The sequence below is a fragment of the Parapedobacter defluvii genome, from assembly GCF_014642075.1.
GTDB lineage: Bacteria > Bacteroidota > Bacteroidia > Sphingobacteriales > Sphingobacteriaceae > Parapedobacter > Parapedobacter defluvii.
This window is the reverse complement of sequence record NZ_BMIK01000002.1, coordinates 288,358-346,028: the sequence shown is the minus strand read 5'-3', so window position 1 is coordinate 346,028 and position 57,671 is coordinate 288,358. Positions and strand designations below refer to the sequence as shown.

Here is a 57,671-nt window from a genome sequence, read left to right as displayed (position 1 = left end):
ACCTTTTGGACCGAATACCAGATGCCGTAGGCTGTACCGCCAACCAGCAGTAACGTAAATACCAACACCCCTGAACCAAATCCCATACCCAGCGTATTTACGAAGAATAGGTCAAAGTATGCAGCAAATTTAATGAGATACTGGATAACCCCCCAGAGTACCACAGCTACGACTACAAAACCAATCAGCAGTGCTTTGACGGCACCTCCACTGGTAGCCTTCTGCGTACGCCGGAAATAAATAAGCAGCGCAATAGCCGGGATAGCCAACAGGTTCAATAAGTGTACACCGATGGACAGTCCCATAATATAGGCGATAAAAAGCAGCCACCTGTCAGCACCGGGTTCGTCTGCGTGCGCTTCCCATTTCAGTATTGCCCAGAATACGACGGCCGTACAAAGCGAAGACATCGCATATACTTCGGATTCGACTGCAGAAAACCAAAACGTATCTGAGAATGTATACGCCAAAGCTCCCACTGCACCGGCTCCGATAATCTGGATCAACGCTTCCTGTGTAAGCGCTGTACCCGGCTTCCACAGGACCTTTCTTGCCAGGGCCGTGATGCTCCAAAACAAGAATACAATAGTCAGACCGCTGGACAAAGCCGATCCGATATTCATCCAGAAGGCAATGAGTTCGGGATTACCGAACGCAAGGTTGGAGAACACATTCTGTAACATCAAAAATAGGGGTGCTCCCGGCTGGTGCACAATCTGCATTTTGAATGCGGATGCGATAAACTCGCCGCAATCCCAAAAACTCGTTGTCCGCTCAGCGGTTGATACATACACTGCAGTGGCTACCAATCCACACAACCAACCTATGCTATTATTGATTTTATTGTAATTCATATAGTGTCACACGTATGGTTTATCGTAAAATCACGCCCCGAAAATAAGGAATCCTATGATAACATCGACCCATCCAGTAAAAAATAAAATATTTTTGCAATAATTAGTATATCCCCCTATATTTGCAGTCCCATTCGGAAGGGTGGCAAAATGTAAGTTGAGATTGCCCGATAGTATAATGGTAGTACGACAGATTTTGGTTCTGTTTGTCTAGGTTCGAATCCTGGTCGGGCAACAAAAAATTACGGATTGTCTTTTGGCAATCCGTAGTTTTTTAACGTATATTAGCGTTAAAATATCACAAGATCCCAATCCATTGCAAACCCACAAAACAACTACGAAACAATGCCCTTGCAATTCAATCCGGTAAAGCTATTTTCCGGTTCCGGTTCCACCGAATTATCCCAAAAGATCGCACAATCTTATGGCAAAAACCTTGGCGAGATGACCGTATCCCGCTTCAGCGACGGCGAAATCCAGCCTTTCTATAATGAATCTGTCCGTGGATGCGACGTATTCCTGATCCAATCCACCAACCAGCCAATGGATAATCTGTTCGAGCTGCTCTTAATGATTGACGCCGCCAAACGCGCCTCGGCACATTACATCATCGCGGTCGTTCCCTACTTCGGTTTTGCCCGTCAGGACCGCAAAGACAAACCCCGTGTAGCCATCGGCGCCAAAATGATTGCCAACCTCATCACGGCAGCGGGAGCCCATCGCATCATGACAATGGACCTCCATGCTGCGCAGATACAGGGCTTTTTTGATATTCCCGTAGACCATCTCGATGCCTCAGTCATTTTCGTACCCCATATTAAATCGCTTAACCTGCCCAATCTCACCATTGCTTCGCCCGACATGGGCGGTTCGTACCGGGCACGCACGTTTGCTAAATACTTTAATGCGGAAGTCGTGATCTGTGACAAACAGCGCAAACGTGCCAACGAAATTGAGTCGATGTCCATTATCGGCGACGTGGAAGGGCAGGACATCGTATTGATTGATGATATCTGCGATACAGCGGGCACACTCTCGAAAGCTGCTTCGCTTATCATGGAAAACGGTGCTACCAGCGTCCGTGCCGTGTGTACACACCCCGTCCTATCGGGTAAGGCTTACGACACCATCGAAAATTCGGCACTGACTGAACTGATCGTCACCGACACCATTCCCCTGAGACAGCAAAGTGAGAAGATCAAAGTGCTTTCCACAGCCGACCTGTTTGCCAATGCCATCAAGAATGTCAACGAGCATGGATCCATTAGTAACCTTTTCAAAGTGGATTAGGAAATCACATTTATTTGCACTAACTTTGCGGCCTTTAATTTTACATATACATATTTTTATTTCAAATGGAATCAATTGCTATTAGCGGTTCTTTAAGAAAGAACGTAGGGAAACGAGATGCGAAAGAGCTGCGCTACGAGGGTAAAGTACCCGCAGTGCTCTACGGTGGTAAGGAACAATACCACTTTGCCGTATCCGCAACTGATTTGAAACCGGCGATCTACACCCCGGATGTTCATTTCATCGATCTGGATATTGATGGTAAAAAACACAAAGCCATCCTTCAGGACGCACAATTCCATCCGCTTACGGATCAGGTGCGCCACGTAGATTTTCTTGAATTGAATGATAAAAAGGAAGTCTCATTGAATATCCCCATTAAACTGACCGGTACGTCGCCCGGTGTGAAAGTAGGTGGTAAACTGATCCAGAAACTACGCTCCCTCCGGGTAAAGGCACTTCCCAAAGATTTGCCGCAGTACATCGAAGTGAGCCTTGAAACTCTTGAAGTAGGCAAATCTGTACAGGTGGGCAGCATCCAATTGCAAAATGCAAAAGTGCTGAATAACACAGACGATACGATCGTATCCGTTGTTATGTCCCGCGCCCTGCGCCAGGCTGAACAGGAAGCCGCTAAGGCCGACAAGAAAAAATAATTACGCGGCATATGCCGTGCATGCGCGAAAAGCATCAGCCCATCGGCTGGTGCTTTTTGGTTTATATCCATCCAATGAATAAGTTTGTACCGAAATGGCAAAAAAGCAGCTAATTGTAGGTCTTGGTAATATCGGAGCAGAATATGCAGACACCCGGCATAACATCGGTTTCATGGTAGCCGACGAACTGGCCAAACAGGCGGAAGTCACCTTTTCTACCCTGAGATATGCTCATTATACTGAATACCGTCAACGCGGCAACAGTGTCTATGTCATCAAGCCGACCACCTACATGAATCTGAGTGGCAAAGCCGTAAACTACTGGATGCATGAACTGAAAATCCCGTTGCAAGAAGTGCTCGTCATTGTAGATGACCTCGCGTTGCCATTTGGCAAAATACGGCTCAGGGCCAAGGGCAGCAGCGCCGGACATAACGGGCTGAAAAGCATCGAATCCCTTTGTGGGGGTCAGGCCTATCCCCGTTTGCGCTTCGGAATCGGTGACAATTTCCCGAAAGGCCGGCAGATCGACTATGTATTAAGCGGATTTGACGATGATGAACAACCGGAGTTACCCCAGCTTATTGAACGATCCGTGCAAGTGATTAACAGCTTTGTTCAGGTCGGCATCGAACGTACGATGAACCTGTTCAATACTTAGCTGAGCTAAAAACGGTTATTTCCCCTTACCCCCATTCTTTTTGGTCGTAATTTCCACAACTCCTTTAGCACCTTTCTTTCCAAACTTTTCCTCCCCGGATTTTCCCTTCCACACGCGTATAGAATCAATTTCCGCGGCAGGTATTTCCTTAAACTCCTCAATGGTTATCTCCTCGCCATCAATCAGGTATAGCAAGTCATCGTGCTGGTTTCCCATCTGAAATAATGTATCCACTTCGCGCTGCTTTGTTTCAATGCGCAGAGAATCGTTAGACCGGATGGTATCCGCGGGTGTAGCACGCCGTGTAGCGTCCCCCGTGATTTCCTTTTTTTCAGCTCCCTTCTTCTTTGTCGTAATTAATATCACCCCCTTCTCACCGCGGCCCCCATAAATCGCAGTGGCAGATTTATCTTTCAAAACCGAAACACTTTCAATGATATTGGGATCAATGCCGTTTAGCTTTGCATATTCCAGTTCTTTGCCATCAACGAAAATAAGAGGATGCGAACGCGTCGTATCTACCCGTCCAATTATTCGGATATTTAACACACTGTCCGCAGTGCCTGTCCCGCTTTTCTTGTTGCCAATGGTATCCTGCTCAATCGTGTCCACAGCTATCGCATCGGCAGCCAAAGCAGGCACATTGTCTTCGTATGCTTTAGTTACCGTAAATACCAACACAAACGCGGCGATCACCGGCACCGCCAATATATATTTGCCCAGTTGCAACCGGGACGAACTCTGTTTGTTCATCATCATAATGCGTCTTTTTAAACTTCGGAAATTAAAACCATTTGCTAGATCCGGTTGCCTATCCAATTGCTGCCCGATGGCCAATAAACTGTATTGATAGGCCTTCTTATCCACCCCACTCATCAGCACCCCTCTGTCTGTGATAAATTCCAGGTTTTCGCGGATGGCAGCACGCAGCAACCATACCCCCGGATTAAACCAGGACAGCACACTGCCTAATTCAGCCAGCAATATATCGAATGTGTGCAGCTCATTCACATGAACCTGCTCGTGCCTGAAAATCTCCGCCAAATCCGACGGTCCGTGGTTATGCACATTCAGATAGATATGCCGCCAAAAGGAAAACGGCATAATATTACCGAAAACCTGACGGTATCTGAACCATTGCCAAACCGACGGCCGTGATTGCCGATGGATACGCCACAGACTTAGCAGCCGGATTGTAAGCTTCACCGCGCACCACAAACTTCCCACTCCGATCAAACCCACTATCCACGTCCACCAACCAAAGGTCCGGACCGGAACCTCATGCCAATCCGGAATCACATAGACCACCTCTGTGGGTATTCCATGTTCAGCCCCACCCAACCACTCCATAATATCCACCAACGGATACGTGAAAGAAAAAATGAGCGAGAACAGAAGATAAAACCGGTTAAGGTTATAAAAAGTCAGTCTGCGCAGCAATAACCGATATCCCAGATAGAAGAGAATAATGGAAAGATTGGCTTTCAACAAGTATATGATGATATCCGGCATGGCTATTCGCTTTTGTCCTCTTTAATCATCCGGATGATCTCATCCAGCTCCTCCGTACTGATCTTCTCTTCCCTGGCAAAAAAACTCACAAGCTCTTTATAGGAATTTCTGAAATAGTCACTTACAAATCCGTTCATAAATAACTTTTTGTAGTCCTCCTCTTTCACAAGCGCTTCATAACGATAGGCATTAGCGTATTTTACCGCTTTCACGTACCCCTTACGCTGCAGATTTTTCAGCGTAGAAGCCAACGTCGTATACGGAACCTTATCCCCTTCCATACAGTCCAACAACTCCTTGATAAATCCCCCTCCGTTTCGCCATATCAACTGCATGGCTTCCTCTTCCTGTTGTGTCAGTTTTTCCATTATTATTACGTTTATGTCGTAAATATACGAAAAAATCGTAAAAACAAAATAAAGAACAAAAAAAATTAAGAATGACGTTAATTTAACATAAAAAAGGCGTCAATAATCCATTCAAACACTGTTATTGTCTTTCAATTTCATTACATTTGCAATTCATCCAAAGAATTATGTCAGGAAAAGCTTCTATTTCAATAAACGGCAACTCTTACGATTTACCCCTCATCACGGGCACAGAAAATGAACAAGGCATCGACATCTCTAAATTAAGGGATTTATCCGGTGCGGTAACCGTAGACCCCGGATATAAGAATACCGGTGCAACGAAAAGCGAAATCACTTTTTTGGATGGTGAAAAAGGCATTTTACGTTACCGGGGGTATCCCATTGAACAGCTAGCCGAACAATCAACCTTTCTGGAGGTAGCTTATCTGCTGATTTTTGGTGAATTACCTTCAACTGACACATTAGCCGATTTCCGCAACAAAATCAGCAGGCATACGCTGATTCATGAGGACATGAAAAAATTCTTTGATGGTTTCCCGTCGAAATCACATCCCATGGGCCAACTGTCCTGTTTGGTAGGTGCTTTATCTGCCTTCTATCCAGAGTCACTGGATCCAAACCCTACGGAAGAGGAAGAAAATCTCACGATCATGAAATTGCTGGCTAAGATGCCGACGATTGTTTCATGGATCTATAAAAAGTCGCTTGGCCACCCGGTTATCTACCCCAGGAATGAACTCAATTACGTACACAATTTCCTGAACATGACCTTCGGACAGATTACCGAAGATATCACGATTGATAAATCGGTAGTAAGTGCGATGCACAAATTATTGATCTTACACGCCGATCACGAGCAGAACTGTTCTACTTCCACGGTCCGGATCGTAGGATCTTCCAATGCGAACCTGTATGCGTCCATTTCGGCAGGTATTTCCGCCCTTTGGGGTCCATTGCACGGGGGCGCTAACCAAGCGGTGATCGAAATGCTTGAGAACATCAAGAAAGACGGTGGCGATAGTGCCAAATGGCTGGCCAAAGCCAAGGACAAAAACGATCCGTTCCGTTTGATGGGTTTCGGGCATCGTGTATACAAGAATTTCGATCCGCGCGCCAAAATCATCAAAAAGGCTTGCGATGATGTACTGGAAAAACTGGGCATCAACGACCCGGTACTGGACATCGCCAAGGAACTGGAAGAAGCCGCACTGAAAGATCAATATTTTGTAGACCGTAAGCTATACCCCAATGTCGACTTTTATTCCGGCATCATTTACCGGGCGCTGGGATTTCCTACGGACATGTTTACCGTACTTTTTGCCTTAGGCAGGCTGCCGGGTTGGATTGCTCAATGGAAAGAAATGAAAGCGAACAAAGAACCGATCGGCCGCCCGCGGCAGATCTATACCGGCAGTACTCGACGGGACTACGTACCGCTCGATCAACGGTAATAGAAGCAAGAGGTGTCTTCCAAAAACGTGGAAAATGAGAGCGCTAATGGCGCAGAGAAAAGGGATTCTCGTTGATTAGGTACTCCGTGTTGATCTGCTCGATTCGTGTCATCTGCATGCCATCCTCTTTTAAACACCTTCGTTTTAGAACCATTCAAAATAACCTACTAACTTACTATATATTATCGTGTCAAATCCTTATGTTTGCACGATATTTTAACATATAGGACAAATTGGTCTTTTATATTACATATATGATTGTTGGCATGGTACTGTTTGGCTTCATTGCCGGCTTTACATTGTTTGCCGTATACAGTGAACGGAAAATCGCCGGATTTGTCCAGGATCGGCTCGGTCCGATGGAAACCGGCAAACACGGTGCACTTCAGACCGTAGCCGATATCCTCAAACTGATTCAAAAGGAATTCATCACACCCGCAGCGGCAGATAAAATCTTGTTTGTCGCGGCCCCCGTTGTTATTTTTATTGCCGTATTCCTGGGGTTCGCCGTGATGCCGTGGGCACCCGGACTGGCACCTTCTGCCCTCAATCTGGGACTTTTTTACGTCATTGCCATTATCTCTGTGGACGCCATTGGGTTGTTGATGGCGGGCTGGGGATCCAACAATAAATTCTCGCTGTTGGGTTCTATGCGAGCTGTGGCACAGATTGTCTCGTATGAAATCCCATCCGGCTTGGCGCTCATTTCGGCCGTCATGATTACCCAAACCCTTAACATGCAGGAGATTGTCGTCAATCAGGGCATCGCGTCGGAAGAAGCGTTACGTTTCCTGGGCCTGTGGGATGTATCCGGCATCGGTGGATTGCTAGCCTGGAATGTATTCCAGGCGCCACATCTGCTCATCGCCTATGTGATTTTCTTCATCGCATCATTAGCCGAATGCAACCGGGCACCGTTTGACATTCCGGAAGCCGAGTCCGAACTGGTGGGCGGCTTTCATACGGAATACGGGGGCCTTCGGTTTGCTTTCGTGTTCCTGGCTGAATATGCCCTCATGTTTCTGGTAGCCATGATCGGTGTGGTGGTGTTTCTCGGGGGGTGGAATACACCCTTACCTAATATTGGAGCAGTCCGGCTGGCCGATTGGACCACCGGATGGGTCTGGGGAATCTTTTGGACGCTTTCCAAGACCCTGCTGATCGTCGGTATACAAATGTGGATCCGTTGGACACTGCCCCGGCTCCGGGCCGATCAGTTAATGTCGCTATGTTGGAAAGTACTGACGCCATTTGCTTTTCTGTGCATGGCTATTTCGGGAATTTGGCGGATTGGGGTGATGGTTTGATAATTAATTGATAATTGATAGTTGATAGTTGATAGTTGATAATGAAGGAAAGGCCACTTTCAATTCTCAACTGTCCACTATCAATTAAGATAAATTTTTCATTAAGAAAAGAATGTTCAAAATAGCGTTACAAGCATTCATTACCGCAGCGAAAGGACTGGCGATCACGCTCGCCCACCTCTTCGGCGCACGCCGTTCGCGTGAAGTGCTTGATGTGCGCAAAGACGATTATTTCGATAAACAAACGGGCGTTACGACGGTACAATTCCCCAGGGAAAAGATGCCCATACCCGAGGTAGCGCGGTATCAGCTGGATGTAGAAATAGACGATTGCATCGTCTGCGACCTCTGTGCAAAGGCTTGCCCGGTGGATTGCATCACCATCGAGTCCATTAAAGCCACCGATGTAATCGGAAAAACTTCCGATGGAAGCGTAAAACGCCTGTACGCCGCCCAGTTTGATATCGATATGGCGAAATGCATGTATTGCGGTTTATGTACCGTGGTCTGCCCTACTGAGTGCATTACCATGACCGATCAATACGATCGCAGCATGACCAACCTGGCGGAACTGACGTACTCATTTGCTGAAATGACACCATCCGAAATCGAAGAGAAAAAACGGGAATGGACCAAATTCCAAGCCGAAAAGGAGGCGGCAAAAAGGAAATAATGGACATTACGGCATGGGTGTTTTACGGTTTTGCTGCGATAGCCATCGGATCTGCCTTATTGCTGGTAAGTATGCGGAATGTCGCCCGGTCGCTGTTTCTGTTTTTCATTGTCCTTTTTTCCGTTGCCGGATTATACGTATTTGCGCTGGCCGACTTTGTGGCGATCACGCAGATCCTGGTCTACGTAGGCGGTGTATTGGTATTGATGCTTTTTGCTTTTATGCTTTCCAATAAGGAGCTGCTGAATGACCTCCAGATGGGGACATCCCATTTCTTTGCTTTACCGGTATGGCAGTCGGTTATCCTGGCAGCCTCATTTCTATCCATCCTGATTTATGCATCTCTACACCTGGGAACGCATGAGCCGGCGTGGATCTTGTCATCCCGGGAAAGCGGTGCAATCCTGACTCCAACGGATCAAACCGTTCAGCACCTCGGCGTTCAGATCATGACGCGATATTTATTACCGTTTGAAATTATCTCCGTACTGTTGATGATGGCCTTGATCGGCGCTGCCCACCTTACACGAAAGGAGGCAAATCCGTGATTCCGCTTACACATTTCCTCATCGTGGGAGCCTGCCTGTTTGCAATCGGCTTATATACCGTCATGGCCCGGCGCAATGCCATTTTGGTATTGGTGGGCATTGAACTGATGATCAACGCTGCGATCCTGAATTTAGTGGCTTTCAGCCGGTATGATAAAACGGCATACGGCGGACAGGCATTTGCGTTGTTTGCCATTGTACTCGCGGCAGCGGCCGTAGCCGTTGCATTGGCCATCATACTCAATGCATATAAATTCTATAAATCAGTGAATCCGGAAGATATCAGAAACTTAAAGGATTAACGTAAAGACGAACGACGAAACATTGCCTACAACTGCACTGACATACCCGCTATTGGCTGCCTTATCGGCAGTGTTGCTGCCTTTCGCTGGATTCCTCCTATCAGCGGCCCTCGGCAAAAGAGCAGGAAACGGAGCAGTTGCCACTTCCGCTATTTTGCTGAGCCTGCTCGCAGCTTGTTATGCATTCGCCCAGATTTGGAATCAGCCCCCCATCCACATCCAGTGGCACTGGTTTACCATCGGCGAGCAGGCATTTCACGTGGGGGTGCTGCTTGATAACATGGCGGTGATGATGCTCGTTTTGGTAAGTCTGATTGCATTGCCCGTACACATTTATTCTGCGGCATATATGAAGGGCGATCCGGGTATCCATCGGTATTGGACATACCTGAGCCTTTTCTGCTTTGCGATGCTGGGATTGGTGGTTGCCGATAACCTGCTGCTCATGTATATCTGCTGGGAACTTGTGGGGTTTGCCTCCTACTTGCTTATCGGGTTCTGGTTTACCAAGGATGCCGCCGTTCAGGCCAATAAAAAGGCATTTATTGTGAACCGGATCGGAGACATCGGTTTCCTCATCGGCATGGCCCTTACCTATAGCCACCTGGGCACACTGGATACCAAGGCGCTGATCGAGGCTCCGGAAACCCTTCCCGCTCCGTGGCTCACCGTGGCAGGCCTCGCGTTTTTCCTCGGTGCCATGGCCAAATCGGCACAGTTCCCGCTTCATGTATGGCTGCCCGATGCCATGGAAGGTCCCACGTCGGTATCCTCCCTCATCCACGCAGCCACCATGGTCGCCGCCGGTGTATTTTTGCTGGCCCGTATATTCCCGGTATTCGATGCAACCGTTTTGCTGGTAATCGCCACAATCGGCACGGTAACGGCCTTTGCCGCTGCGTATTTCGCGCTGACCCAGTACGACATCAAGAATATCCTGGCTTTTTCCACCATTTCGCAACTGGGATTCATGATGGTAGGTATCGGTATCGGCATGTATCCGGTAGCCCTGTTTCACCTGGCCACCCACGCATTCTTCAAATGTCTGCTGTTCCTGTGCGCGGGTGCCATCATCCACGAAATGCAGCATGCCAAAGAAACATATGGCCTGGATATGGACCCCCAGGATATCCGCAACATGGGTGGTCTGCGCAAGCACATGCCTCTTACATTTACGGCCATGCTCATCGCCTCGCTGGCACTCGCCGGATTTCCGTTTACCGGGGGCTACCTTTCCAAGGATGCGCTGATCGTACATACGTTTGAATGGGCTGCGCTGCAGTCGGGGGCCGCGAAACTGATTCCTTATGTACTGGTCGCCGTCAGTATGCTGACCAGCTTCTACATTTTAAGGCTCCTGGCAAAAGTGTTCTTTGGCTCCCTTTCCATCCGTTCGGTCAAAAAAGACATCCGGATACACGAGGCCCCGATGCGGATGCTTGGCCCCATGCTGTTTTTGGCAGGCTGTTCCCTTTTCCCATTATTTTCGGTCAACCCACTGAACGATAGCTACGTATGGCTGATGCAGGGATTGACGTCTCCGGTTTCCACCTTGCCGCCGCTCCGGCTGCTGCATCTCGCCATTCCGGTGCTGACCACCGGGGTAACGTGTATCGTTGCCGGCGTCGCCTGGCAGTGGTATGTCAATGGGAAATATCCGCTGAAGGGCGGTGGACTGTTCTACCGGCTGTCTGAACACCAGGGATACCTTGACGCCCTGTATGGCGCCGCCGTGGTACGCCCAGTAGTCCGGCTGTCACAGCTGCTGCTTTGGGTGGACCACTACGTAGTAGATGGCATGGTAAATGGCCTTTCCGCGTTAGGGCGCTCTTTTGCCGCGGTAGCCGCGTGGTTGGATCAACGGCTTGTGGATGGCTTCGTAAGGCTGATCGGAAAAATAGCATGGGGGCTAGGCAATGTATTCCGCCGGCTCCAAAACGGCCGGCTCCAACATTACTTCGCTACCCTGTTTTTTATCATTTTGGTAATCCTGCTTTATCACATCGTCGTGTTACTATGAACCTGCACCTGTTAACCCTACTTATTTTCTTGCCCCTGGCGGCTGTACTGCTGATCGCATTCATTCCTGCGGCAAAAAAAAATACCTATAGATATATTGCGCTGTTCACGGGATTTTTGCAGTTGATATTGAGCGGAGGCATGTACTACCTTTTCCACCCCAAAGGAGCCGGTGTTACCGATGCCCGTCTGTATCAGTTCGTAGATCACATCCCTTGGATACGATTGGATATGGGCAGTCTGGGTCAGCTTGAAATTGATTATTTCGTCGGGGTCGATGGGCTTTCCATGCCGTTCCTATTCCTTACCTCGCTCATCATGCTCATTGCCGTGGGAGCTTCCTGGAATATCCAGAAAAGTACCAAAGGCTATTTCATCTTGCTGATGATCCTCAACATGGCGGTCATGGGGGTTTTTGCCGCCCTTGATTTCTTCCTGTTTTATATCTTCTACGAATTGATGCTGCTGCCCCTGTATTTCCTCATCGGCATCTGGGGAGGCGCAAGGCGCGAGTATGCAGCCATGAAGTTTTTCCTGTACACCTTATTCGGATCGGTGTTCATGCTTTTGATCATCGTGGGACTTTATTTTTCGGTAACCAATCCCGAAACCGGCGCGCATACATTCAACATGCTGCACATGATGAATCCGGCCAATTACACCCCCGGTTCCGTATTCTCGGCTGCTGCCAACCACGAATTACTTGGCATATCGGCCCGCCTACTGGGCTTCATCGTATTATTCGTTGCTTTTGCCATCAAGGTGCCCATTGTGCCCCTGCACACCTGGCTACCCGATGCGCACGTGGAAGCACCTACGCCCATATCCATCATACTGGCGGGTATTCTGCTCAAGGTGGGCGGATATGGAATCCTGCGCATCTGTTTCAGTATATTTCCCGATGCAGCACAGCAGTCGGCCTGGTGGCTGGGGCTCATCGGTGTCGTATCCATTGTTTATGGTGCGCTGGTGGCACTCGCCCAACGCGATCTGAAACGCATGATTGCTTATTCATCCGTCTCTCACATGGGGTTCGTATTACTCGGCATTGCCTCGTTTACCACAGAGGGAACTGCGGGTGCGGTATTCCAGATGATCAGCCACGGCTTCCTTTCCGCCGCCCTGTTCTTCCTCGTAGGTATGCTGTATGACCGCGTACACGACCGCCACATTTATCACTTCCGCGGATTGGCAAGTATCATGCCCCGGTTTACGGTGTTTGTAGCCATCACGTTTTTCGCCTCTTTAGGTCTGCCCGGCTTTTCAGCCTTCATCGGCGAAGTTTTTGTCATCATCGGCGCCTTCAATGCGGAAAGTGTAAACGGTATCCTACCCCGCTGGATGGCCATCGCCGGCTCGCTGGGAATCCTGCTCAGTGCCGCTTACTTCCTATGGACATTGCAACGGATGTTCTTCGGCCAGCCCCGCCTGAAAGGAGGCGAAGAATGGTCAAAGATGCTCGTTGATGCCTCTCCCCGGGAAACATTCATTATGGTACCCATGCTCGGATTGGCCCTGACACTCGGGATATACCCCGCATTGGCATTTGACAAAATCAATGCTTCCGTATTGGCCCTCGTGGAATTGGTAGGTAATAATTGACAGTTGATAATTGACAGTTGATAATTGACAGTTGATAATTGACAGTTGATAATTGATAATTAACATTTAACAATTGACCATTGACCATTGACAACATAAGCTATAAACTGGACCATATCCTCTCGGGTCTACCCGCGTTGTTGCCTGAAGTCGTGCTGGCGGTTACATTCCTCGCCAGTATAGGCACCGGATTGTTCCTGGACCGCCGCTGGAGGCAAGGTACATTGTCCATTACGCTCGGCGGTATCGCATTGGCGGGGATTTTTAGTGCCCTGCAATTAGCCCAGCCCGTGGCAAACGATCTGTTATTCGGAATGCTTGATGCGGACGGCTTCGGCCGATACACGCGTGTGCTCGTCGCGGTGGTTTGCCTGCTATTTGCCTTGTTTGTACATGCGAATCCGGACTTTGCCTCACACCGTAAGAAAACGGCCGACTTCTACAGCATCTTACTGGCTATGCACATCGGGCTGAATCTGATGGGGATGGCCACCAGCTGGTTGATGGTCTTCGTGTCCATCGAAATGGTATCCATCGGCTCATACCTCATGGTGGGGTACCTTGCCAAAGAAGCACGGCAGACCGAAGCCGCCATGAAATACGTGTTATTCGGCTCGGTATGTTCCGCCGTGATGCTATACGGCCTTTCTTTCCTGTATGGGTTCACGGGCGACCTGGATTTCACCTCTGAACCCCATGCCCGGGGATTGTCTGCTACGGCACCGCTGCTGCTGGCTACTGCATTACTGTTGGTCTTCACCGGCATCGGCTTCAAACTTTCGTTCGTACCGTTCCACTTCTGGACGCCCGATGTGTATCAGGGTGCTCCCACTCCCGTAACGGCTTTCCTCTCCACCGCTCCGAAGATCGCCGGCGTAGCCCTGCTTGCACGCATTCTCTATGCCTGGCCTGTGGGAAGTATCGCTTACCAATACCTGCAAACGCTGATATTGGTATCCGCCATCGCTACCATGCTGCTGGGAAACCTGGCTGCATTGCGCCAAACAGACGTAAAACGGATGATGGCTTATTCATCCATCGGCCATACGGGTTTCCTGATGATGGCCGTGCTGGCCTATTCTGCAGGAGAATATGCGGTTCTGTTGTTTTATCTGTCGGTATATTCACTGATGAACATGGGCGTATTCATGTTTGCAGCTTTTATCGAATCGCGAACGGGAGCCGCCGATGTAAATGAATATCGCGGATTAGGCCCGGTGATGCCGATTACATTTGTCGGCTTTGTGTTGCTGATGATTTCCCTTACCGGCATCCCTCCTACCTCCGGATTTGTTGCCAAGCTGCTGGTCTTTACTGCGGTTTTCGGCAACTGGCAGCTTACCGGCAATCCCGGTATGATCGCCCTGCTTATCGTGGGGGCACTCACAACGGTCATATCGCTGTTCTACTATTTCAAAATACCGCTGAATGCGTTCTTACGGAAGCCGGAGGAACCGATGGAAACTAAACCATTACGGTCATACATCGTTTTGATGGCCACGCTTATCACCCTGAGCGTACTGTTGCTGGGGATCTTTCCCGGATGGCTGATGAATCTGTTATAACACCGCCACGGTACTGCTTTGAAGTGATCTATTTCACCCGCCGCATCTTTATGGCCAACGCTGCATAGCTCAGTAACCCGAATACCACCGTCAATATCGCCAGGGCAATCAATTGTGAGCCGATGGCCCCTAACCATCCTTCCTGCATCAGCATAATGCGGTATGCACTGAGAAAATGGGTGAGGGGAATGACGTCGGCAACCAGGGCGACCCAGCCGGGCATCTGGCTTAGCGGCCAGGTAAATCCACTGAGCACAAAACTTGGCGTAGCCACCACCATCAGGACTTCCGTCGCCTTCAGCTGATTGGGTATCAGGATGCTCACCAGGATGCCCATAAATGAAGAGGCAGCGACAAAGAGTGCAAACAGCAATAAACTGGCGCCGGGCTGGTGCGGAATCAGCGGAATGTGGAAATACTGCTGCAACCCCCAGAAAAACAAACCTATCGGAATCATCATCAGCCAATAAGGCATGCATTTCACTAAAATGGCTAGTAAGGGTGAGCGTGTTTGCGCAAGCAATTCCGACTGGAATGTACCGCGCTCGTACTCCTGCGCAAAACTCAACGCCAGCGCCAACAGAAGCACCTGCTGCACAATGGTAGCAAGCATACCCGGCCATAAGAAACTCATGTAATTGGACGAACGGTTATATAGCCGCACATAGTTGGTGCTGAACGCTTCATACTTTTTCGAAACCGCATAGTCAGGGGTACCCCGTTTACGGAGTGCCTCCATTTCCAGCCCCGCATTCAGCGAACCGAGTACGACCTGGATGGAACGGGAGGCATAGTTGGCCGTAAGGATGTTTGCCAGGTTGATCTGTACGTTGATTTCGGGCGACCGGTTCTGAAGCACATCCGCTTCAAAACGATCGGGGATGATCACGATTGCCTGCCCATCCAGCCGGATCAGGTCCCGTTTTAGGTCCATCCGCTCGGGTTTAACCTCGACCACATGAAGTACTTCATTGTCATTCAGCATGTCAACCAACCGGTTGCTCAGCGGTGTATTATCCTGGTCGACCACCAGAATGTTCAGATCGGTGACCTTGCCTTTCTGATAAACGAAGCCGAACAATACACCATACAGTACCGGCGCACCGATAAAGAGTAGCCGCAGCACGGAATTGCCCCAGAAAAGCCGGAACTCGCGCTTGACCAATTGAATGAACGTACGCATGATCAGTAGTTAAGAATTACGGTGGCGTTATTTAACAATTTATCGGTTTCAGCAACCTGTACGGGACGAACCTTCACTTCGTAAACCGCCTCCTCCAATTGGTAGTCCGGATATGCGGTAGACACATCCGCATACCTCGCCAATTGCTTGATGGCAGTAATTTTCGCTTCAACGGTTTCATCGAGGTATGGCACAAATACCCGGATTTGCGCATCCGGCTGTACCCTGCCTATTTCGCTCTCCGGCAGCGTGAACCGGAACCAGGTAGTATGCGGCAGGTATCCGTTGAAAATGCTGTAGCCCGGCGTGGCAAGTTCGCCAACATGCAGGGAAATGGTTTCAATGGTCATATCGGCCGGCGCAAGAATATAGCGCTCGTCAGATGCCACTTCCGCTTCGCGCAGGGCACCGGTGGCCCGTTCCTGCTGGCCAAGCGCCATGAGCCTATTCTCAATGCGTACGCCGGATTTCGCCTCTGCGAGTTCGGCCACCACGGCATCGTATTGCGCCCGCGCACCCTGGAATTTAGCCATTGCCTCATCGTAGCTCTGCGGGGAAATCAGCGAATCCGCAAACATAGCCTCTACACGGCTGAACGATTTACGGGCAAATTCGTATTGTTCCTTCAGTGCGTCATGCTTCGCCTGCAGTTGCTTCAGTTGGTTGGCGGTAGCACCACGCTCGGCCATCTCATATTGGGCCGATGCCGCACGCACAGCTCCCTGCGCCTGAGCAATTTTTGCATCAACTTCGGGAATGTCCAGGACGGCCAGGGTATCCCCCTGTTTGACCCGGTCCCCTTCAGAAACCCATAACTTCGCTACCCGTCCGGGCACCTTTGTGGTCACCGTGATGGCGTCCCTTTTGATCTTGCCTTCAATGCCTTTCTCCACGGGCGTGCTGCAGGACGACAGGGCAGCAGCCAAAAGAGCAAAGGATACTGTTTTGATATTCATGGTTTGTAAATTTTGCATAACTGTTAGTTTAATTTTTCTAGGGTTAAATCTCCCGTGGCCATCAGCAATCGATAGGCTGCCCGCCGCTGATTGAAAACCACTTGATAATAATCCAGTGCAGCCTGTTGATAGTCCGTTTCCGCGGCAATACGTTCCGCGGGTTTTATCAATCCGACACGGGATTCTTTCTGGGCAATATCAAGCGCTTTCTGGGCCGTATTTAACCGCGTCTGTCCGGTTACCACTTGTTTATTGGCCAATTCATATTCCGTCTGCGCTTTCACAAGGTTCAAATTCAGGAGTTCCTCGGCTTCCTGTCGTTCATTTTCAGCTTTCTGAACTTCAATTCTGGCCTTATTCACTGCCCGCTTTCCCTGCAGACCATCAAATAAGTTCCAACGGAACCCCACGCCGACCATGTAACTCGGGAAGGCCTGCAGGCGGTTGGCACCCAAATGGATCGGCTGACCGCTCACCGGAAGGGTGTACGGAGTTTTCAGTGAACCGTCGGTGAGGCCGTAATAGCCAACACGGGCCAATGCCTGTACCTGCGGTATCCAATGGGTGCGTTCCGCCTGCACTTTATAACGGTTTGCCTCAATGGCAGCATCGAGCGCGGCGATCTCCGGCCGGTTATCAATGCCACCTGTATTTGTTGCCAGCGAATATGGATGGAGCGTATGTTCAATTGCATCCAATGAATCCACAGGTATGTCGGTAAGCTGATGCAATTGCCTGATCAGCAATCCGCGTTTCCCCTCATATTCCTGCTGCCTAGCCGCTAATGTCGCTTCCGCAACAGCTATTTTATTTAATTCGTAGGAAGTGATAAGTCCATATCCAAATGCCTTTTCGGCAGTCTTTTTCTCGATGTCAAGCCGTCTGCTGCTTTCTTCCAGTACAAGTTGTACCTGACGGAGCAATGCCAGCTGATCGTAAGCAGTGCTGACCTGATCGATGATTTCCTGCCTACCCTTTTCCAGCATGATCTCCTGCGCCCGTATCTTGTGGTCAAGCGCCTTACCCAGCTTAGGGGCCTTGGTGCCGGTGAATAACACCGCCGAAGCCGTGATGTCTGAAATCCACAGGTTACTCCTGGACTGGAACCGTTCGTTGCCGTCAAACAACTGTATATTCAATATCGGAAGCGTAGTGGTTGGAAGATCCACCAACACCTCCGTGTTCAAATGCGCAAATTTTCCGTTTGCCTCCACACGCGGCAGGTACGTCTCTTTAATGCTGCTGCGGGTTTCCCGTTCGGACTGGATGTCCAATTCCGCATTGGCAAGTGAATGGCTTTTCAGGATCGCACGTTCTGCCAGCTGCGCCAGCGTAGGGGCCTCTTGACCGATACCGATCAGTGGCAGTGAAACCAACGCGAATAAAATATTCAATCTACTCTTCATGGTTGTATATACAACTATTTAAAAAAATTATTTCAGATTTTCGTATACTTTTTTCAACGTATCTTTCGCAACACCGATATCTCCTGCATCTACTCCAGCTAGTGCCTCACGCAATGTTTGAGTTGCCTGTTTCATACACACTTCTTTTAGTTGCCTTCCCGCCTTCGTGAGGTAAATCAGGTTGGTGCGCCGATCCCCTTTATCGGTAACACGTATAACCAAACCGTTCCGCTCCATATTGTCTATCAAACGGGTAACAGTCGTCTTTTCGCGGAATGTTCGCTGCGCCAATTCCTGCTGTGTAAGCTCCTCCTCTTCCCAAAGCGCATACAGGATACTCCATTGTTCACTGGTGATTTCGATGCCGGCGTCACGAAAGTTTTTCTGTAAGCGCCGGGATAATGCCGTATAAGCCTTCCCCGTCAGGAAATCATAAAATGTTTTGGTTTCAATGATATTGTTATCCATTTTATATATAGTTGCATATACAACAATCAATCTTCATGCCAAAATGAAATAAGTCCGAGAACCAAAATCATTTGCGTATTTTTGTTTGCTTTCCTGACATGAAACATGAAGCTCGACTGTGAATATGCGATTATTTTATAATATGCGTACACGTTCAGCAATAAAGGAGCTCAATAAGGTATTGTACGACACGATCATTGAATATGACAAATCTTGCCTGAAAAATCCGGTCAAGAGGGAAGATTTTTTGGTGGATGATAATGGTGTGTTAATGACACTCAAAATATTATCGACCAACGGATTACACATATCAGAGACATTTTTCCGGTCAAACAGGCCATTGACTGTTGAATGGATGACAGAAAAACCTCATATTCGGTTTTTCCTTTTCTTTAGTGGGCAATCTCATGTGTACGATGGTGCCGGAAATGAGAATTATACGAACAGCGTCGGAACGGTGCAACGCAATTTTTTGGATACAGCGGGTGGGGGAGGTACAGCCATTATACATGAAAATGTTGGTGCGCGTTTTGTGAATATCAAAATGACCTTAGATTTCTATATCAATCTATTGAAGGACGACGATTGGCTCAATCAAGACTCTTTTCACCAATATGTACTTTCAGGGAAACCACAGAACCGACCCAATGAGATCTTATTTATGGACTTGAAAATCCTGTCTATTACTCAGGAAATTTTAAATAGTGATGGCATGGATGATGAGTATCGTTACCATTTTATCTGCCTGAAGATCAGAGAATTTATTTTTTCACTACACCTGAATGCTCATAGTAGGATGCAGTCAAAGAAGGTATATTCGCCTTCAGATAATATAGAGAATGTCAGATCCTATCTAATTCTAAATCTGAACAATCCACCGAACAGTGCCGAGCTTGCAAGAATATTTAGGATAAACGAAAAGAAGCTGAAAGAGGATTTCAAGAGACAATACGGTATGACCATTTATGCGTATGTCGTTCAGGTAAGAATGGAGAAGGCAAAGAAGCTCCTATTGGAAGATCATAATGTCAATGAAGTGGCAACACTGCTCCGCTATCAAAGTGTCTCCCATTTTATCAAAGTCTTTAAATCAAAGCATGGCTATACCCCGAAGGAATTCGTAAAGCACTTTGGATGCGACCAACTAATTTGAACACGGCAAGCGCAACATATATTCTCCGTAATCCAATGGCAATGTTACGATTATTTAAAACCACTTGTCACTGGTGTCCTATTAAAATCTAATAAAATTGATGTTTGTTTCTGATAAACAAATAGTTGTGGCTGATTTTCAAGTAAACGGACTTGATTTTGTGAATTTGTATTTCAAAAAGAAAAAGTATGCTTCAGGCATTGTGGGCTATGATATTTTTTGATTTTTAAAACTTCCCGATTTTATGGGACACTTATGAGTAATGAAAGCAAATCACAACACGCAATCAGTGGGGCAATAAATCAAACAGCTGTGCCTAATATCCTATACCTATCTATTCCATATCTCAACCTATTTATCTAAATCCCCACTTCGGAGGATGTGCAGTCGCGATTGCCCGCGTTCTAACCGCATAGCTATCTGGAGAGATTGAAAACAGGATTGCACGAGAGCGTGACAACTTACGGTACATTGGCAACTGACGTAATAATTTCTTTTTATCGGGTAATGAGAGAAAGTGCTGTAAACAACTGATAAACAATGTGAAAATGGCAATCTTGAAGAAAATAAGTGGGAGCGGGTTCGATATCCCCGAATTTTTTTCAACTGAACCCACAGATACAGAACTCGAACTCTTTTTTTGGAAGATTTAAGACGATAACCATAAAAATTTAAAAATTGATTTTGTGTGAAAAACTCACTACATTTGAAATTATGTCAACTATCAGGATTGAAATATTGAACCCCAATGCGTTGAAGCTGATTGAGGGCATGCAGGATTTAAAACTCATCAAGGTAAGTGATGAGCCTGAATCCAAGCTAAAGGCTTATCTGAAAAAGATGAGGAGAAATGCTGTTTCCGTACCAACCATTGATGAAATCACCGAAATCGTTGAGGAAGTGAGATCGGAAAGGCATGGCAAAAAATAAACCCGCCAACCTCATCATAGACACCAACTTGTGGATTAGTTTCATCATTTCGAGGAAATATCACCTGCTGGATAAATTGTTATATGCGAAAAAGGTGCGAATTTTGTTCAGTTTGGAACTTATCGAGGAACTTGAAGCCACAATCAGCAAACCTAAACTTCGTAAGTATTTTACCGGAGATGCATTAACTGATATGCTGGAGACATTTGATGCCTTTATCGATATTGTAGCCGTGAAAAGTAATGTAGAAATCTGTAGAGATCCAAAAGATAATTTTCTCTTGGAGCTGGCCAAAGACGGGAAAGCAACCTATTTGCTAACGGGGGATAACGATTTATTGGATATCCAAACATTCGGCCGTACCAAAATATTGACGTTAACCCATTTCCTTCACTTAATGGGTGACGATTAGGCCATCCCACCGCCCCGACCAAATAAACACCCCTGTCCTAAGACCTTATCTTTGCTCAGCGCAAGACGTTCAAACAAGGATGAGTTTATTTTTCTTTCAAGTTCCCTGTATCCCCAATTTTCCAGTACGGATCGACCGCAGGGAGTTCACGAATGCCGAAGAAAACAGACAAGCCATGAGTAATGAAAGCAAATCACAACTATATAATTATCTCAAGGACAAACGATTAAATGTCACGGATAAGCTGACAAAACCACTAGCTACAAAGTCTGAACATTTTTGACGCTACGCTCCCGAACACCATCGGCTTCCAAAAAGCGGCTGAAAAAGAATGACTCATTTGCCAAGAATATAATGGATTAAAAATTATAAAAATCAGTAAATATAATTATAATTTACCGTCTTTTCACTGTCTATTTATCATCTTTTTATAGTCTTTATTAGGATGAAAACACTATAGAATATATATATTTTATACTATAATTATAAATTATATTGAAGAATCCTATAATTATTAATTCAATTTAATTTGGAATACTTCTCAGAATTTTTTAAAATTGTTTTTGAAAACGGATGTAACAGCTAATAAGATAAGCAGATGGCAACTTTTAAAGAAGGCATAAACGGCCCGTTTAAAGGCAAGGTAGGTAGTGTGATTGGTAGCAGCTGGCGGAAAATTCATTACATGAAAGGTATGCGCAAAGTGAAGCGCAACAAGCCAAAGCCTTCGGATAAGCAGGCCGTACAGCATCATAAGTTCAGGCTGCTCAACCGGTTTTTTATGCCGATCGCTCGGGTGCTCGATATCGGTTTCCGTGGCCATACCAGCAGGGCCACCGCGAAAAACGTGGCTTTCGGCTACAATTATGACCACGCGTTCGTGGAAGACGGCGACCAGATCAAACTCAACTACCCGGCCCTGAAATTTAGCCACGGATCACTGTACACCGCAGGCGCGGAACAGGCGTCATTGATTGGCGAGGGTATCAAAGTGATTTGGGATCCCAAGACTTACGGCGTGGGTGGTGCGATGGACGACGTAGGCTACGCCATCGCCTACAGTGTTTCGTCGGATCTGCTCCTCTGCCAAACCGCACTGCGGCATGAGGGGGAGGTAGTCATCCCTTTTGAAGAGCAGATAAGGGGACCCGAAATGCATGTTTGGCTGTTCTTTGCCGATAGCAGGGGAAAGCAGGTTTCCCGCACCGAATACATTCCGTTGACAGACCCAGAAGCCTAACCCAAAACGCAATGGATTTTTTCTACGACAAGAGCAAACCGAAAGTGAAGGAGAAATCGTATGGCAAACTAGCCGTACAGCAGCGGCTGCGCCTGGCGATGGCTTTCCTCAATCCGCTGCGCTCCATCATCGCCCAAACCTGGTTGGGTTACGGCAAGGGCAACAAAAGCAAGGCTTTTGGCCAGGCACTCAAAAAGCTGATACAAGATGCCATAGAAGGGCAGTATCCCGATCAGTGGATCGCGCCCGACCGCGTGGCAATCAGCATTGGGATGCTTCCATCTGTCGACATCCAGGATGTAGTACTCGGGCCGGAAGCACTTGAAATCTATTTCTCCAGTGAAGAAAACCCGTTGGCAAAGGCAGCCGATGAGGTGGTGCTGGTAGCGTACAGTCCGGATGCAGGTATCGCAGGCCGCAATCCGCTCACCTGTACCCGCAAGGAGGGATATATCAAAGTAGACCTGCCCCCGCAGTTGCAGGCAACGCCGTTTCATGCCTATCTCTTTGTGCATAGCGCCAGCAAAAAGCAGTACAGTAAAAGTGTGTATGTGGGGTACATGAATAACGACGGGATCAACGTAGACATGCCCGAAGAAGACCGCGCTTAAAAAGCGTGATTCTTTTTAAGCGCAGTATCTTCGTTCGGTGCGCTGGTCAACCGTTGATGTGTTGGTCAATCGTTATAGTTGCGCATTGCTGAGTTTGATGGTCCGGATACCGAAGCGGGGAATATTAGCTGTAATGGTAGTCGCATGGTGGTCCGTAACGGTGGATTGTGCTGTCCGGGAGGTTTCACCGCTCAACTCAACCCATTCAATCTTATCCGCTTTTCCTCCGAATGTGATTAGCTTGTCGGTTTGATCACTTTGCGCATTGAAGAGCCGGATGTACAGGTCCTCCCCTTTCATTTCCGTGGATACCAATTCGTAAGCATTGTCCTCAACGGAAAAATAGGATTGTTGCAGAACCTCATTGGCCCCGGCGTCAATCAATGTGGTCACCAACGGTTCGTTTGCCAGTTCCCCTTTCGTCCAAATCCGGTCGTTGTACCATTGGCCAGCGTGCGGCATCAGGCTGTACGAAATATCGGTCGGACCGGTAATCGTGTAATCCCGGCCCCATAATCCCTTGCCTGAATATTGCAGGGTAAGTGCCAGCGGATGATCGCTTCCGTGCACATAACTGGTCGTATGATCGGTAAACAAAGCTAGGCTATTATCATGGCTGTTGCTGCCAAGATCTACCCAATTTAACACAATCGTATGTTTAATCTGATCCCACCGGTTGAAATATGTGTTTTCCAACTGGCTTTTGCACACATCGAAAGGCGCATTCTTGTAGATTTGCTGATCGTTGATAGCAGCCGGAAAACAGACCAGCAGTTTATAGCGGTCGTCATAAAATGCCTTCCTCGGGTTTTCGGCACTAAAGGGGATGCCGGTTTCGCCGATGGCTGTATTGCGCTGCCAATCGATAAATATCCCCATGTCTATTTTTTCCTCCTTTTGTTTCAGCCGGATGGTTTGTGTAAACGGATGTTCGCCTATAAAGCCATCGATTGCAACGTGGAGCAATAGCGGCCCATGCTCCACCACCCGTACACGGGCGGGTTGGTCGGCACTGGATATGAATTTTTCCTGTTCGCCGAAATACCCTTTGAGTTCATTGAAGTACCACGGACTGGTTGCGTCGACATACTCTTTGTTGTTTAACTTCTTAGCGATCAGGCTTTCGATCACGCCGCCCTTTTGCGGATCGATAACGAGGCGGTACAGGTCGCTTTCGAGCACGTACTTGCCTTTTTCCTGACGATAAGACAGTACGTCCCCGGCAGTTGTCTTTCCTTGCTGTATGCCGTAGATAGCATAGCCAAAGGAAGGAACATGTGCCTGAAACAACATCCACGTGCTCCCGTCTTCCTCAATGAGTTGGGTGGGGTAAGCCTTGCCTTCCTGATCGACCACTTCCCAGGAAGCACGGGACCAATTGGAAGGCACTTTGACGCGGGCTATTTCGTTCCGGTCCACCGCCAGTGTATTAAATAGTTTAACCGCATTCTGCCCACTTTCTCCATTCAGGGCTTTCAATGACCGGCCAATGACCACCTGGCTGTTCTGACGGGTCACCCCGGTCCATTCCGTTACGTGATCGGCCCAGGTACGCCCGCCCTGAAGGTTGTTATAAGGAACAATCCAGCAATCGTGATGTTGCGAAAGCAGTAATTTGACCCACCCTTCATCGATCAACCGTTTGGGCCACTGCGTGTTTCCGGTCAACGACGCGAACACGGCCATTTTCTCGGCCCGGACAATATCGTTCTCAGCGCCCCGTACCTCCTGCGCGAGGGTATTCATGATTTGACTACCCCATACGAGGCTGGTAGCCATATCCTCCTGCGTAAAATGCCAGTCGTCGTCGGTAGATCCGATGGAATAGTTGGCGATATAATCGCGCCAGGTTTTATAATAGGTGGGGGTATAGAATTTCGAAGTATCCTGCCCCAACCAGGGGCCTTTATTCCATCCGCTACTCCACGCGGCATCCTGAATACACATCCCTACTGGATTTTGGATTCCCGCATCCAGTGATTTCTGAATATATTCTTTGCTGTTATACCAGGCAATGCTCTGCCATGTGGAACCCGGCTGAAGGTCTTCACAGGCATAACGGGGAACGGTCGTTATGGCGGTACCGTCGGGACCTATCCAATTCACCAACTCTCCTCCGTGTGCCTTGGTATAACCGCCCCACATCGTGTTTGGGTTTTTGGTGGAGGCATATTTGAATCCAAACGATTTCAGGATATACGGAAGTGAACTGGTAAAACACGGTTCTTCGGCCGAATAGGTAGTAAATACCGCCGACGGGAAGTGTTTCCGCAACAGTTCCATACCGTATGAGAACTGCCGGATATTACTTTCACCGGAGGTGGCGAAAAGATAACTCTGTGCATACGTGGGGTTTACATATTCGATCCGCCCGGTACTGACAGACTGGTCCTCAAATAGTTGTTTGAATTCTTCATACGCCGCGGGGTCCCGCAGCTTGACGGCATCCCATGTTTCCGGTTCCACTTCTAGGTTGATACGCCAGTCGGGATACTGGTGCAACATGTTAGTGATAAAGTCAGTTTGTCCCACCGGATAGTGCCCATAGACTCCACCGTGATAACCATCTATGAAATAGGCTTTTTGAGCCACCACCGAATACGGAATGCTTATTATGCAGAAAAAGAGCATAAAAAGAGATTGTTTCTTCATCTGTTTCGTTTTACGATTCAATCATCCTTCTCTCATGCTGTCAACGCATGAGAGAAGGGATCAGGAATGAATTATTCAGCAAGTAAAGGGTTCAATTCTTTCTCCCTTAACGGAACGGGGAAGATCAGATCAGACTCCTTAAAAGGATATTCGTGATTGGGTGCTTTATACCCGATCAAATCGACGATACTTTTGCTGGCAGGATCATACGTTTTATGTGTTCTCAGCATATCAAACCAGTTGTGAAATTCAAAACACAGCTCCAGGAACCGTTCTTTCAGCACTTGGTCTGAAGTAACAGAAGATGGGCGGGATGCACCTGGGAAAGCACGGTTATGCACAGCATAATATGCGTCTATTGCAGCAGCATCGCTGGTTGTTCCGCCATCGGCCATGGCTTTGGACTCCGCACACATCAATAATACGTCTGCATAGCGGTAAATAGGGATATTGGCTCCGCTTTTCGAGGTCTTTTCAGCTTCATCATCCCAATATTTATTGAGGTAAGGGGTATTCAGCGAGATAATGGTCGACGGATCGCCGCTTTTGGGCCGCTTTGTGTAGAAGAACGCCTGCTCCGCTTTCCGCTGGTCGTTATCGTCATAGCTGTCATAAAACACCTTCAATGGTGCCATTCCACCACCAAAGCTTGGGTTGACGGAAATGGGAACCTCGGGGTAAGGCATCAGACCGAAATGGAACGGAGATCCTGCATTTTGGGCTTCCCGCTGTATCATGAAAATGTGTTCACCCCGGTTTTCGTTATTGATGTTCCGAAGATCCCGGTAGTTGTCAAAAAGAAGGAACTGTCCGCTTTCTATGATCTCTTTTGACGTTTCATACGCTTTTTGGTAATATTCATTTCCCGCTTGAAGGGGGTATCCCGCCATGGCGAGATAAACTTTGGCCAACAGCGTTTTGACGGCCCCCATCGTTACATAACCGCCATCGTCTGTCCAGGGCAGGCCCGATGCTTCCGCTTTCTGCAAGTCGGAAACAATCTGATTATAGATGTCTGCTTTGGGAGTTTTCGGGATTTGGACACTGGCAAGATCACGGGTAGGCTCGATTTTCAAAGGGATATCTCCAAACAGTTGTACCCCCATAAAATAGTAATACGCCCGTAAAAAATACACCTGCCCCAAATACCGGTTTTTGGTTGCGTCATTGACAATGTCGGTTGCTTCGACGTTTTCGATGACGCTGTTGCAGTTTTCTACCGGAAAATAGACGGCACGCCACATCTCCCGGAGAATGCTGTTATTTTCATCCATTCCCGATAGCAGCAAAAATTGATTTTCCTGACTTCCGGCCGAACGTGGGCGATAACTGTTTCCGACGATGTATTCCAGGTTAAACAGGCGAACGGTGGCAATCTCCAGGTCGGACCCCAATAATCGGGATAGGCCTTCGTATGTTCCCTCTACTGCAGCTTGTATCTGGTTTTCGGACGTATAATATTGCGAAGGACTCAGAAATGTCTTTGGCTTTTCTTCCAAAAACCCGCTACAGGATACCATTGCAATAGACCAGATCAACAAACCGGTTATGCGAAATATCGTATTGTTCATATGCTTATACAATTAAAATTAAACCTTCCTTAAAAACTGACACCCAGGGTAAAGGAGTACGTGCGCGGTTTGGGATAGGTGTAAAAATCTACGCCTTGTTCAAACACGGGGTCGTAACTCGTTACCTCGGGATCGCCGCCGCTGTACTCCGTAAACAGGAGTGCGTTTTCCACGTTCAGGCCCAGCGACAGTGTTTTGATACGCCACTTGTTCAGGATATTATTCTCGAAATCATACCGCAGTCCGACATTTCTTACCCGCAGGAAGGAGCCGGGTTCGGCACTGTGGGAGTCCACATCGTTTTCATAGCCGTCGCCCGGTAAGCGCAGGCTGGCAACCATCGCATTCTGATGATCCGGTGTCCACGCGTTTTCCAGAATTCCGCCGTAGGAATTAGAGAATGTCACCCGGTTTTCCATCAGTTGGCGGGTAAAATTGATGAGTTTATTCCCATACATGGCATGCAGATCAAACAAGAACGTGAATCCTTTGTAGGAAATGCTGTTGGCCAGGTTCATTTCAAATTTCGGGGTACCACTGCCCAGAAAATCCTGGTCATCGCCGTCTTTCTGCCCGTTTCCATTCCTGTCCCAATATTTCAGATCACCGGGCTTTTTATTGTACTTGGCAGCCTCTGCCGCCTCATCGACGCCCCAGGTTCCCAAACGCACATACCCATAAAACTGGTTCAGCGGACGTCCTTCTACAATACGACCGCCCCATTTACCGATGATGTTGCCATCGATATCGATGACCATCGACCGGTTCATCGAATAATTAACCGAGGTGGTCCACACGAAATCCGGCGTTTGGATATTGCGCGTAGTCAAGCCCAGCTCCAGTCCGCGGTTGCGTATTTTTCCCAGGTTGGTCATGGACGATTCATATCCGGTGGTTGAAGGCAGTTGCAACCGGTAAAGCAGGTCTGACGTAATTTTATTATAAAAATCGGCCACAAATTCAATACGTCCTTTGAACACGGAGAGGTCCAATCCCGCATTGAATTGGTTGGAGCGCTCCCACTTCAGATCCGGGTTGCTCATCTCCTGCAGGGTTACGACGGTATGAAGATCCTTGTTGAACGGCAACAGGGAATTTCCATATCGGGCCATGGTCGAATAATTGCCAATACCTGCATTCCCCACAATCCCATAGCTCATACGGAGTTTCAGGTTTTCAACGGTGGGTTTAACAGACGAGAAAAATTCTTCGTTTGAAAGCACCCATGCCGCAGAAAAGGAGGGAAAAAATCCGTATTTGTTATTTGCCCCGAATCGCGAAGACCCATCGTACCGGAAGGAAGCTCCAAGTATATACCGATTGTCGTAATGGTAGTTGGCCCGGGCATAGTACGAGTTCATCTTGCTATCGTCATACCCCGATCCGGCAAGGGAACGCACCGTTCCTACCCCCAGGTTGTAATATTTAAAGAAATCGTCGAAGAAATTTTCAGTGCCGACGTTGGAAAACGTACTTTGGTCGTAGTACCAGCTAACCCCACCGACCACGTTCAGGTTATGATTCCCCCATTTGTCATCGTAAGTCAGGTAGTCTTCGTTGGTCCAGGAATTATAAACCGTATGTCCCCGTTCTGCACGGCCATTTTGGGTACTTCCATATCCCCACAGGGTACTCGGGGCATAAAACGAAGTCATGTCTGCTCCCTCCTGCTTGCTGAAACTGGTCGTTAATTTCAATTTCGGCGAGATCTTGAACGTACCGATGAGGTTAGTTAAATTATATTGCTTTTTCTCATACGATTCGCGCTCATCCAATATTTTTACCGGATTCTCGGCGTCCTCGGCACCCGGATAGTCGCCTTTCCGGGAATAGGTACCATCGGGATACCGTACCGGCAGGAAGGGCAGGTATTCCAGCATATACCGGGAAATACTGTTTTCCGAATTGCGGCCGTTGTTGCTTCCTAAATTGACAACCGCCTGCAGGTGAAACCACTCCTTCACATCCCAGTTCAGATTTACAAAACCATTCAGCTGTTTCTCGTAGGTGTTGCGCATAATCCCCTGGTTGTCCCGGTATGAAACGTTGGCCGCCACGGTGAGTTTTTCGGTTCCTCCCGAAAACGTCAACGAATGCTGATGGGGCATGGCTGTATGGGTGGTGACCTTTTGCCAATCTGTATTATATTTGGGCGTTCCATCGGGATTGAAAAGATCATCTTTCCGCGCAAAATGGTTGTTCGGATCCAGATGTGGCGCAATCCGTCCGGGGGCGTATTCATAAGCCCGTTTGAAAACCTCCAAACTTTCATAAGCGTCCAGCACATTCACTTCACGGGCCAGCGTGGCCGCCGATACAGCGGTATTATAGGAGATCGTAGCACCACCATCCTTCCCGCCTTCTTTCGTGGTGATGACCACCACACCGTTGGCACCTCTCGATCCATAGATGGCCGATGAGGTGGCGTCTTTCAACACGTCGATGGATTTGATGACGTTGGGATCCACCACATCCGGGTTTACCCCTACAACGCCATCCACCACATACAACGGTTCGTTATCAGAGTTTAAGGAGCCGGTACCCCGAATCTTGATAGCCGGACTTCCTCCCGGTGCCCCGGAATTCAGGCTGATACTCACCCCGGGAATCTTTCCTGCCATCCCCTGCAGCACGTTGGAGGTCGTAGGTCGCTCCGTCAGCTTCGAAGCGTCGATGGTACTCACTGCCGTCGATAGATTCTGCTTCAACATGGTTCCGTATCCCACCACCACCACTTCTTCCAGGTCGCTGCTTTGCGCCTGAAGCACCACATTCGCTTCACTTTTCCCGGTAATGGTTACTTCCTGGTCGGCAAACCCGATGTAGGAAAACACCAACGTATGATCTGATTCACGGATGTCTATCGAATAGACACCCTCTTCGGAGGTACTGGTTCCCCGCCCGGTACCCTTCACGACGACATTGACGCCCATCAACGGCGTTCCCGTTTCATCCGTTACCCGACCCTGGAGGGTACGTTGCTGCATAAGAGGGGATTCATGAGCTTGCAAGTGCAGCATCACGACAAACAGCGACAATAGTATGAGTTGCATTCTCATAACGATCCTTTTTGCAGTCATTGGACAGACACAAGGCAGCCATCCAATAACTTGATGACGAAAATTCATATATTTGAATCAATTAAGGGGTTAATGTTAAATGATATATATCCGATATATAGTTTTGTTTAAATTAACAATACCTTGATGGCATACCGGGTTCCACTGCAACTGGAATCCGGTTTTTCGTGGAAAGGCACTGTCTCTAGGTTTAATGTCGTACCATAATCCTCCTTTCTTTGCGTTCAAATCGTACACTTTCCGTTCGTAAAATCTTGCACAGAGCGTTCGCTCTCTGTGATTTGCTTATCAGTTCCTTTTCATCTCTGGCATTCCGCGTATCCATAGTGATCGCAAATTAGTGTCGGCTGCCTTCACTTCCTTCTTCCCAACTGTCGGTCCGGAAAGGCATAGCCGGAAATCCTTCTTTATTTTCCAGGTTAGTGACGGGGTAATTAAAAAAGGCGTAACGAACGGAAGCAATGTGCGTAACCTTATTCGTTTCTACAACAATGCGGTCTCCATCTATGAAAGCTTCCGCGGGATAAAAAATCCGGTCATTCCCCGCTACGTAGAAAAATCGAGGAGGGCGGCCGTCATTGGTCTGAAGGCCAGTCCCCAGGGTCCCGGGCGTAAAGTAGACATAAGCCTTTTTCCCTTCAAATCTGACGTCATCTACGAGCGGCCCCTGATATACCACATCCAATTGGTCATATTCCCGATTAAGGGCTATGGCTGCCAGCCGTTCACCGACGGGCTTTTTGTTTTTCGGGTGTAAATCCTTTGCTTCCCCAACATCCATGGTACTGACCATATAGGTATTATTGAGGTTGGCTACCTGAACCTGCGCTTCTCTGAAATAGGCGTCAAATGCCAAAGCCGGGTCCTCCCGATCGTGGAAAAACGGAGCAATCTGCACGTAATAGAACGGCAGCTGGCCCTGCGAAAAGTTTCTTCTCCAGCTTTTGATCAGGGTTTGGGTTGCCCGCACATACGATTCCCTTTCCAGGTGATTGGCTTCCCCCTGGTACCAGATAAATCCCCGGATGGACAAATTAATGAGCGGATGAACCATGGCATTGTATAAAAGATAAGGCCGCATGACCTTTTCAAAAGTGAAACCGCCGTCTATCTGCTCTTTCGATTTCGGATCGGCCAGATAAGGTTGCAAATAAGCCTTATTAAGCATCGTATCATTCGCCAGATCCCCTTTCGGAATGTAGGCCTGGACACTGGATGCCCCAATTCCTGTAAAAACCAAACCAATGGGAATATTCAGTCTGTCGAATAGTTTTTTGCCAAAGGAATACCCCACTGCACTGAAATCACGGACTGACGTGGGGGAACATACCTGCCAGGTTCCCTTCATATTTTCCAAAGGGGTATCACTGAAATTCAGGGCTACATTCAACAACCGGATAGGAGGCTGATCAGCCCCGGAAATGACCTGCTCAGAACCGGTCATTTCCCGGACGGAAAACTGCATATTGGACTGGCCGCTGCAAACCCATACGTCACCGATCAACAAATTGTCCAATTCGATCTGTTCATCGCCGGCAACGATGCGGATACGGTGCGGGGTAAAGTCGCCCTCTGCTGCCTTTGGCACCGGAATGATGCCTATGAAATTGCCATTCGTATCCGCATAAACTTCCGCCGAAGCGGGGAGCCAGTCTGCATGGATTGCAATTTTCTGTCCTGGTTCCGCCTTTCCCCAAACCTTGAATGGCTTATTCTGCTGAATAACCATATTGCTTTGCAAGGCATCCGATAACCGCAAGCTGTCAATCCATGCAGCAAAACCTTTGGTTGGAAATAGAAAGACGAAACAAATCAAAATTCTTAACATGCTCATTTCAGTTATCTGTTTAAAAACCAACTTTCGCCCATTTACAATGGACTCAGTGAAAACGGCCGGGATGCTGTGTCGGTCCCCCGGTCAAAATTGGGTGCATCGCTCATCTCAAACTCCATCTCCCCGCCGTTGATGATGTCTGAATAGGTAATGTAATTTTTGTCATATACCTTCCCGTTCAAACGGGCCGATTGGATATACACATGCTGCGGACCGTTGTTGACCGCCCGGATGGTGAAACGCTTTCCATTTTCCAGGGTGATCGTAGCTTTCTCAAAAACCGGGCTGCCGATCACGTATTGGTCCGTTCCCGGGCAAACACTGTAGATTCCCAGGGCACTCAGCACATACCAGGATGACATCTGCCCCTGGTCCTCGTCTCCCGGATAGCCCTTTTCGGTGGCATTGTATAATCGCGACATCACCTCGCGCACCCGCTTTTGCGATTTCCAGGGCTGCCCGCTAAAATTGTATAGATAGGGAACGTGCTGTGTAGGCTGGTTTCCATGCGCATATTGCCCCATTCCTGCCAGCAGCATCTCCCGCATTTCGTGGATCTCTTTCCCGTAGGTACCGTATTCGATCCGCTGATCCATCGTGAAAAAAGAATCCAGTTTTGCATTAAATCGTTCTTCTCCCCCAATGAGATGAATGAGCCCGTTTACGTCGTGCAATACCGACCAGGTATATTGCCAAGCATTTGCCTCGGTGAAAGGGCCTCCCCATTCAACGGGGTCAAAGTTGGGGAGCCATTCGCCATCCGCCCGCCTTCCCCGCACAAAATTGACTTCCGAATCGAAGACGTTTTTGTAATTATACATCTGCCGGGCAAACACGTTTTTGTAGAAATCGTTGCCCACCGCCTTTGCCAGCTGATAGCCGCAAAAATCGTCGTATGCGTATTCCAGTGTCTTGGCCGTGCTTTCATGGATGTCACCATACGGGATATATCCTTTGATAAAGTAGTCTTCCCACCCCTCTCTTCCGTTGGAGCCGCCCCAAAAACCTTTGTTAGTCACTTCGTGCTCATACGCCTGTAATGCACTGTCGGGGTCGAACGTGCGGATTCCCTTGGCCCATGCATCAGCCAGCAGCGAGATCGCATGGTTGCCGATCATGACGCCCGACATTCCCGGATTGGACCAGGTGGGGAAAAAACCGGCCTGCTTCTGGGCATCCAGCAACGATTGCATGTACCTGCCCTGCATTTCCGGGTGCAGGATGTTGCTAAGGGGAAACTGGGCCCGGAAGGTATCCCAAAAGCCGTTGTCCGTGTATAGGTAGCCTGAATAAATTTTGCCGTCATAAGGGCTGTAATAACGGGGGTTTCCGTCTGCATCCAGTTCGTAGAATTTCCGCGAAAAAAGATTGGCGCGGAACAGGCAGGAATAGAAGGTAGCCTTTTCTTCCTCCGTGCCACCTTCCACCACGATGCGGTTCAGCAGGGTATTCCAGACGTCGAAAGCCCTGTTTTTTGTCGTTTCAAATTTTTTGGCATCGCCCAATTCCTGTTTGAGGGTCAGCTCGGCCTGATCGGGGTCGATGTATGAGGAGGCCACCTTTACCTCAACGGTTGCACCGGGTGCAAATTCCAGGTAAGCCCCCACTCCTTTCCCCTCATCCAGTCGATTCCCCTCCTTTACCTGGTCCTTCGTGTTTTCCCATGTACCGAAGCTTTTGAAATCCCGGTCAAAAACGAGGATGAAATAGTTCCGGAAATTTTCCGGCACAAAACGTCCGTTATTGACAAAGCCGATGATTTTGCGTTCCTCTGGAATGATTTTCACCTCACTGTCCTTGATAAACCCGTCCAGCACCAGATAAGCCTTTTGCTTTCCCGGAAAGCTGAATCGCATATGTGCTCCCCGTTCAACGGGACTGATTTCCGCCTGTATGCCGTTATCAAATTTGACCGCATAATAGTGCGGCTTTGCCACCTCATGGTCGTGGCTGAAAGCCAATGCCCGTGCATCCTCGTTGACCACCAGGTTTCCGATACCCGGCATAAGCGAAAAAACCGCGTAGTCGTTCATCCATGGACTGCACTGGTGAACCTGCTGAAATCCCCGGATGGTAGTGGCTTTATATTGATATTTCCACCCGTCTCCGTTTTTGCCGGTTTGGGCGGAAAAGAAATGGACACCAAAGGGCAACCCTACCGTAGGATAGGTATTTCCGTAAGACAATGCCCACTCCGAATCGGTTCCCTGCAAGGTGTTGACATACTTCACCAAATCCCGTTCCTGTGCGAACGAATAGGCGGTAACCAACAGAACGGTGGCCAACCCCGCCAGAAATTTTCCGGTCATTCGATATCCCGTTTTAATTTTCAAACCCATTTTGTTTTAGCTACCTGCGGTTCTTCCCCAATCCGTATTGGGTTGAGGCCCCATAAACAATTCAAGCGTACCTCCTGAAACCATATCCTGAAAGTCTATATAGCACTTGTTGTAAGGTTGCCCATTCAGCAATGCCTTTTGTATGTACGTGTTTTCGGACGAGTTGTCATGAGCCTTTATTTTAAAAGACTTCCCGCTGAAATAGTGCGGATCCAGCGCAAACTCCACTTCGTCAAAAAGCGGACTGGTTATTTCGTAACGCGTATTTCCCGGACAGGATGGGTGTATCCCGGAAGCTGCCAGCACATACCAGGCCGACATCTGTCCCACATCTTCGTTTCCTACAATGCCTTCCACGGAATTTTTATAGGCTTTTTCGCAAATGTGGCGGGTCCATTTCTGGGTCATCCAGGGGGCATCCAACTGGTTAAAAAGAAACGGGACAAGGTGCACCGGTTCATTGGCATGGTTGTAATAATCGTTCCACAGCATATGTTCCGGCGTTTTTTCGAAAAAATTGGTGAGGTCTTCCAGCACCTTGCTGCGTCCCCCCATCAATTCGATCATGCCAGGAATATCGTGCGGAACAAACCAGCCTTGCTGGTAGGGGTTGGATTCGATGCTTCCATACCATTCTTTCGTCCGTGCACTATCCGGCCATTCTTCCCAGGAACCATCGTCCTTCTTTGGGCGGAACCATCCCTTTTCGGAGTCAAAAATATTCCGGTATGCCTGCCCTTTTTCCAGGAAAAGCTGTGCCTCCTCCTTTTTACCCAATCCGTTGGCCAGTTGCGAAATACACCAATCGGTATACGCGTATTCCAGGGTATTGGAAATGCTGAAAGGAGGGCCGGTATAACCCAGCTTATCGTTGCCGAACAGTTTTGAAGTATTGAGGGCATATTGGAAGGCCTTTTCTGCATCATAATCCCGGATACCTTTGACATAGGCGTCTGCCAGCACCGATAGTGCGGGATTGCCGATCATGCATCCCGAATACGCATTCATCAGCTCCCAACGCTCAAAATATCCCCGTCCCGATTCTTCGGCAAGCGAAATCAGCGAATTCAACTGATCGCTGACCAATCGGGGGTTGATGAGGGTCTGTAGGGGAAATTGGCTGCGGAATACATCCCACCCACTAAAGATAGTCCGCCTCGTATAGGTTCCGCGTTCGTGTATTTTTTTATCACCTCCCACATACCGACCGTCTACATCGGTATAGGTCCGGGGGTCGATCATCGTATGATAAAGGGCCGTATAGAAAATCGTCCGCTGGTCATCCGTCCCGCCCTTTACTTGGATACCCGATAACGATTCGTTCCACCGTTTTTTAGCTTCTGCCCGTACCTGATCAAAATCTTTCCCTTCTATTTCCTTTCTGAAATTAGTTTCCGCACCCTCCATATCAACGAACGAGATGCCCACCTGCAACGTAACTTCTTCGTTTTCGTGCGTTTCGAACTCGGAGAAGAAGCCAAGGTGCTTTCCCTCCAATTCAGACTGTCCGCTGATGATCTCCGCTTTTTCCACACGCCGGAGGTACCCTTCGCTCACCACATCATCCCGTTTACGGGACCATCCATCCGGAATATCCGCACTCCAGAAACCGTAATCATCCAGTGGTTTGCTGAAATGCGCATAAAAATAGACCGTATAGTCGGCCTTCCCTTCGCCATCTCCCCATCCCCCGCCTTCGGGTGTGCATTTCATCCATCCTTGTATCGTTTGGTCATCGACTTTACGGATATACTGCCTTACGGATGTACCTCCCACGCGCCGTGCCAAGTCGATCTGTATCCGGGATTCCTGATGTTCCGGAAATGTAAACCGGATCATCCCGCTGTGCGGAGCTGCGGTGGTTTCAACGTTGATCCGATAATCCGTTAGTTCCACGGCATAATAACCCGGTTCGGCAACCTCCGAATCTTTGTCGTAATACGAACGGTATCCCTGAATACTCCCGTCCTCTTTGCCGGCAATCGTTTTCAGCTTTCCTGTTGTGGGCATCACCAGAAAATTACCCAGATCGCCAAACCATCCCACCCCACTCATCTGCGTAAACGCAAAGCCCTCAATGGTTTTATGCTCGTAGCTGTATCCGGGACTGTTGTCTCCCCCTGTTATCGTATTGGGACTGACCTGCACCATTCCGTAGGGCGTAGTTGCTCCCGGAAAGGTTTTTCCCAGCCCGTGGTATACGCCGGCTGCCCCGGTACTGGTGCTGGCACCGATAAACGGGTTCACATAATCCGATACCGAAACGTTTTCCACCTGCTTACTTTCTGTACAAGCACCCAATAGAAAAAATACAACCCCCAGGCAATAGCCCATCTTCTTAATTACCATGAATGATTTAACTTACCTTACTTTTGTTTACTGAACTGCCACAAGCGTGATTTTCCGCGTCCTGGGTACACCGGCCTCCCGGATGGCGGCGACCAATTGATCTAGCTGATCCTGCCAGGCCTGCCGGACTTCGGGCAACATTGCCCTTGCATACAGGTCTCTTTTAGCCTTTAACCAGCCGTCGGTTGCAATATGCGCATCCATTACCTCGATGGCTTGTCGGTTATTGGCATCCAGCAGTCCCCTCGGCTGGAAGAAGTTATACTGTACCCAGGCGTAATCCCTGAACCTGCGCTCAATTTCCCACCGCTCTTCATTTAAATACATAACTCCCAATGCCTGTTGGTATTGCGGGGTATTACTCAATGCAGCGAGGTTGATACCCTTGGCAAAATCTTCCGCAGACCACACCCCGATTTCTTCGCCGTCTATGACCAACTGATGGCGTCCGTTCAATCCCGTCACAACCAACTGTTCCTGATTCATTTCTTCTAGGAACGGGACTGCACGCAGCGCGTCAAATTGACTTTTTTTGTTTCCCCATCCCCTTGGCACCGTATCCAACGGATAGGGTAATGAATTTGCCTTGTAATCAACCGAAATGCCGGTTGGTGTTTTTTTGAGGCGGGACAGGTGGCAGTTAACAGCCGAGGCTACTTTTCCGCTAGCGGCGTCAATGGCTATTTCGGCCACCTTGTTTCCTGCAAACCCCTGTGCTTTCAGAAACAGGTATGCCATCACCATGTGTCCGTCGTTGTCGGGGTGAATACGGTCGTTTCCACAGAGTGTAAATGCCGGATCCTCCTGTTGAATCCGTTCATTGATGCGTGTCATCGGCTGGTTAAGGTCAAGAAATTCCCAATGGTTCGATTGGGCCGATGCCTTTTGAAAATCCACGATGCGGAGCATCGCCTTATTTTTCCCCTTGAAGGGCGTATTACCTTCGATCACCGCTCCTTCATCATAAGGCGAACTCCCCATCAGCACGATGCGGGTGCCGGTAAGCTGTTGATACCGTCTTTCCATTGCTTTGTATGCCTCATAGGACTCCTTTACCTTTTCATCCGCAAACTTATCAGGTTCCGAACCGTTGTATTCAAAATAACCCGAATCATTCATGCCGAATGTCGTTACAAGTACCGTTGGGTGTTTACTGAAAACATCCCCGTCTAGGCGCTTCACCATTTCCACGACCCGGTCTCCACCGATGCCTGCATTTTGTACCGATAAATTCATACCCGGAAACCGTGTCATGTAGTAGAGCCATATATACGAATGATAATGCCCACCATCGGTGATGCTGTTACCTAAAAAGACAACCCGGTCGTTGTTTTTGAATGGTTTTATCTCCTGGGCCCGGGCAATCGGTCCCGATCGAAAAAAAAACGGAATCAGCAGGTACAGCCAGGCGATCAGGAAAAGACGGATTTTCATAGCAATGCTTATCATTTAAAGTTTATAATCTAACAGGTTACGCGTTAGCTGGAATCCGGATTCACCTGTTTTCCCAGTACTGGCAAATTTATATACCAATACCCCCGCCTGTATGCACAAGTAGGGATATTGGTAAGTGATTTTCAATTTTAAAAAATATAAAAAACTTTAAATAAGCCAGTTAACATCAGTAGACAGAAGACAATTGGTAAACGCGTGAGAACTTATCGGACGGGAAATGTACCGATTTTTTTTACTTTTTCTTCAAAATGATCGGCATCGACGACAGCCTTTCCTTTCACTTTGCTCTTATAGTTATAAATCGTCTGGATGGAATACCTCAGAAAAGTAGCAATTTGATTGACATCCGTTATCCCCAACCGGATCAACGCGAATATGCGAAGTTCTGTATTCAGGTGATCTTTCTTAAGTTCGTATCGCTCATCCTCCCGGAGCAATGCATTAAATTCTTCTACGAAATCCGGATATACTTCCAGAAATGTACGATCGAAATCCGTATACAGTTCCTGTGCATCTTTTTCAAGCGTAGCTGTAGATGTAGATACACTCAGCTTTTGCAGTTCGTCCAGCTGTCCGGCTTTAATTTTTCGGTTAACAGTTTTCCGGAACTCGTCCAACTTGTCGAGGTATACAGCACATTGGTTGATGTAATATCCGATGTACCGTTCCCGTATCAGGTTAGCTTCATCCAGCCGTTGGTTAGCGGATATTAATTGTGCGTTAATTGTATTCAGATTCCGCCGGGCTCGTGATACGGTCTTTATTTGTTTGTAAAGGAAGTATAACGTAACGACTAGGATAATCAGGAAAACACTGATTGCCAACGCGTATGATCTCAAATTTCTCCGCTGCTGTTCGATCTTTGCCAGGTACATGGCTTCAATTTTGGGCTGTGTGCGTGCGATCACCGCATTCCTGAAACGTGAATTGTAAAAATTTGCATCGTCAAGGGCGGCCTGTATATAATTGTAAGCCCGGTCTACTTCTCCCCGCTCATATAAATAGATAGCCAATGTCAGTAACGATTCGTTTTCTTTCACCGCTAGCCTCACATCGGTTATGGCAGCAAGCAGCAGGTATTTTTCCTGCAGCGATTGATTTCCCAATTCCTTGTAAATCATAGATAGTCCCATGGCAGCCATCGCATACCCGTGGGAATCGACCGGCTCTTTTTTGATGAGTTCAGCCTGGATTTCAGCAGAAGCTTCAAAAGCACCTTCTGCCTTCAGCTTGAAAGACTTTTCCTTTAGATAGATATCTCTATCTTCGGTATCCTTACTAAGTAGGTTCATCAGGGTATCCCTGCATCTTGCAATCTCCCGTACATGCACGGCTTCGTACGTTGGATGATCGGTATATTTGATCAGATTTTCGTTATAACGGATATAACTCCAACAGTACCATACCTTCAGGTGCTGGGGTAGCGTATCGTATTGGATGGAATCGAAAACTTCGGAAGCCTGGGTAAACAGGCCCGATATTGATAGTACGAAAGCTAGTTTTAATCTGCTCTCATCCATAAACCCTTTGTTGTTCAGGGTATTTGCCAATTGGATATTCCGATTTATGTAACTTAACGCGGAATCACATATGAATGACTGATATTCGGTTATCAATGTGTTATTCAATTGAAAGCGCTTTTCCGGGGAATGTTCATACTGAAGCAAACGCTTTATCTCGTCAATTTTCCGTTCTTTTTCCGCGATATAAACCGCGCGTTTCGCAATGGTTTTATCCAAAACCTGCAACAGCGAATCTATTTCAGTACCCCGGCTTTTCGGAAAGGAAAATGTACTGAAACCCAATACAGCCGTGATGATGAATAAAAGTCTTTTCATTTGCAATACGAATTGGCCGGGTAAGTCGTCGTAATCTGCAAAGCTAAGGAAATATAAGTTAAAAAAAGATCGTGGGCGGATACGAAGGGGATGGATAACGTTGGATATGCATCGCAGCTGCAACGCTTCGCGCCGCTAGGCTGCTCATGCATATCCAACGTTATTGGGGTACTAACATCTACTGGTGTTTTCGTCTGCTGCAGAGCAAGCCTCGGCCCCAGCTTGCGATCAGCAGATGTCAAAACACCTATGGAGCATAAGCTACAATCTTTATAGCATCATCGCCTTAAAAATGGGCTGTGCATATTCCCCCCAATCTTTCAGACTGGCTTCCAACTCGGCCCGCAATTCGCGGTAGTTAACAGCCTTCCCTTTCTTGGGAGCCTCCAGCTCTTTGGCCGTTACGGGACGATCGTCCACTTTGGTGGCAAAATACGTCGTATTCTCATAAGGAAGTGCCACACCGAGGATCATACCCGGCAGTCCGGTAAACGATTCAGGCCCACCCGATACGGGAATCTGGTCGGTATAAAACGCTACCACGTAAATGGAATCGAGTACGAGCGCATTTGCTCTTCGGCATTCGTAGCCGGCGATTTCGCGGGTTTCATTGGTGATACGCCATTGGATGCGGCGGGTACTGTCTGTAATCAGGTACGTCTGTTCGTACACACTTTTCTGACCGATGCTTTGGCCCGCAAGCAAATCAGTGACGATGGTATTTCCCATGTCTATGGAAGGATCATCGCCAAAAAAGCCTCCGGATGGAGTTGTCTGGTCATTCAACGGCCAAAAGCGGGTTCGGCTGCCATCAAAGGCCAGGTTATAGTTGAAGGACTTAAACTGCGGCTGAGTCCGCTTATATTGTTCAAGCGCCTGCTCCATAAAGGAACTCCTACTCTTCCCGTACCTGCTTTGGATTTTGGCATACATATTTACCCGTTTCTCAAACGTGACCACACCGCTCTCTATAAAACGCGCGTATTGTGCTTGCATCGATTGCGTAGCGAGCATGATACTCAACAAACACGCCAACGGAAGGAAAATCTTTACGCTCATGACTGCTAATTTTGTACCGATACGCCGCCCATCTTGCTGAAATCCCAGGTAAGGGAAAACATCACATAGCGGGTAATCGTGGTGTAACTATTTTGAGTAAACATATTATTATTGGCGTACCGGCTGAAGCCCTTATTCTGATTAAAAAGATCATTCACGCCAACGGAAAAACGGAGTGTTTCGTCTTTCAGAAACTTCTTGCTAACAGAGGCATCTACAATAAATTGCTCGAAAGCGTAGTCAAACGATTCGGTAGGCGCCGTATAGGTGTACCTCCCTTCAGAGTTGATCTCGAATTTCAACGGCAAGAAAATGTTAAAGGAATAATGTCCACTCATTCCCCAGCCACTGTTATCACCCCGCTGTTGCACCGAGGCCTTGCTATAGGTATAGGAGGGACCGAAATTGAGGTAGAAATTATATTTTTTCTGAACATACCGCCGGATGTTGACATCGCCCGAATAGGTTGAATTCTGCGTCCGGTTCAGTTCGCCGTTCGCCAGATTGTAATACGTGTTACCATTTGCATTCAATCCACCCCCGACATCCAGGTTCAGCTTCTTGATTTTTTTACTGAAACCAGAATAAAAATAATAGTTTATGGGCGATTTGTCGTTCAAATTGGCATATTGAAGCGTGGTTCTGCCGACAGAGTCTGTTGTCACGTTACTGACAATGGGATTGTTGGTATTGGAGAAACTGCCGGAGAAATAGAGATATTGATCTCCGATCACCTTAAATGAATTATAGTTTACATTCACCCGATTGGTAAACGAAGGCTTGAGATCCGGGTTACCCAAAACAATGTTCAACGGATCGTCGTTTACCCGCACCGGCTGTATCTGGTTAATGGTAGGTTGGGTATTGTTACCGTTGTAAGAAAAACGAAATGATTTCTGCTGCGAAAAACGGTATTGATAGGTCAGCTGCGGATTGTGATTGGTAAAATTCCGCTCAAACCGGTTGTCCGAATACCGATCGATTTGATCAAACTGTACACGGCTCACCCGTGTACCTACGTTGAGTGTGGATTTCCCCTTCTTAAAATTCAAGATCGCACCCAATTGATTGGAAAGCTGATTTAACTTAAAATCATTACTGTATACAGAATCCAAATCTGTGTAATTCCCCACACCCACCTGATTGAACGATTGTCGCAATGAGGTCCCATTATTTGCCGAGAGCCGGTAGTTCACGACCATCGAAAGCGTCTTGGTAAAGGGTTCTGAGTAGGTGATGTTGGAGTTAAAAACGGAACTTTTGCTATCGTTTATTTTCAGCTGGTCCACCAGCGAAACACTGTCTATGGCTCCGTCTGCGTAAAAAGAGTTTTCGGCGTATAGAAATCCGTTGGCTTTGCTCTGGTTAATCGTTTCATTGACTTCCCAAGATACCGTACGCCCCTGCTTACGCAGTTTCTTCGTCCACAAAGCAGTCAAGTAAGCATCCACTCCCTCCGTATCGTTAGTTGTGCGCCGCATCGATTCATTGAGCATCCCGCCGTCTTCGTCTGTGCCTTCCGATGCATTAGATTCCTTCGTCCTACCATTCTTCAACGTTCCGTCTACGGTTACTTTCAGTGTGGATGTCGAATCAAATTGCGTTTCGAAGATCGCTCCACCGCGCTGCCGGAATATACGCCGGTCAAATGCTTGATCGGATATCGTATTGATTGCTCCGCCGGGCAACTCGTTTCGGTTGATGGTATTGCTGGTGCCTTCCACGCTCAACTCTCCTATTTTGTAATTTCCATTGATGGACTGCTTACCTTCGTTCCATTTGTTACTGTAGTAGGCGCCGCCATTAAGTGCCGACGGAATACCCCGGCCATCGTAACGACCACCCCACGATTCGATGTCATCCTGGCCTCCTCCCATGGAAATCATGATACCTCCACCATCCATCATGGTCACCGAGCCTGACGGCGAATAGCGGTCTGCATCCTGCCAGCTTAACCCGGTGCGACCGGTATTACCGACGGTGCCGAATACTGAAAATCGCTGTTTGTTATTGAAGCGGTTGTACATCGCCTGCCCCTGATACATATCGTTCGTACCGGCACCGGCATCCACCTTACCGAAATACCCCTTCTTTTGATCTTCCTTCAGTTTGATATTAAGTGTTTTGGAACGTTCTCCGTCGTCCACACCCGTAAACTCTGCCTGATCGCTCTTTTTATCATACAGTTGTACTTTATCCACCATATCACCCCGGAGATTGCGCGTGACCAACGTGGGATCATCCCCGAAAAATTCCTCGCCATCTACCAACACCTTATTTACTGTTTGTCCCTGAGCGGTGATTTTTCCGTCTTGGTCGACCTGGATACCGGGCAATTGCTTAAGCAGATCTTCCACCTTTGAGTTGGGCTCTATATTGAAACTCGCAGCGTCATACTCTGTCGTATCTCCCCGGATCGTGATCGCCTGTCTCCGGTTTACCAGCACTTCTTCCAGCAACTTGGACCGTAATACGAGGCCCAGATTACCGAAATCCAACACGGTAGCTGTACTGTCCAACGTAACATGCTGCACATAATCTGCATATTCCGGAAAGGTGGCAAACAATGTATATTCACCCGTGTCTAATCCACTCATTTGGAACTTGCCGGATTCATCGGTGCGTGTAAACCGGTATAACATGGAATCTTTTGCATGAACCAGCACAATGGAAACTTTGGCAAGTTTGATACTGGAAGCGGTGTCAACCACGGAACCTTTTATGATGTGCCCATTCTCTTGGGCGGAAACGGAAAGCCAGCATGAAAAAAACAGAGCCAGCGCAACGAGCATTCTCTTCATTATCGGATTTTAAGCTATAATTAATCAGTGGTGACGCTCCGGCAAATACTTCCCATCCTTCCACGCTAACTGTCATTGCTCGCAGCACAACTATGCACAAATATAAAACTAATTATTTAGTTTAAAAATAAAATATTGATACTTAACATTTTTTAACATCTACTTTACCTTAATTTCAACTTAAATATGAATATTTCGTAAAATTACGAAAATATAGTAAACTGCCAAATTGCACATCGGATTTTTTGAGATGCCGTACCTATGACGCCGTTGTCTGACGTTTGTTGCATCATCCATCAACTTTACTAGCTTCACCGGACACCGCTAAGTTTCACCTGACACTTCCGTTTTCAAAGGCAGGTGAAACTTAGCTAACTTGCCTATTACTGGCAAATTAGCTAAGTTTGCAGCAAAGCCTTTAGCGCATATGAAGACAATCAACGAATATATGGAAGCAAACCGACAACGCTTCCTGGATGAATTATTTGAATTGCTCCGTTTCCCTTCGGTAAGTGCCGATCCAGCATACAGCGAGGACGTACATCGCACTGCCGAATACGTAGCCCAGAAATTAAAAGACGCTGGTGCAGAAAACGTGGAGATATGCCCGACGGCGGGACACCCCATTGTATACGGTGAGAAAATCATTGGTCCGGATAAGCCGACCGTATTGGTTTATGGGCATTACGACGTGCAACCCCCTGATCCGATGGAACTTTGGGAAACTCCTCCTTTTGAACCTACGGTACGTGACGGGAAAATATTCGCGCGGGGTGCGTGTGACGACAAGGGACAGTTTTACATGCATGTCAAGGCATTCGAATTGATGCAAGCGACCGGCACGCTGAGCTGCAATGTCAAATTTATGATTGAGGGCGAGGAAGAAGTGGGCTCTGACAATCTCGGCGTATTTGTGAAAGCCAACAAAGAGCGGCTGGCGGCAGACGTCGTCCTCATTTCGGATACCGCAATGATCAGTTTGGACACTCCCTCCCTCGAAACAGGTTTGCGTGGCTTATCGTACGTAGAAGTGGAAGTCACCGGACCAAATCGCGACCTGCATTCGGGTGTATACGGAGGTGCCGTAGCCAATCCGGTTACTATCCTTGCTCAACTCATCGCCTCACTTCATGACGAAAACAACCGCATTGCGATACCGAACTTTTACGACGATGTGGTCGAACTCAGCAGCACGGAGCGCGAGCTGCTGAACAAAGCTCCTTTTGACGAAGCCGCATACAAGGCAGATCTGGGTATTAAAGCCCTTTGGGGTGAAAAAGGGTACACGACCATTGAGCGGACGGGTATCCGCCCCACGTTGGAGCTAAATGGAATCTGGGGTGGATACATCGGTAAAGGTGCGAAGACCGTATTGCCATCAAAAGCAAATGCCAAAATTTCCATGCGGCTGGTACCCAATCAGGATCCGGATAAAATCACCGTTCTTTTCACCAAGCATTTCGAAAGCATTGCTCCCGCGTACGTCACGGTAAAGGTCACACCTCACCACGGCGGGCAGCCGGCGGTCACGCCGACAGACAGCATAGCCTACCGGGCAGCTGAAAAAGCCATCGAAGAGGCGTTTGGTAAAAAGCCGATCCCAACGCGCGGCGGAGGAAGTATCCCCATCGTCTCGCTTTTCGAAAATGAACTAGGACTAAAAACCGTACTCATGGGCTTTGGCCTGGATAGCGACAACCTACATTCTCCCAACGAAAAGTATGACATCGCCAATTATTTCAAAGGGATTGAGACCATCCCCTTGTTCCATAAATATTTTGCAGAATTGAGTTAAGCAAAAAGCTTGAAGCAGATGATCCAATTGTTGAGAAAAACACACAGATGCCTATACCTGGCATCTGTTTTATTTTTCTTTATACTTTTTTATCCACTTTTAGTCATGCTGGCAAAAAATCCCGAACGTCACTTTCACCTTATCGCACGCTGCCGGCGGATCATTGGATTTCTGAGCTCTACCTTTGTCGGAGTTTTTTACAGGTTTCGGTATGAAACACCGATTGATTGGTCAAAACCGTATATCATCTGTGCCAATCATACGTCCAACCTCGACATCACCGCCCTGGTTTTGCTCTGCCCTTCCGACTTTTCATTCATGGGAAAAATTGAACTACTGAACAATCCGGTGACGGGAATGTTCTTTAAAACCATCGATATTCCATTGAACCGACAAAGCCGGATTTCAGCTTTCAAGGCTTTCAAACGAGCCGATGACAATCTTAGAAAAGGGCGGAGTATGGTTATTTTCCCCGAGGGGCATATCGGAGAAGAGTTTCCTCCCCATTTATATGACTTCAAAAACGGTCCGTTCAAGCTAGCCATTGAAACGCAGGTGCCCATTATCCCAATCGTCATACACAACGCCTGGAAGATTTTCTGGGATGAAGCGAAAACGTTCGGCAGCAGGCCGGGTATTATCCATGTACAGGTATTGGAACCGATTGTGACATCGGGTCTCGGGCTGGAACATGCAGATCGGTTGCGCGATGACGTGCACCAACTCATAAAAAAACATTGGACTAAGGCCGGGGGTTTGTAACTTTACCCCGCTCGATGCATCTAAAAAGAAAAGAGTGTTATGTCGCAACCCCTCATTCAAATCACGGATATCGGACGCAAATATGTCATAGGGGCGGAAACCATCCATGCCCTGAAATCGGTGAGCCTCCAGATCAACAAAGGTGAATTTGTTGCGTTGATGGGCCCTTCGGGTTCGGGCAAGTCCACATTGATGAACATACTCGGCTGCCTGGACACCCCTACCCGGGGTGAGTACATCTTAAATGGCATCAATGTAAGTGAAATGAGCGACGATGAGCTTGCAGAGGTGCGCAACAAAGAGATCGGCTTCGTATTCCAAACCTTTAATCTGCTGCCACGCTCTACATCGCTGGACAATGTGGCCCTGCCGTTGATTTATGCGGGATACAGCAAGAAAAGCCGGGAAGAGATGGCCCAAAAAGCATTGGAGAGCGTCGGTTTGGGCAATCGTGTGGATCATAAACCGAATGAACTTTCCGGCGGGCAACGCCAACGTGTAGCAGTAGCTCGTGCACTCATCAACAATCCATCCATCATTTTGGCCGATGAGCCAACCGGCAATTTGGATACCAAAACCTCCATCGAAATCATGGGACTGCTGGAGGAAATCCATTCCCGCGGCAACACAATTATCCTGGTTACGCACGAAGAAGACATCGCCCAGCACGCCCACCGGATCGTACGTATGCGGGATGGTCTGATTGAAGATGATTATCCCAATAAAGACGTTAAAAATGTATCTCCGCGTTTAGCGGCTCTGCGTGAAAAAGGCACTGATTTCGAAAACATATAGGGTGGAAAAAAGCCATTTTTTTGTAAAAATCACTATTTTGTAGCCAATAAAATATTATCAATCAACAACTTAAACTTAACACAAAAAATATTGACAAAAAATTTAAAAATCATAATAGAAATATTATATTTTTGCGCAAAATTGAACTTAAATTGATAGGTTATGTATTGGACATTAGAGTTAGCCTCACATTTGGAAGATGCACCTTGGCCGGCGACGAAAGACGAGCTTATCGACTATGCAATCCGTTCAGGCGCTCCTGTGGAAGTGATTGAAAACTTACAAGCATTGGAAGACGACGGTGAGCCTTATGAAAATATAGAGGAGATTTGGCCCGATTATCCCACCAAGGACGACTTCTTTTTCAACGAAGATGAATACTGAAGCTTAGCCGCCCCGCACACAAAAGTCCGGGGCGGTGTTATTTTGGTATCAGCCTTTCCCCGTATACCCCAATACCCAAGTTATGGACAACCCTATGCGCCACTGCGCACATGAACGTATCGTTGCGCTTTTAAACAGCATACAGCCAATCAGTGCAGGGTTGTCCGAAAGTATCAGGCAGCACAGCAAGGTCGTTACTACCGGAAAAAAAGTACAGCTCCTGCACATTGGTGAAACCTGCAGATCGATTTACTTTATCCTCCAGGGCGGTGTACGCACGTATTATATCGACAAGGAAGGAAATGACATCACTTCTTGGTTGCTCTTTGAAGGCGAATTGGCCATATCGGTATACAGTTTTTTCAGCCAACGCCCCAGCTTTGAGGCCATTGAAACAATAGAACGATGTACGCTGCTTGCGCTCACCCATGAAAAACTCTCACTGCTATATCGTCAACATCCGGAATTCAATTTCATCGCGCGCCACCTCACCGAGCAATATTACATCCGCAGCGAGGCGAAGGCCAATGCCTTGCGCATGTTGAGTGCCAAAGAACGTTACCTGGATTTACTCCAAAACCGTCCGCAATTGCTGACCCGTGTACCCCTTGGCTACATTGCATCTTACCTAGGCTTCAATCAATCCACCTTAAGCAGAATCCGGTCAAGTATTTGATTTTTTGACTTTTGTCAAAGGCTTCCTAGATAAAGCCGTATAGCTTTGGGTCTATAATTGGCTTAACAAGAAAGCGTAAAGGTTTACCAATAAATCGGGCAGCAAAAATGGATACAAAAATGGAAAACTTACTGATTTTCTTAAAGAAACAGACCACTGTGTTTCAGTTTTTCATACTGATCTTATTTCCGTTTCTAATTGTTAGCGGCGACAAACTGAGCCTTCCTTTATCGTTCGTCCTGTACATTTATCTTTTTCAAGTCATAGGCGATTTTCAAAATCCACCGCAGCATTTTTCCTGGGAATATTTGTTAGTTGAGGCGGCCAGTATCATCGCCATATTGGGCTTTTTCTTTCTCTTCATCTACCTGTTTATCAAGCCAAGAACGAAGGTAGGTGATCGCTTTGCCATCGGATCCGTCCTCGCACTTTATCCACCGTTCGTATGGACAGTTGTAAGCGCCATTCAACATCCGAAAACCACGGCTTCTGTGCTCGATGCAATTTTCTTTTTGCTATCCATCATTACGCTGTATGGGTTGGTATCACGCGTGAAAGACTACGCTTGATTACCCAGGCGTTATCCGATACACCGGTGTCATCCTGCCACGCGAGGAAGAGAAATAACGTTCTTCTTCATCCGTTTCTTCTGTATACGCTTGGGCCGGTCTACCAGCTCCACCGGAATATCCAATAAATCGCGTATGACCACCGACGCACAGACCCCACCGAAGGCGGCGGGCAAATAGGAAATGGTACCGTATGCCGAGCGCTTGAAATTATTGCCGTCTGTCATGACCAGCGAATCCCGCCTTACCTCTTCAATGGAAAACACCGCCTTCACCGTACCTGCATTGGCGAGCTTTTTCAGCCGCTTGCGTACATATTGTGCAAATACACATTGATATGTTTCCGGTAGCCAGGTGACCCGTATCATTGTAGGATCAAGCTTACCTCCGGCTCCCATCGAACTCACAATGGGCATTCCGGCATTCAACGCCGTCGAAAGCAAGGTCACCTTCGGCGTGATGCTGTCGATGCAGTCCATAACGTAGTCGTAGGATTCACTCAGGATTTCACGGCATTTCTGCGGCGTGAGAAATTCTTCCACGACATGCAGTTTCAAATCGGGGTTGATGGCCAGCAGACGCTCTTTCATAATGCGTGCTTTGCTTTCACCATGGTTAGTGGCCAGTGCGGGCAACTGGCGGTTGCGGTTGGTAGGATCAACCACGTCGCCGTCGACAATGGTCATCTCGCCGATTCCTGCCCGGCAAATGAATTCCGCTGCGAATGAACCCACGCCACCAAGCCCTATCACCAATACATGTTTCTGCCGCAGCAAAGCTATCCCATCGTCACCTACCAGCAGAGCGGAGCGCGATAGCCAATTGATATCCGTCATCTAAATCAGTTGAATTGTTTTCCAGCTCGCAAAAATAGTATCTTTTAGCGCTTCCATGGGTATTTTGCGCAAAAAAGCGGCTTGTTCATAGACGGACTGGATAGCTGCTGCTGCATCGTCGGTTTCCAAAAAGAAAAGAGAGTCCATTTCCCGCAACGTCCGGGCCGCACCGTTTGCCTCATTCAATATTGCTGCGCCGAACGAAAGGAAAAAGCCTCGGTTTACCAACTGCCTTGCCTGCTCGGGCGATTTATTAAATCCATGTATGATCATCGGGATTTTATGGGCATATCGCTTACCAAATGCCTGCAATTCATCATACGCCCTGACACAGTGAATAAGAAGCGGTTTTCCGCATGTCAATGCCAATTCTACCTGCTGCTCGAATGCCTCCCGCTGCAACGACATAGCCGGACCCCGCTGCCGGTCGAACCCGCACTCTCCGATAAGCTTCACTTCATCGCGGCCGACATATTCCGTAAGCAACCGGAATTGCTCCTCCCGATTTGTTTCTGTGAGAAACCACGGATGCAGTCCCGCAGACAGCCACATGCCGGGTGGCACACCATCGGTATCCATACCCGCGTTGTAGATTGAACGTACGTTAGGGTCCTGTTGGATACCATGGGTATGGATGTCTAAAAAGAAACACATGGGTACAAATTTCTGCTATTTATGTCAGAAATTGAGGCTTGACCGCACAATCTTCAAATTAATGGGTAAGTGTCTTGCATCTTTCAAAACAAAAACTCATATTTGCGACAAGCAAATGAATTTTCAAACAGAACATATTATTGGGTGGTGGCATGGCAGTTGATGCTGTGGCAACCTCCTACTGTAAGTAATAAGTTACTGAAATGTATAGCGGCTTGCCCATTTACCGGCAGGCTTTTTTTATGGCGTTTTTCGAATGAAGCGGATCTTAGCACATTTATTTGAATTTAAAACCTTCACCAGAAGTGAAGCGTACGAGATACTGACCCATATTGCTTCGGGAAAGTACAACAATTCACAGATCGCAGCGTTCATGACCGCATATGGCATGCGGAGTATCCGCGTAGAAGAATTGGAAGGGTTCCGCGATGCGATGTATGATCTCTGCTTGCAGCTTGACTTTCCGGGTTATAAGCTGATCGATCTTTGCGGAACCGGCGGGGATGGCAAAAACACATTCAACATCTCCACACTGGCTTCCTTTGTGGTGGCGGGAGCTGGCTATCCCGTTGCAAAGCATGGCAATTACGGCGTTTCATCCGGATGCGGGTCGTCCAATGTAATGGAGTATCTGGGCTATCGGTTTACCAATGACAAAGATACCATCAGCCGTCAGCTTGAAAATGCAAACATCTGTTTTCTCCATGCGCCCTTGTTCCATCCCGCGATGAAGACCGTGGCCCCCATCCGCCGGGAACTGGGTGTGAAGACGTTTTTTAACATGATTGGCCCCTTGGTGAATCCCACCAATCCGCAATACCAATCCGTTGGTGTATTCAGCCTTGAGTTAGCCCGTCTCTATGGTTACCTCTACCAGCAAACGAATAAGCAATATACGATTCTGCATGCGCTGGATGGTTACGACGAAATTTCCCTCACGGGTAATTTTAAGACTATCAGCAACCGGGGTGAGAACTTCTACAGTCTAGAGCAGCTCGGTTTCTCGCCCCTACCCCCCGAAAGCATACATGGTGGGGATACCGTAGAGGAGGCTGCACGGATCTTCACCGCTGTGATACAGGGAAACGGGACAGCCCAACAAAACGACGTTGTCCTCGCCAACGCTGCCATCGCCATACAGACCATTCATCCGGAAAAGAGTTTCGGCGACTGCTATTATGAGGCCGAAGCTTCGTTGCTCGGTAAAAAAGCATTGGAAAGTTTTAAAACGTTAATTGGATAGAACGCGGATAACGCAGATTCGGCGGATTTTGATGAAACCAAAGATAAAAATATGTGGCTTGCGGGATCCTGAAAACATACGGGGTGTGCTGACCTTGCAGCCGGATTACATCGGCTTCATTTTTTATCCGGCTTCCAAACGTTTCGTCGGATCCGCATTGGAGGCTACCTGGGTGGCACAATTAGCAGGAGTGTGTAAGACCGGCGTTTTTGTAGATGCCGATGAGCAGCAGGTAAACAGTTACGTAGCGCAATATGGTTTTCAGGCAGTGCAACTGCACGGGAACGAAGATGCGGCCTACTGTGCACGATTGAAACAAACAGGGGTTACGGTGATCAAAGCGTTCGGCATTGACCCGCGGTTTGACTGGGCGCAGTTGGACGAGTATGAGGATGCGGCGGAATATTACCTGTTTGATACGCAAAGCAAACAGCATGGCGGTACCGGTACACGTTTTGACTGGAAGTTACTCGAAGGTTATACATCGGACAAACCTTTCTTCCTGGGCGGCGGTATCAGTACCGAAAATATCCGTGAGGCATTGGAGATCGGCGATAGCCGCCTTTACGCGCTGGACCTGAATTCAAAGTTCGAAACCGCACCGGGGATCAAAGATATTGAATTATTGAAACAGACATTACAGATCTTCAACGATGAGTGAATACCAAGTGAATGAAAGGGGTTATTACGGTGACTTTGGTGGTGCCTATATCCCCGAAATGCTATACCGGAATGTGGAAGAGTTGCGACGGCAATACCTCGGGATTATCCAAAGCGAGGAATTCAAGCGGGAGTTTGATCAATTGCTCACCGACTATGTGGGACGCCCCTCTCCACTCTATCCGGCTACCCGGCTTTCTGAACGTTATGGAGCCAACATCTTTTTAAAACGGGAAGACCTCAATCACACAGGCGCACACAAGATCAATAATACCATCGGCCAAATCCTGCTGGCAGAGCGGCTTGGCAAACGGCGCATTATCGCAGAGACCGGCGCCGGGCAGCATGGCGTGGCTACGGCTACCGTCTGCGCCCTCAAGGGGCTCCAGTGTGTGGTTTACATGGGAGCAGTCGATATGAAACGGCAGGCCCCCAATGTGGCGCGCATGAAAATGATGGGCGCCGAAGTGATTGCCGCCGAATCGGGCAGCAAGACGCTCAAAGATGCCACCAATGAAGCGTTACGCGATTGGATAAACAATCCGGTAGACACGCACTACATCATCGGCTCGGTAGTAGGCCCCCATCCCTACCCGGATATGGTTGCCCGGTTCCAGTCGGTCATCTCCGCCGAAACCCGCAAACAGTTGCTGGAGAAGACGGACAGGGAGACCCCCGACTATGCGATTGCCTGCGTGGGTGGTGGTAGCAATGCAGCGGGTATGTTCTATCACTTTTTGGATGAACCGCTCGTAAAGCTGATTGCGGTGGAAGCGGCCGGAAAAGGCGTGCATTCCGGCGAATCTGCTGCGACAACCGTTCTGGGACGCGAAGGTGTGCTTCACGGCAGCCGGTCCATCCTGATGCAGACGGACGATGGACAGGTAGTAGAACCTTATTCCATTTCCGCGGGACTGGACTATCCCGGTATTGGCCCCCAACATGCCTGGTTGTACAAAACGGGACGAGCCACCTATGCGAGTGCCACGGACGACGAGGCGATGCAGGCCGGCCTCCTGCTCACCAAACTGGAGGGTATTATCCCTGCTATCGAGAGCGCCCACGCCCTGGCTCAGCTGGAAAAAATGACCTTCAAAGGCAATGAAAATGTCGTAATATGCCTTTCCGGACGGGGTGACAAGGACTTGGATAATTACATGAATTATTTTGGCTTTTAGCAATGAACAGGATTAACAAATTATTCGCCGATAGCGGTGACAAGCGCATACTTTCCATTTATTACACGGCTGGCTACCCGACATTGGATAGTACCCTGACAATCGCGGAAACGTTGGAAAAGTCGGGCGCAGACTTTCTTGAAATCGGCTTCCCATATTCCGACCCTGTGGCCGATGGCCCCGTTATCCAACACAGCTCCGAAGTAGCCTTGCGTAATGGCATGACACTGCATGTGCTTTTTGAACAGCTCAGCAAGCTGCGCGACCGCGTCCACATCCCGGTACTGCTGATGGGATACGTTAATCCGGTTCTGCAGTATGGTATCGATCGGTTCTGCCAATCGTGCAAGGCCGTTGGAGTCGACGGGGTTATTGTGCCGGATCTACCCATGTACGAATACGAGGCACAGTATCGCGCCATTTTTGAGGCAAATGGGCTGAGCAATATCTTTTTGGTTACGCCGCAAACCTCGGAAGAACGTATCCGGAAAATCGATGGCTTGTCTACCAGTTTTATTTACCTGTTATCGTCATCTGCCACTACCGGAAAAAACCTTTCGGTATCCGAAGATACAGCGGCTTACTTTTCCCGTATACAACAGATGAAACTGAAAAATCCGGTTGTCGTAGGTTTCGGTATTTCCAACAGGGACACGTTCTTACGTGCCACGGATTATACGGACGGAGCCATTGTTGGAAGTGCTTTCGTCCGGCTGCTGGATGAAGCCAATTACCTGGAAAAGGTTCCGGCATTCATCCAACAACTGAAAGAAGTAACGGATGGTCATTAGTCCATCCGTTCTTTTAAAATTTTTCCGTCCGCATCAAAAAGCACCTTCAGATCGCCTTGACGGCTATCCAAATCGACTGCATAGGACACTTTCCCCCCTTCTTCTATTTTCTTTACTTCGTCAATCCGGTATCCGTTAAATTCGGTCTTGATCTGCTGTTTTACCGCATCAGGCAGCGAGGAGGAAGACAATTCCTCTTCATGTTTCAACACTTTCCCGTCTGGACTGATAATTGCCTGATGATCACGCCCTACTAAGCTAAGATTAAATTCGACTTCAAAATTGCCATCTTTCCGTCGCTCCCATTCTACCTGCCGCGCTTTCGGAAACTGTTGCTGGAATGCATTCAATACGACTGCGGGGACTCCACGTGGCGCCTGTTGGGCCATTGCAGAAAAATTAGCTGACAAAATAAATGCTAATCCTATAAGTAATTTTCTCATGATTATTTATTTTAAAATGTAAATATATGCGCAAAGTAACAAGCTAAAACGGGAAAAACTTGGGAAATCAGTATACGCGTGTAACATATGGAGGTTTTTGACATCCAATAAACAAAATAACAATTCCTATCTTTAACGCTCCGTGAAATAAGCGGTAAATGGGAACCACTAATTAACATAAATCTATATGAAGATCCTATCATCCATAGCTATCTGGTGGCATACACTCGGAGGAGTGGAAAAATTTTTCTGGGCCGTAGCACTTTTATTCTCCTTCATGTTCGTCGTGCAGACCGTAATGTCATTTATCGGAGGAGATGACGACGGTACGTTCGGGGATTCAGACGACTATGTAGACGGCGATGGCGGAATCGATTACCAGTTTTTCACCATCAAAAATTTTATCACCTTTTTCACCGTATTCGGATGGGTAGGATTGGCTTGCCTTCAGGGCAACCTGCCGATGCTGCATGTAATACTCTGGTCTACGCTATCGGGAGTTATCATCGTCCTGATCATGTTTTTCTTATTTTCACGGATGGCGAAGCTTCGCGCAAGCGGTACCTTACAGATTCAAAATGCCTTGCAGAAGCAGGCGGAAACCTACCTGCGGATTCCGGGGTTGCGGGGAGGCTATGGCAAAGTACATATACGTGTACAAGGTTCACTCCGCGAATTGCGCGCACTTACGGATGACGATGACGATATTCCCACCGGAAAACCGGTAACGGTTATCGGTATCGTAAATGAGAGCATATTATTGGTTACCAGTAAAACGAAAATTTAATTATCAATTATCAACTGTCAACTATCAATTATCAACTGTCAACTATCAATTAACACAAAAACCGTATGGAGTACATCTTAGTTGCAATTGCCGTCGGCATTATCATTGTATTTGTCTTTATTGTTTCCTTATTCAAACGTTATAAACGCTGTCCGTCAGACCGTATTTTAGTCGTATACGGGAAAGTAGGCAAAAATGCTGCTGAAGGTACCCGAACGGCCAAATGTATCCATGGTGGCGCAGCTTTTATCTGGCCGGTTATCCAGGACTACTCCTTTTTGGATCTCACGCCCATTTCCATCGAGGTGAATCTGACGAGCGCACTCAGCAAACAGAATATCCGTGTGGATGTGCCGTCTCGTTATACCGTTGGTATATCTACCGAACCAACCGTGATGATGAACGCAGCCGAGCGACTGCTGGGCCTGCAACGTCCGCAGGTACATGAGCTCGCCAAAGACATCATCCTCGGGCAGATGCGATTGGTGGTAGCTATGATGGACATCGAGGAGATCAACAACAACCGCGACAAGTTCCTTCAAAACATTGCCGCCAACGTCGAAGCCGAGCTTAACAAGATTGGGTTGAAAATGATCAACGTGAACGTAACGGATATCAAAGATGAGAGCGGTTACATCGATGCCCTCGGTAAAGAAGCGGCCGCAAAAGCGATCAACGAAGCTAAAATCCGTGTGGCCGAACAGGAGCGTCTCGGCGATATTGGCAAGACGGAAGCCGAAAAGGAACGGGATATAAAAGTAGCTGAAATGCAACGTGACCGGGACGTGGAAGTGGCCATCGCCACCAAAGACAGGGAAGTCAGCATTGCAGGGGCCGGTCGCGATGAGAATATCGGTAAGGCAGAAGCCGAACGGGATACCCGTGTCAAGATAGCCGATGCGAATGCCATCGCCGTACAGGGAGAGAACCTCTCCAAAATCCAAATCGCAGCTTCCGACGCGGAACGCCGCGAACGCGAGGCCGAGGCACTGAAAAAAGCGGTTGCAGCGGAGAAAGTGCAACAGGCAAAGGCGCTGGAAGAGGCTTACCGCGCCGAGCAACTGGCGGAAGAGGCACGTGCTGAGCGCGACCGCGCCGCACAGAATGCTTCCATCGTAGTGGCGGCCGAAATCCAGAAGCAGAAAGCCATCATCGAAGCACAGGCCGAGGCCGAACAATTGCGGGAAAAAGCCCGGGGAGAAGCCGATGCAATTTTTGCCAAACTGGAAGCCGAAGCACGCGGGGTATACGAGATGCTGACCAAACAGGCGGAAGGTCTCAAGGAGATTGTCAAATCCGCGGGCGATGATCCGAAAGATGCTGTGCTACTACTGATTACAGATAAATTACCCGAACTGGTGAAACTGCAGACCGAAGCGATCAAAAACATCAAGATCGACAAAGTCACCGTTTGGGACGGGGGAAATGGTGGAAACGAAGACGGGAAGACGTCGACCGCCAATTTTGTTTCGGGCCTCTACAAGTCTGTTCCGCCCCTCAAAGATATTTTTGACATGGCAGGAATGGAATTGCCCAGCTACCTGGGGGATAGCAAGAAAAGTACGCCTTCCAGCACCACGCAGTCGCTGAAAAACGATCGGCTGGGTGGCGATATACAAGATGCGGAAGAAATAAAATAGCATTAAAATCCGCCAAGTTTAGAAACGTTGCGGTTTGGAATCTTGGCGGTTTTTTCCCTATCTTTGCAGCGTCATGGCAAAAGTATTCGTCATATGGCTGACCTTCATTTATGCCTTCTCGGCGACGGGTGCAACCGTGCACCTGCACTACTGCTGCGGAGAGTCCCAAACATTGGTGATGCAACCCGAGTATGGGAAATCCGCCCCTGAGGATTGCTCGCTCTGCTTTACACACCACAAAAAGAAAACGGAGGATCCCGTCTGCTGCACCGACGAAGGCAACGATCGCTGTGCCATCGATCAGGCAGGA

The 57,671-nt window shown here is 48.1% G+C and carries 49 protein-coding genes and 1 tRNA gene (2 of these 50 only partly in view); 30 read left to right on the top strand and 20 right to left on the bottom strand.

Annotation, left to right across the window (positions count from 1 at the left end; translation table 11 throughout):
• Positions 1 to 854, bottom strand: the beginning of a protein-coding gene (locus IEX60_RS05290; protein WP_188748205.1) for a glycosyltransferase family 117 protein. It extends 2,173 nt beyond the left edge of the window; the window shows 854 of its 3,027 coding nt (coding positions 1-854); its start codon is at positions 852 to 854; the stop codon falls past the left edge of the window.
• A gap of 164 nt (positions 855 to 1,018) precedes the next feature.
• Here IEX60_RS05290 and IEX60_RS05285 point away from each other — a divergent pair.
• The 4 genes from IEX60_RS05285 (at position 1,019) to pth (ending at position 3,461) form a co-directional block, all read left to right on the top strand.
• Positions 1,019 to 1,089, top strand: a tRNA-Gln gene (locus IEX60_RS05285).
• Between the two features lie 110 nt (positions 1,090 to 1,199).
• On the top strand, positions 1,200 to 2,144 hold the full coding sequence (locus tag IEX60_RS05280) for a ribose-phosphate pyrophosphokinase (protein ID WP_188748203.1): 945 nt from the start codon (positions 1,200 to 1,202) through the stop codon (positions 2,142 to 2,144).
• Between the two features lie 65 nt (positions 2,145 to 2,209).
• Entirely contained in the window at positions 2,210 to 2,800 is a 591-nt protein-coding gene (locus IEX60_RS05275; RefSeq protein WP_188748201.1) for a 50S ribosomal protein L25/general stress protein Ctc, read from the top strand.
• A gap of 94 nt (positions 2,801 to 2,894) precedes the next feature.
• Positions 2,895 to 3,461 carry an aminoacyl-tRNA hydrolase gene (gene pth, locus IEX60_RS05270; RefSeq protein WP_188748199.1) on the top strand — a complete coding sequence of 189 codons (567 nt, stop codon included), beginning with the start codon at positions 2,895 to 2,897 and terminating at the stop codon, positions 3,459 to 3,461.
• A 15-nt stretch (positions 3,462 to 3,476) separates the two neighbouring features.
• On the opposite strand, the gene IEX60_RS05265 is transcribed toward pth, so the two are convergent.
• Both IEX60_RS05265 and IEX60_RS05260 read right to left on the bottom strand, forming a co-directional pair.
• Entirely contained in the window at positions 3,477 to 4,973 is a 1,497-nt protein-coding gene (locus tag IEX60_RS05265) for a M56 family metallopeptidase (RefSeq protein ID WP_188748197.1), read from the bottom strand.
• A gap of 2 nt (positions 4,974 to 4,975) precedes the next feature.
• The gene (locus IEX60_RS05260; RefSeq protein ID WP_188748195.1) at positions 4,976 to 5,341 is read right to left on the bottom strand and encodes a BlaI/MecI/CopY family transcriptional regulator; all 366 of its coding nucleotides are present in this window, start codon (positions 5,339 to 5,341) and stop codon (positions 4,976 to 4,978) included.
• Between the two features lie 167 nt (positions 5,342 to 5,508).
• On the opposite strand from IEX60_RS05260, the gene IEX60_RS05255 reads away from it, so the two are divergent.
• From IEX60_RS05255 to IEX60_RS05220, 8 genes are all read left to right on the top strand, one after another.
• Positions 5,509 to 6,795 carry a citrate synthase gene (locus tag IEX60_RS05255; RefSeq protein ID WP_188748193.1) on the top strand — a complete coding sequence of 429 codons (1,287 nt, stop codon included), beginning with the start codon at positions 5,509 to 5,511 and terminating at the stop codon, positions 6,793 to 6,795.
• A gap of 254 nt (positions 6,796 to 7,049) precedes the next feature.
• The gene (locus IEX60_RS05250; RefSeq protein WP_188748184.1) at positions 7,050 to 8,102 is read left to right on the top strand and encodes a complex I subunit 1/NuoH family protein; all 1,053 of its coding nucleotides are present in this window, start codon (positions 7,050 to 7,052) and stop codon (positions 8,100 to 8,102) included.
• 112 nt (positions 8,103 to 8,214) lie between these two features.
• Positions 8,215 to 8,775 (top strand): 4Fe-4S binding protein, encoded by a 561-nt coding sequence (locus IEX60_RS05245; protein WP_188748182.1) that lies wholly within the window; start codon positions 8,215 to 8,217, stop codon positions 8,773 to 8,775.
• Positions 8,730 to 9,323, top strand: a complete 594-nt coding sequence (locus IEX60_RS05240) for an NADH-quinone oxidoreductase subunit J family protein (RefSeq protein ID WP_229717430.1) — start codon at positions 8,730 to 8,732, stop codon at positions 9,321 to 9,323. The genes IEX60_RS05245 and IEX60_RS05240 overlap by 46 nt, the downstream gene beginning before the upstream one ends.
• On the top strand, positions 9,320 to 9,625 hold the full coding sequence (gene nuoK, locus IEX60_RS05235; protein WP_188748180.1) for an NADH-quinone oxidoreductase subunit NuoK: 306 nt from the start codon (positions 9,320 to 9,322) through the stop codon (positions 9,623 to 9,625). Before IEX60_RS05240 ends, nuoK begins: the two co-directional genes overlap by 4 nt.
• A gap of 22 nt (positions 9,626 to 9,647) precedes the next feature.
• Positions 9,648 to 11,645, top strand: a complete 1,998-nt coding sequence (gene nuoL, locus IEX60_RS05230; protein WP_188748178.1) for an NADH-quinone oxidoreductase subunit L — start codon at positions 9,648 to 9,650, stop codon at positions 11,643 to 11,645.
• Positions 11,642 to 13,246 (top strand): complex I subunit 4 family protein, encoded by a 1,605-nt coding sequence (locus IEX60_RS05225; protein ID WP_308420734.1) that lies wholly within the window; start codon positions 11,642 to 11,644, stop codon positions 13,244 to 13,246. The genes nuoL and IEX60_RS05225 overlap by 4 nt, the downstream gene beginning before the upstream one ends.
• An 80-nt stretch (positions 13,247 to 13,326) precedes the next feature.
• Entirely contained in the window at positions 13,327 to 14,811 is a 1,485-nt protein-coding gene (locus tag IEX60_RS05220) for an NADH-quinone oxidoreductase subunit N (protein ID WP_188748176.1), read from the top strand.
• Positions 14,812 to 14,839: 28 nt separating this feature from the next.
• Here IEX60_RS05220 and IEX60_RS05215 read toward each other — a convergent pair whose 3' ends face one another.
• Genes IEX60_RS05215 through IEX60_RS05200 form a run of 4 tightly spaced genes read right to left on the bottom strand, consistent with a single transcriptional unit; the run spans position 14,840 to position 18,824 of the window.
• Entirely contained in the window at positions 14,840 to 15,994 is a 1,155-nt protein-coding gene (locus IEX60_RS05215; RefSeq protein ID WP_188748164.1) for an ABC transporter permease, read from the bottom strand.
• Between the two features lie 2 nt (positions 15,995 to 15,996).
• Positions 15,997 to 16,950, bottom strand: a complete 954-nt coding sequence (locus IEX60_RS05210; protein ID WP_229717429.1) for an HlyD family secretion protein — start codon at positions 16,948 to 16,950, stop codon at positions 15,997 to 15,999.
• Between the two features lie 23 nt (positions 16,951 to 16,973).
• Positions 16,974 to 18,356: a TolC family protein gene (locus tag IEX60_RS05205; protein WP_188748160.1), complete on the bottom strand. Its 1,383-nt coding sequence runs from the start codon at positions 18,354 to 18,356 to the stop codon at positions 16,974 to 16,976.
• 27 nt (positions 18,357 to 18,383) lie between these two features.
• On the bottom strand, positions 18,384 to 18,824 hold the full coding sequence (locus IEX60_RS05200; protein WP_188748158.1) for a MarR family winged helix-turn-helix transcriptional regulator: 441 nt from the start codon (positions 18,822 to 18,824) through the stop codon (positions 18,384 to 18,386).
• A gap of 142 nt (positions 18,825 to 18,966) precedes the next feature.
• On the opposite strand from IEX60_RS05200, the gene IEX60_RS05195 reads away from it, so the two are divergent.
• The 5 genes from IEX60_RS05195 (at position 18,967) to IEX60_RS05175 (ending at position 23,170) form a co-directional block, all read left to right on the top strand.
• Positions 18,967 to 19,977 (top strand): helix-turn-helix domain-containing protein, encoded by a 1,011-nt coding sequence (locus IEX60_RS05195; RefSeq protein ID WP_188748156.1) that lies wholly within the window; start codon positions 18,967 to 18,969, stop codon positions 19,975 to 19,977.
• A 714-nt stretch (positions 19,978 to 20,691) separates the two neighbouring features.
• Positions 20,692 to 20,907, top strand: a complete 216-nt coding sequence (locus IEX60_RS05190; RefSeq protein WP_188748154.1) for a hypothetical protein — start codon at positions 20,692 to 20,694, stop codon at positions 20,905 to 20,907.
• Positions 20,894 to 21,319, top strand: coding sequence for a putative toxin-antitoxin system toxin component, PIN family (locus tag IEX60_RS05185; RefSeq protein WP_188748152.1), 426 nt, complete (start codon positions 20,894 to 20,896; stop codon positions 21,317 to 21,319). The genes IEX60_RS05190 and IEX60_RS05185 overlap by 14 nt, the downstream gene beginning before the upstream one ends.
• Positions 21,320 to 21,917: 598 nt before the next feature.
• On the top strand, positions 21,918 to 22,559 hold the full coding sequence (locus IEX60_RS05180; protein ID WP_188748150.1) for a DUF6266 family protein: 642 nt from the start codon (positions 21,918 to 21,920) through the stop codon (positions 22,557 to 22,559).
• An 11-nt stretch (positions 22,560 to 22,570) separates the two neighbouring features.
• Entirely contained in the window at positions 22,571 to 23,170 is a 600-nt protein-coding gene (locus IEX60_RS05175) for a DUF6266 family protein (protein ID WP_188748148.1), read from the top strand.
• Positions 23,171 to 23,242: 72 nt separating this feature from the next.
• On the opposite strand, the gene IEX60_RS05170 is transcribed toward IEX60_RS05175, so the two are convergent.
• The 10 genes from IEX60_RS05170 to IEX60_RS05125 all read right to left on the bottom strand — a co-directional run bounded on the left by IEX60_RS05170 (position 23,243) and on the right by IEX60_RS05125 (position 44,148).
• Positions 23,243 to 25,822, bottom strand: a complete 2,580-nt coding sequence (locus IEX60_RS05170; protein WP_188748146.1) for a glycoside hydrolase family 38 N-terminal domain-containing protein — start codon at positions 25,820 to 25,822, stop codon at positions 23,243 to 23,245.
• A gap of 71 nt (positions 25,823 to 25,893) precedes the next feature.
• Complete coding sequence (locus tag IEX60_RS05165; protein WP_188748144.1) at positions 25,894 to 27,393, bottom strand: RagB/SusD family nutrient uptake outer membrane protein; 1,500 nt, start codon at positions 27,391 to 27,393, stop codon at positions 25,894 to 25,896.
• 29 nt (positions 27,394 to 27,422) lie between these two features.
• A complete protein-coding gene (locus IEX60_RS05160; RefSeq protein WP_229717428.1) occupies positions 27,423 to 30,452 on the bottom strand; it encodes a SusC/RagA family TonB-linked outer membrane protein in 3,030 nt (1,009 codons plus the stop codon).
• Positions 30,453 to 30,810: 358 nt separating this feature from the next.
• Entirely contained in the window at positions 30,811 to 32,301 is a 1,491-nt protein-coding gene (locus IEX60_RS05155; protein ID WP_229717427.1) for a sialate O-acetylesterase, read from the bottom strand.
• A 41-nt stretch (positions 32,302 to 32,342) separates the two neighbouring features.
• Positions 32,343 to 34,616, bottom strand: coding sequence for a GH92 family glycosyl hydrolase (locus tag IEX60_RS05150; protein ID WP_188748138.1), 2,274 nt, complete (start codon positions 34,614 to 34,616; stop codon positions 32,343 to 32,345).
• A gap of 36 nt (positions 34,617 to 34,652) precedes the next feature.
• Positions 34,653 to 36,995: a GH92 family glycosyl hydrolase gene (locus tag IEX60_RS05145; protein WP_229717426.1), complete on the bottom strand. Its 2,343-nt coding sequence runs from the start codon at positions 36,993 to 36,995 to the stop codon at positions 34,653 to 34,655.
• Between the two features lie 27 nt (positions 36,996 to 37,022).
• Positions 37,023 to 38,429 carry an SGNH/GDSL hydrolase family protein gene (locus tag IEX60_RS05140; RefSeq protein WP_188748136.1) on the bottom strand — a complete coding sequence of 469 codons (1,407 nt, stop codon included), beginning with the start codon at positions 38,427 to 38,429 and terminating at the stop codon, positions 37,023 to 37,025.
• A gap of 224 nt (positions 38,430 to 38,653) precedes the next feature.
• Entirely contained in the window at positions 38,654 to 40,288 is a 1,635-nt protein-coding gene (gene susR / locus IEX60_RS05135) for a SusR family glycan utilization regulator (RefSeq protein ID WP_188748133.1), read from the bottom strand.
• A gap of 270 nt (positions 40,289 to 40,558) precedes the next feature.
• A complete protein-coding gene (locus tag IEX60_RS05130; protein WP_188748131.1) occupies positions 40,559 to 41,347 on the bottom strand; it encodes a GLPGLI family protein in 789 nt (262 codons plus the stop codon).
• A 5-nt stretch (positions 41,348 to 41,352) separates the two neighbouring features.
• A complete protein-coding gene (locus tag IEX60_RS05125) occupies positions 41,353 to 44,148 on the bottom strand; it encodes an outer membrane beta-barrel family protein (protein ID WP_188748129.1) in 2,796 nt (931 codons plus the stop codon).
• Between the two features lie 427 nt (positions 44,149 to 44,575).
• On the opposite strand from IEX60_RS05125, the gene IEX60_RS05120 reads away from it, so the two are divergent.
• From IEX60_RS05120 to IEX60_RS05095, 6 genes are all read left to right on the top strand, one after another.
• Positions 44,576 to 45,943 (top strand): dipeptidase, encoded by a 1,368-nt coding sequence (locus IEX60_RS05120; RefSeq protein WP_188748127.1) that lies wholly within the window; start codon positions 44,576 to 44,578, stop codon positions 45,941 to 45,943.
• Between the two features lie 105 nt (positions 45,944 to 46,048).
• Positions 46,049 to 46,705, top strand: coding sequence for a lysophospholipid acyltransferase family protein (locus IEX60_RS05115; protein ID WP_229717425.1), 657 nt, complete (start codon positions 46,049 to 46,051; stop codon positions 46,703 to 46,705).
• A 39-nt stretch (positions 46,706 to 46,744) separates the two neighbouring features.
• A complete protein-coding gene (locus IEX60_RS05110) occupies positions 46,745 to 47,500 on the top strand; it encodes an ABC transporter ATP-binding protein (protein WP_188748124.1) in 756 nt (251 codons plus the stop codon).
• A gap of 162 nt (positions 47,501 to 47,662) precedes the next feature.
• The gene (locus IEX60_RS05105) at positions 47,663 to 47,884 is read left to right on the top strand and encodes a DUF2795 domain-containing protein (RefSeq protein WP_002996718.1); all 222 of its coding nucleotides are present in this window, start codon (positions 47,663 to 47,665) and stop codon (positions 47,882 to 47,884) included.
• Positions 47,885 to 47,966: 82 nt separating this feature from the next.
• Positions 47,967 to 48,560, top strand: coding sequence for a Crp/Fnr family transcriptional regulator (locus IEX60_RS05100; protein ID WP_188748122.1), 594 nt, complete (start codon positions 47,967 to 47,969; stop codon positions 48,558 to 48,560).
• Positions 48,561 to 48,679: 119 nt separating this feature from the next.
• The gene (locus IEX60_RS05095; protein ID WP_188748120.1) at positions 48,680 to 49,129 is read left to right on the top strand and encodes a hypothetical protein; all 450 of its coding nucleotides are present in this window, start codon (positions 48,680 to 48,682) and stop codon (positions 49,127 to 49,129) included.
• Between the two features lie 29 nt (positions 49,130 to 49,158).
• Here the strand turns inward: IEX60_RS05095 and IEX60_RS05090 are convergent, their stop codons facing one another.
• Positions 49,159 to 49,965 carry a tRNA threonylcarbamoyladenosine dehydratase gene (locus IEX60_RS05090; RefSeq protein ID WP_188748118.1) on the bottom strand — a complete coding sequence of 269 codons (807 nt, stop codon included), beginning with the start codon at positions 49,963 to 49,965 and terminating at the stop codon, positions 49,159 to 49,161.
• The gene (locus tag IEX60_RS05085; protein ID WP_188748116.1) at positions 49,966 to 50,619 is read right to left on the bottom strand and encodes a TatD family hydrolase; all 654 of its coding nucleotides are present in this window, start codon (positions 50,617 to 50,619) and stop codon (positions 49,966 to 49,968) included.
• A 256-nt stretch (positions 50,620 to 50,875) separates the two neighbouring features.
• On the opposite strand from IEX60_RS05085, the gene trpD reads away from it, so the two are divergent.
• Genes trpD through trpA form a run of 4 tightly spaced genes read left to right on the top strand, consistent with a single transcriptional unit; the run spans position 50,876 to position 54,491 of the window.
• Positions 50,876 to 51,862: an anthranilate phosphoribosyltransferase gene (gene trpD, locus IEX60_RS05080; protein WP_188748114.1), complete on the top strand. Its 987-nt coding sequence runs from the start codon at positions 50,876 to 50,878 to the stop codon at positions 51,860 to 51,862.
• 31 nt (positions 51,863 to 51,893) lie between these two features.
• Positions 51,894 to 52,523 carry a phosphoribosylanthranilate isomerase gene (locus IEX60_RS05075; RefSeq protein WP_188748112.1) on the top strand — a complete coding sequence of 210 codons (630 nt, stop codon included), beginning with the start codon at positions 51,894 to 51,896 and terminating at the stop codon, positions 52,521 to 52,523.
• The gene (trpB, locus tag IEX60_RS05070) at positions 52,516 to 53,700 is read left to right on the top strand and encodes a tryptophan synthase subunit beta (RefSeq protein ID WP_188748110.1); all 1,185 of its coding nucleotides are present in this window, start codon (positions 52,516 to 52,518) and stop codon (positions 53,698 to 53,700) included. Before IEX60_RS05075 ends, trpB begins: the two co-directional genes overlap by 8 nt.
• Before the next feature lie 2 nt (positions 53,701 to 53,702).
• Complete coding sequence (gene trpA / locus IEX60_RS05065) at positions 53,703 to 54,491, top strand: tryptophan synthase subunit alpha (RefSeq protein WP_188748108.1); 789 nt, start codon at positions 53,703 to 53,705, stop codon at positions 54,489 to 54,491.
• Here the strand turns inward: trpA and IEX60_RS05060 are convergent.
• Positions 54,488 to 54,934 (bottom strand): PepSY-like domain-containing protein, encoded by a 447-nt coding sequence (locus IEX60_RS05060; protein ID WP_188748106.1) that lies wholly within the window; start codon positions 54,932 to 54,934, stop codon positions 54,488 to 54,490. The genes trpA and IEX60_RS05060 overlap by 4 nt on opposite strands.
• A gap of 187 nt (positions 54,935 to 55,121) precedes the next feature.
• Here IEX60_RS05060 and IEX60_RS05055 point away from each other — a divergent pair, with 187 nt between their 5' ends.
• The 3 genes from IEX60_RS05055 to IEX60_RS05045 form a co-directional block, all read left to right on the top strand.
• The gene (locus IEX60_RS05055) at positions 55,122 to 55,721 is read left to right on the top strand and encodes a hypothetical protein (RefSeq protein WP_188748104.1); all 600 of its coding nucleotides are present in this window, start codon (positions 55,122 to 55,124) and stop codon (positions 55,719 to 55,721) included.
• Positions 55,722 to 55,786: 65 nt separating this feature from the next.
• Positions 55,787 to 57,361, top strand: a complete 1,575-nt coding sequence (locus IEX60_RS05050) for a flotillin family protein (RefSeq protein WP_188748102.1) — start codon at positions 55,787 to 55,789, stop codon at positions 57,359 to 57,361.
• A gap of 73 nt (positions 57,362 to 57,434) precedes the next feature.
• Positions 57,435 to 57,671, top strand: partial view of an HYC_CC_PP family protein gene (locus tag IEX60_RS05045; protein WP_188748100.1) — the 5' portion only. The gene runs 231 nt beyond the window's last position; only the first 237 of its 468 coding nucleotides appear in the window; the start codon lies at positions 57,435 to 57,437; its stop codon lies beyond the right edge, outside the window.

Excerpts from the sequence above, each read along its gene's own strand:
- IEX60_RS05120 (WP_188748127.1), top strand. The coding sequence starts at position 44,576 with ATGAAGACAATCAACGAATATATGGAAGCAAACCGACAACGCTTCCTG.
- IEX60_RS05130 (WP_188748131.1), bottom strand. The coding sequence starts at position 41,347 with ATGAGCGTAAAGATTTTCCTTCCGTTGGCGTGTTTGTTGAGTATCATG.
- IEX60_RS05060 (WP_188748106.1), bottom strand. The coding sequence starts at position 54,934 with ATGAGAAAATTACTTATAGGATTAGCATTTATTTTGTCAGCTAATTTT.
- IEX60_RS05260 (WP_188748195.1), bottom strand. The coding sequence starts at position 5,341 with ATGGAAAAACTGACACAACAGGAAGAGGAAGCCATGCAGTTGATATGG.
- trpA (WP_188748108.1), top strand. The coding sequence starts at position 53,703 with ATGAACAGGATTAACAAATTATTCGCCGATAGCGGTGACAAGCGCATA.
- IEX60_RS05160 (WP_229717428.1), bottom strand. The coding sequence starts at position 30,452 with ATGAGAATGCAACTCATACTATTGTCGCTGTTTGTCGTGATGCTGCAC.
- IEX60_RS05250 (WP_188748184.1), top strand. The coding sequence starts at position 7,050 with ATGATTGTTGGCATGGTACTGTTTGGCTTCATTGCCGGCTTTACATTG.
- IEX60_RS05145 (WP_229717426.1), bottom strand. The coding sequence starts at position 36,995 with ATGGTAATTAAGAAGATGGGCTATTGCCTGGGGGTTGTATTTTTTCTA.
- IEX60_RS05205 (WP_188748160.1), bottom strand. The coding sequence starts at position 18,356 with ATGAAGAGTAGATTGAATATTTTATTCGCGTTGGTTTCACTGCCACTG.
- IEX60_RS05095 (WP_188748120.1), top strand. The coding sequence starts at position 48,680 with ATGGAAAACTTACTGATTTTCTTAAAGAAACAGACCACTGTGTTTCAG.
- IEX60_RS05085 (WP_188748116.1), bottom strand. The coding sequence starts at position 50,619 with ATGTGTTTCTTTTTAGACATCCATACCCATGGTATCCAACAGGACCCT.
- IEX60_RS05240 (WP_229717430.1), top strand. The coding sequence starts at position 8,730 with ATGGACCAAATTCCAAGCCGAAAAGGAGGCGGCAAAAAGGAAATAATG.
- IEX60_RS05055 (WP_188748104.1), top strand. The coding sequence starts at position 55,122 with ATGAAGATCCTATCATCCATAGCTATCTGGTGGCATACACTCGGAGGA.
- IEX60_RS05125 (WP_188748129.1), bottom strand. The coding sequence starts at position 44,148 with ATGAAGAGAATGCTCGTTGCGCTGGCTCTGTTTTTTTCATGCTGGCTT.
- IEX60_RS05245 (WP_188748182.1), top strand. The coding sequence starts at position 8,215 with ATGTTCAAAATAGCGTTACAAGCATTCATTACCGCAGCGAAAGGACTG.
- IEX60_RS05280 (WP_188748203.1), top strand. The coding sequence starts at position 1,200 with ATGCCCTTGCAATTCAATCCGGTAAAGCTATTTTCCGGTTCCGGTTCC.
- IEX60_RS05190 (WP_188748154.1), top strand. The coding sequence starts at position 20,692 with ATGTCAACTATCAGGATTGAAATATTGAACCCCAATGCGTTGAAGCTG.
- IEX60_RS05105 (WP_002996718.1), top strand. The coding sequence starts at position 47,663 with ATGTATTGGACATTAGAGTTAGCCTCACATTTGGAAGATGCACCTTGG.
- IEX60_RS05110 (WP_188748124.1), top strand. The coding sequence starts at position 46,745 with ATGTCGCAACCCCTCATTCAAATCACGGATATCGGACGCAAATATGTC.
- IEX60_RS05255 (WP_188748193.1), top strand. The coding sequence starts at position 5,509 with ATGTCAGGAAAAGCTTCTATTTCAATAAACGGCAACTCTTACGATTTA.
- IEX60_RS05195 (WP_188748156.1), top strand. The coding sequence starts at position 18,967 with ATGCGTACACGTTCAGCAATAAAGGAGCTCAATAAGGTATTGTACGAC.
- IEX60_RS05225 (WP_308420734.1), top strand. The coding sequence starts at position 11,642 with ATGAACCTGCACCTGTTAACCCTACTTATTTTCTTGCCCCTGGCGGCT.
- IEX60_RS05275 (WP_188748201.1), top strand. The coding sequence starts at position 2,210 with ATGGAATCAATTGCTATTAGCGGTTCTTTAAGAAAGAACGTAGGGAAA.
- IEX60_RS05175 (WP_188748148.1), top strand. The coding sequence starts at position 22,571 with ATGGATTTTTTCTACGACAAGAGCAAACCGAAAGTGAAGGAGAAATCG.
- IEX60_RS05155 (WP_229717427.1), bottom strand. The coding sequence starts at position 32,301 with ATGTTAAGAATTTTGATTTGTTTCGTCTTTCTATTTCCAACCAAAGGT.
- IEX60_RS05210 (WP_229717429.1), bottom strand. The coding sequence starts at position 16,950 with ATGAATATCAAAACAGTATCCTTTGCTCTTTTGGCTGCTGCCCTGTCG.
- IEX60_RS05090 (WP_188748118.1), bottom strand. The coding sequence starts at position 49,965 with ATGACGGATATCAATTGGCTATCGCGCTCCGCTCTGCTGGTAGGTGAC.
- IEX60_RS05150 (WP_188748138.1), bottom strand. The coding sequence starts at position 34,616 with ATGACCGGAAAATTTCTGGCGGGGTTGGCCACCGTTCTGTTGGTTACC.
- IEX60_RS05165 (WP_188748144.1), bottom strand. The coding sequence starts at position 27,393 with ATGAACAATACGATATTTCGCATAACCGGTTTGTTGATCTGGTCTATT.
- IEX60_RS05180 (WP_188748150.1), top strand. The coding sequence starts at position 21,918 with ATGGCAACTTTTAAAGAAGGCATAAACGGCCCGTTTAAAGGCAAGGTA.
- pth (WP_188748199.1), top strand. The coding sequence starts at position 2,895 with ATGGCAAAAAAGCAGCTAATTGTAGGTCTTGGTAATATCGGAGCAGAA.
- IEX60_RS05265 (WP_188748197.1), bottom strand. The coding sequence starts at position 4,973 with ATGCCGGATATCATCATATACTTGTTGAAAGCCAATCTTTCCATTATT.
- IEX60_RS05185 (WP_188748152.1), top strand. The coding sequence starts at position 20,894 with ATGGCAAAAAATAAACCCGCCAACCTCATCATAGACACCAACTTGTGG.
- IEX60_RS05075 (WP_188748112.1), top strand. The coding sequence starts at position 51,894 with ATGAAACCAAAGATAAAAATATGTGGCTTGCGGGATCCTGAAAACATA.
- trpB (WP_188748110.1), top strand. The coding sequence starts at position 52,516 with ATGAGTGAATACCAAGTGAATGAAAGGGGTTATTACGGTGACTTTGGT.
- IEX60_RS05100 (WP_188748122.1), top strand. The coding sequence starts at position 47,967 with ATGGACAACCCTATGCGCCACTGCGCACATGAACGTATCGTTGCGCTT.
- IEX60_RS05170 (WP_188748146.1), bottom strand. The coding sequence starts at position 25,822 with ATGAAGAAACAATCTCTTTTTATGCTCTTTTTCTGCATAATAAGCATT.
- IEX60_RS05050 (WP_188748102.1), top strand. The coding sequence starts at position 55,787 with ATGGAGTACATCTTAGTTGCAATTGCCGTCGGCATTATCATTGTATTT.
- IEX60_RS05140 (WP_188748136.1), bottom strand. The coding sequence starts at position 38,429 with ATGAAAATCCGTCTTTTCCTGATCGCCTGGCTGTACCTGCTGATTCCG.
- trpD (WP_188748114.1), top strand. The coding sequence starts at position 50,876 with ATGAAGCGGATCTTAGCACATTTATTTGAATTTAAAACCTTCACCAGA.
- susR (WP_188748133.1), bottom strand. The coding sequence starts at position 40,288 with ATGAAAAGACTTTTATTCATCATCACGGCTGTATTGGGTTTCAGTACA.
- IEX60_RS05115 (WP_229717425.1), top strand. The coding sequence starts at position 46,049 with ATGCTGGCAAAAAATCCCGAACGTCACTTTCACCTTATCGCACGCTGC.
- IEX60_RS05215 (WP_188748164.1), bottom strand. The coding sequence starts at position 15,994 with ATGCGTACGTTCATTCAATTGGTCAAGCGCGAGTTCCGGCTTTTCTGG.
- IEX60_RS05200 (WP_188748158.1), bottom strand. The coding sequence starts at position 18,824 with ATGGATAACAATATCATTGAAACCAAAACATTTTATGATTTCCTGACG.